This is a genomic window from Paenibacillus sp. 1781tsa1 (assembly GCF_024159265.1).
In the GTDB taxonomy this organism is placed as follows: domain Bacteria; phylum Bacillota; class Bacilli; order Paenibacillales; family Paenibacillaceae; genus Paenibacillus.
In genome coordinates this window covers 5421116-5478786 of the sequence record NZ_JAMYWY010000001.1, presented here as the reverse complement: position 1 = coordinate 5478786, position 57671 = coordinate 5421116, and the positions used below count along the sequence as shown (strand labels likewise).

Sequence of the window (57671 nt, the reverse complement as noted above, 5' to 3'; positions counted from 1 at the left end):
GAGCCTCTTATTATAATAGGACAAGCTAGGGAACGGATATATAGCTTTAGCTAATGCAAAACTACTAAAAGAAAAGAAATGAAAAAAACTGTTGCATTAGATTCAGCCGTATGATATATTATTTAAGTCGCCGCTGAAACACACGGTTGACACGGGAAACACAAGTAATAACGAAACAAGTTTGATCTTTGAAAACTGAACAACGAGTGAGTAAAACATTCTGCTTGCAGGATGAACGCGAAAGTTTGAAACAAGCCTTGGCTTGGATCGACTGGAGCACAAATGAGATTTTAATCTCGTCAGATTCAAAATGAGCTTATCGCTCTTTTCAATACTTTATTGGAGAGTTTGATCCTGGCTCAGGACGAACGCTGGCGGCATGCCTAATACATGCAAGTCGAGCGGAGTTGATAGGAAGCTTGCTTTCTTGATACTTAGCGGCGGACGGGTGAGTAACACGTAGGCAACCTGCCCTCAAGTTTGGGACAACTACCGGAAACGGTAGCTAATACCGAATAATTGTTTTCTTCGCCTGAAGGAAACTGGAAAGACGGAGCAATCTGTCACTTGGGGATGGGCCTGCGGCGCATTAGCTAGTTGGTGGGGTAACGGCTCACCAAGGCGACGATGCGTAGCCGACCTGAGAGGGTGATCGGCCACACTGGGACTGAGACACGGCCCAGACTCCTACGGGAGGCAGCAGTAGGGAATCTTCCGCAATGGGCGAAAGCCTGACGGAGCAATGCCGCGTGAGTGATGAAGGTTTTCGGATCGTAAAGCTCTGTTGCCAGGGAAGAACGCTTGGGAGAGTAACTGCTCTCAAGGTGACGGTACCTGAGAAGAAAGCCCCGGCTAACTACGTGCCAGCAGCCGCGGTAATACGTAGGGGGCAAGCGTTGTCCGGAATTATTGGGCGTAAAGCGCGCGCAGGCGGTCATTTAAGTCTGGTGTTTAATCCCGGGGCTCAACCCCGGATCGCACTGGAAACTGGGTGACTTGAGTGCAGAAGAGGAGAGTGGAATTCCACGTGTAGCGGTGAAATGCGTAGATATGTGGAGGAACACCAGTGGCGAAGGCGACTCTCTGGGCTGTAACTGACGCTGAGGCGCGAAAGCGTGGGGAGCAAACAGGATTAGATACCCTGGTAGTCCACGCCGTAAACGATGAGTGCTAGGTGTTAGGGGTTTCGATACCCTTGGTGCCGAAGTTAACACATTAAGCACTCCGCCTGGGGAGTACGGTCGCAAGACTGAAACTCAAAGGAATTGACGGGGACCCGCACAAGCAGTGGAGTATGTGGTTTAATTCGAAGCAACGCGAAGAACCTTACCAGGTCTTGACATCCCTCTGACCGGTACAGAGATGTACCTTTCCTTCGGGACAGAGGAGACAGGTGGTGCATGGTTGTCGTCAGCTCGTGTCGTGAGATGTTGGGTTAAGTCCCGCAACGAGCGCAACCCTTGATCTTAGTTGCCAGCACTTCGGGTGGGCACTCTAAGGTGACTGCCGGTGACAAACCGGAGGAAGGTGGGGATGACGTCAAATCATCATGCCCCTTATGACCTGGGCTACACACGTACTACAATGGCCGGTACAACGGGCTGTGAAGCCGCGAGGTGGAACGAATCCTAAAAAGCCGGTCTCAGTTCGGATTGCAGGCTGCAACTCGCCTGCATGAAGTCGGAATTGCTAGTAATCGCGGATCAGCATGCCGCGGTGAATACGTTCCCGGGTCTTGTACACACCGCCCGTCACACCACGAGAGTTTATAACACCCGAAGTCGGTGGGGTAACCGCAAGGAGCCAGCCGCCGAAGGTGGGATAGATGATTGGGGTGAAGTCGTAACAAGGTAGCCGTATCGGAAGGTGCGGCTGGATCACCTCCTTTCTATGGAGAATCGTTTCCTGCAACGGAAACATTCAAATAGCAGACTAGATCTGCACAAACTAGCCAGGTCGGCTAGTTACTCACTCGTTGCTCAGTTTTGAGAGCTCAAACTCTCAAACAGCTTGCTTTTGCATGGAGCTTGTTCTTTGAAAACTAGATATCGAAACGAAAGTAAATGCGAATTAGAACATTCCTTTTTAGCTGAACTTGTGTATAACAAGTTTCAATAAAAACGGTAGATTGCACGTACGATGGTTTTGGGTGGGAGCGACTTTTGGCTTTGCGCAAGCAAAACAAGGGAAGCGAGCAGCCAATACCGGAGCACGAGGTTAAGCTACTAAGAGCACACGGAGGATGCCTAGGCGCTAGGAGCCGATGAAGGACGTGGCGAACAACGAAACTGCCTCGGGGAGCTGTAAGCAAGCTTTGATCCGGGGGTGTCCGAATGGGGAAACCCAGCTGGGGTAATTTCCAGTTACTCATAACTGAATACATAGGTTATGTAGAGGCATACCAGGGGAACTGAAACATCTAAGTACCCTGAGGAAGAGAAAACAATAGTGATTCCGTCAGTAGCGGCGAGCGAACGCGGAGAAGCCCAAACCAGAGAGCTTGCTCTTTGGGGTTGTGGGACGTCTCACATGGAGTTACAAAGGAACCGGTTAAGCGAAGAGGTCTGGAAAGGCCCGCCAAAGAAGGTAAAAGCCCTGTAGTTGAAAGTCTGTTCCCTCCGAGACGGATCCCGAGTAGTGCGGGGCACGTGAAACCCCGTATGAATCCGGCAGGACCATCTGCCAAGGCTAAATACTTCCTAGCGACCGATAGTGAAGCAGTACCGTGAGGGAAAGGTGAAAAGCACCCCGGAAGGGGAGTGAAATAGAACCTGAAACCGTGTGCTTACAAAAAGTCAGAGCCCGTTTTAGGGGTGATGGCGTGCCTTTTGTAGAATGAACCGGCGAGTTACGTTCCCGTGCAAGGTTAAGGTGAAGAGCCGGAGCCGCAGCGAAAGCGAGTCTGAATAGGGCGATGTAGTACGTGGACGTAGACCCGAAACCGGGTGATCTACCCCTGTCCAGGGTGAAGGTGCGGTAACACGCACTGGAGGCCCGAACCCACGCACGTTGAAAAGTGCGGGGATGAGGTGGGGGTAGCGGAGAAATTCCAATCGAACTCGGAGATAGCTGGTTCTCCCCGAAATAGCTTTAGGGCTAGCCTCGGAAAACAGAGTCGTGGAGGTAGAGCACTGATTGGGTGCGGGGCCCGCAAGGGTTACCAAGCTCAGTCAAACTCCGAATGCCATAGACTTACTTCCGGGAGTCAGACAGTGAGTGCTAAGATCCATTGTCAAAAGGGAAACAGCCCAGACCATCAGCTAAGGTCCCCAAGTGTGTGTTAAGTGGGAAAGGATGTGGAGTTGCACAGACAACCAGGATGTTGGCTTAGAAGCAGCCACCATTGAAAGAGTGCGTAATAGCTCACTGGTCGAGTGACTCTGCGCCGAAAATGTAACGGGGCTAAACACACCACCGAAGCTATGGCTTGATGCTTTGCATCAGGGGTAGGGGAGCGTTGTATAAGGGTTGAAGGTGTACCGTAAGGAGCGCTGGACATTATACAAGTGAGAATGCCGGTATGAGTAACGAAAAGATCAGTGAGAATCTGATCCGCCGAAAGCCTAAGGGTTCCTGAGGAAGGCTCGTCCGCTCAGGGTAAGTCGGGACCTAAGGCGAGGCCGAAAGGCGTAGTCGAAGGACAACAGGTCGAAATTCCTGTACCACCGTAAGCCGTTATGAGCAATGGGGGGACGCAGTAGGGTAGTGACGCGGACTGATGGATGTCCGTCTAAGCAGTGAGGCTGATGTGTAGGCAAATCCGCACATTGTAAGGCTGAGCTGTGATGGGGAGCGAAAATTGTAGTAGCGAAGGTCATGATCTCACACTGCCAAGAAAAGCCTCTAGCCAGGTGAAGGTGCCCGTACCGCAAACCGACACAGGTAGGCGAGAAGAGTATTCTAAGGCGCGCGGAAGAACTCTCGTTAAGGAACTCGGCAAAATGACCCCGTAACTTCGGGAGAAGGGGTGCCCCGGTAGTGTGAATAGCACGAGGGGGCCGCAGTGAAAAGGCCCAAGCGACTGTTTAGCAAAAACACAGGTCTGTGCGAAGCCGTAAGGCGAAGTATACGGGCTGACGCCTGCCCGGTGCTGGAAGGTTAAGGGGAGTGGTTAGGAGCAATCCGAAGCTGTGAACCGAAGCCCCAGTAAACGGCGGCCGTAACTATAACGGTCCTAAGGTAGCGAAATTCCTTGTCAGGTAAATTCTGACCCGCACGAATGGCGTAACGACTTGGGCGCTGTCTCAACGAGAGATCCGGTGAAATTTTAATACCTGTGAAGATGCAGGTTACCCGCGACAAGACGGAAAGACCCCATGGAGCTTTACTGCAGCTTGATATTGAATTTGGGTACGATCTGTACAGGATAGGTGGGAGCCTTTGAAGCAGGAGCGCAAGCTTCTGTGGAGGCAACGTTGGGATACCACCCTGATCGTATCTAGGTTCTAACCTGGTACCGTAATCCGGTGCGGGGACAGTGTCAGGTGGGCAGTTTGACTGGGGCGGTCGCCTCCTAAAGAGTAACGGAGGCGCCCAAAGGTTCCCTCAGAATGGTTGGAAATCATTCGAAGAGTGCAAAGGCATAAGGGAGCTTGACTGCGAGACCTACAAGTCGAGCAGGGACGAAAGTCGGGCTTAGTGATCCGGTGGTACCGCATGGAAGGGCCATCGCTCAACGGATAAAAGCTACCCTGGGGATAACAGGCTTATCTCCCCCAAGAGTCCACATCGACGGGGAGGTTTGGCACCTCGATGTCGGCTCATCGCATCCTGGGGCTGAAGTAGGTCCCAAGGGTTGGGCTGTTCGCCCATTAAAGCGGTACGCGAGCTGGGTTCAGAACGTCGTGAGACAGTTCGGTCCCTATCTGTCGTGGGCGTAGGAAATTTGAGAGGAGCTGTCCTTAGTACGAGAGGACCGGGATGGACGTACCGCTGGTGTACCAGTTGTTCCGCCAGGAGCACCGCTGGGTAGCTATGTACGGACGGGATAAACGCTGAAAGCATCTAAGCGTGAAGCCCCCCTCAAGATGAGATTTCCCAGTATGTAAGACCCCTTGAAGACGACGAGGTAGATAGGCTGGGGGTGGAAGTGCAGCAATGCATGGAGCTGACCAGTACTAATCGGTCGAGGGCTTATCCAATTTGCAAGTGATAGTTCGCAACTTTCGTTTCGAATCTAGTTTTCAGAGAACAACAACTCTGAATATGCGCTGAACCATTCATCCACACAGCCGTGTAGGACCGAATGGAACGCGAATGCATTTGTTACACAAATGCTCGTTTGGTGGCGATGGCGGAGGGGTTCCACACGTACCCATCCCGAACACGACCGTTAAGCCCTCTAGCGCCGATGGTACTTGGACCGCAGGGTCCTGGGAGAGTAGGACGCCGCCAAGCGAACTCTTTCATCATACATAGAAAACAAGCTCTGCATGTGGACGTTGTAAGATGAATTGCATTTGCCTTGCAAATGCATATTATTCCCTGATAGCTCAGTTGGTAGAGCACTCGACTGTTAATCGAGTTGTCACAGGTTCGAGCCCTGTTCGGGGAGCCATTAAGGCCCGTTGGTCAAGGGGTTAAGACACCTCCCTTTCACGGAGGTAACAGGGGTTCGAATCCCCTACGGGTCATAGCAATACCTATTGCTTCAACAAGGGATGAGAATCCCAAAGGTTCGTCGGAGGATGTACTTCGTTAGAAAAAGCTTCGCAGTCTCGAACGAAGTGAGAGTATCCCCTACGGGTCATATAGAAGGAGGCTTAGCTCAGCTGGGAGAGCATCTGCCTTACAAGCAGAGGGTCGGGGGTTCGATCCCCTCAGCCTCCACCATAGTAATTTTATAACGACGCGGGGTGGAGCAGCCCGGTAGCTCGTCGGGCTCATAACCCGAAGGCCGCAGGTTCAAATCCTGCCCCCGCAATTATACTTTCCTTTGAGAAAGTGATCTGGAACCGTGGTGTAGTTGGCCTAACATGCCTGCCTGTCACGCAGGAGATCGCGGGTTCGAATCCCGTCGGTTCCGCCATTTTATATCTATTAATACCGTATGCGGAAGTGGCTCAGCGGTAGAGCATCGCCTTGCCAAGGCGAGGGTCGCGGGTTCGATTCCCGTCTTCCGCTCCAATATTTGCGCCCTTAGCTCAGCTGGATAGAGCGTTTGACTACGAATCAAAAGGCCGGGAGTTCGAATCTCTCAGGGCGCGCCATTATAACTTCAAATTTGCCGGCGTGGCGGAATGGCAGACGCGCTCGACTCAAAATCGAGTGGGAAACCGTGGAGGTTCGAGTCCTCTCGCCGGTATATATAACGGGATGTAGCTCAGCTTGGTAGAGCACCTGGTTTGGGACCAGGGGGTCGCATGTTCAAATCGTGTCATCCCGATCTCGAAAAAGTACTATCTTTAATTAGATAGTACTTTTTTTTATATTTATCATTACCAGCTTCATAGACGTAATGCAATTTTCAGTATTACGATGACAAGCTCTCTAACCGAACACATGTGGGTTCCCTCTTCAGACGACAAGTTAGTTGTGCATAAAGCCTCGTTCTTTAGGTCACAATAGGTTTAAAAAGTGATAGAAGGGGTTCATGTGAACACGTTTAACTTCAGGAAACAATTCAAGAGACGCTGGCGACGATGGAAACGAACAGTATGGATGACGGCGGCTTTGCTTGCAGTTACAATATTGGCTTACAGTGGATTGTCTATCTCATCGGCGATTGAGCGTTTGCTGACAACTAATTTCAGTGAGGCAACTAGTGTGATGGGACCTGTTACGCAGGAAACAAGATCTGAACAGGAGATTCAGGCGTTAGTAGAGCAACTTGATTCTGATCCGGATCATTTAACGAGTGTGGTTTTGGAAACACAGTATATCTGCGGAGTGGAGACAGAGCAGTTAGGTAAGATGGCTAGACCGCAGTTGAAGATGCTGCTGGCGCAACATCCGGAATGGGATGCTACCGTTGGAACATCAGATGAGTTGCATTTGAAGCAACGTGTAGATGACCTTTCACCGCTTTGTAAACAGCAGGCGTATATCAGCATAGATGCTGTAGGGAACCTTAATTTGTACGAGGGTAAGCCTGCAGAAGAGAAGGTTATTCGAACGTTTTTTCAGTTGGATGTTGGGACGTTGGAGAGTTCTTTGCCGGAAGGGGTGCTGGAGCAATTGCAGCAGGGTATTCGGATTCAGGACAAAGATGAGTATGATAGTGTAATCTCTACGTTTAGTAACTATGCCGTGGATGAAGATCATCATTTAATCCGCAATGGCGGATAATCCGCTTGTCCTAACTTACAACGTTAAGATGCTGAAGTACCTAAAAAGATGGTGGGCAAGACCAATGTCATTGGTGTTTTGCGAAACTAAGCGATAGTATCCAAAATACGTGGAATGTGGTGAAGGACATCGAAGAGATGTCCTTTTTGTCGTTTGTACCGAAATACACAAAAATACGAATAATTATGAAAAAAATCACGAATAAAGACGGATAATGGGTTAGACAAAGTTTTTCCTGCCGCAGGGTCTATCTTTTGTTATAATGAAATGAACGATACATATGTTCGCTTTTGTGAGGGAGAGATGGTTTTGCGCTTTTTGGGAATTGACCCGGGGATTGCGATTGTTGGTTTTGGTTTTGTGGATAAAATCGGCAGTAAGGTGGTACCCGTACAATATGGATGTATTCAGACGGAAGCTCATACCCCTGAAGAAGAAAGGTTGCTTCACGTATATGAAGGTATGGTGCAATTGATTGATAAATACAAACCGGACGCAGTAGCGTTGGAGAAACTTTTTTTCAATCGGAACGTTACAACAGCGATGTCTGTCAGTCAGGCTAGAGGAGTCATGGTACTCGCTGCGGCACAGAAGGGTTTGCCTATTGCAGAGTATACACCAATGCAGATCAAGCAGGCCGTCGTTGGGTACGGTAAGGCGGAGAAGAAACAAGTACAGGAGATGGTCAAAATGTTCTTGCGTCTTCAAGTCGTTCCTAAACCGGATGACGTAGCGGATGCGTTGGCTGTAGCCGTGTGCCATGCACACTCTTATACATTAAATTCCAAGTTGAATGAGGTATTGCGAAAATGATTGATTTTCTAAGAGGACAGTTCATTCATGTAGAGAATGATTATATTGTGCTGGATGTTCATGGTGTGGGGTATCGCGTATTCTGTCCGAATCCATATGCGTTCGCTAAGCAAGAAGGCGAAATTACAGTGTACACCCATCATCATGTGCGTGAGGATGCGATGTTGCTGTTTGGATTTGTTACACGGGATGAACAGCGTTTGTTCCGTAAACTGATTGAAGTATCTGGTATCGGTCCAAAAGTGGCTCTGGGCATACTCGCTGGAGGCACGCCAGAACATGTGGTTACGGCGATTTACCAAGAGAATTTGACGTTCTTGACCAAATTACCGGGTATCGGCAAGAAGACTGCACAACGCATGATTCTGGATCTCAAGGATAAGCTGGATAGTTTTGGCGCGGCAGCGTATGCAACAGGTTTGTTCGCTCCTCCCTCGGAAGAGTCGGGAAGTGGTTCAGCTTGGGATGAGGCACGCGAAGGTCTCAAGGCACTTGGGTATACTGACAGTGAACTTGATAAAGTATGGATTAAATTGAAAAAGGATGTTACTACAGCGGATTCTGTAGATGTGTTGATGAAAAAGGCGCTGCAAATGCTGTTTACGGGATAATACAATTTGCATATTATAATATAGCTGTAGCCTGCAAAAAAGGTAGGGATGAACATGGATGATCGGATTATTTCCGCGAACCTGATGATGGAGGACCAAAATGTTGAGTTGAGTCTTCGTCCCCGGTATCTGAATGAATATATCGGACAGAATCAGGTGAAGGAAAATTTAAAGATATATATTGAAGCTGCCAAATTTCGTAATGAGGCATTGGATCACGTTTTGTTATATGGACCACCTGGACTTGGTAAAACAACACTTGCCAATATTATTGCCAACGAATTAGGCGTTAATTTACGAACTACGTCAGGCCCGGCCATTGAACGCCCGGGCGATCTTGCAGCATTGTTAACCAATCTGCAGGAAGGTGATGTCCTGTTTATTGACGAGATCCATCGTTTGCATCGTACCGTTGAAGAGGTCATGTACCCTGCTATGGAAGATTCGGCATTGGATATTATGATTGGTAAAGGTCCGAGTGCACGTTCTGTTCGCCTGGATCTGCCGCCATTCACTCTGATTGGGGCTACAACGCGTGCTGGCTTGCTGTCTGCTCCACTTCGAGACCGCTTTGGTGTTATCAGTCGCTTGGAATTCTATACGGTTGATGAGCTGGCTTATATCGTCTCACGCTCTACCGAAATTTTGGGTGTGGAGATTGTGGGAGATGCTGCGCAAGAGATTGCATTGCGCTCACGTGGGACACCGAGGATCGCGAACCGTTTACTAAAACGTGTACGTGACTTTGCACAAGTGCGCGGGGATGGAATTATAACACAGACACTGGCGGAAGAAGCCCTGCAACGTCTTCAGATAGATCCGCGTGGCCTGGATGAGATTGATCATAAGATGCTTAAATCGATGATCAACAGCTTCCGGGGAGGCCCGGTAGGGTTGGATACCATTGCTGCTACGATCGGTGAAGAAAGTCAGACGATCGAGGATGTTTATGAACCGTATCTGCTTCAGATTGGTATGATTCAGCGTACACCAAGGGGCAGGATCGTAACAGATCTCGCCTATCATCATTTGGGTCTGCCTGTTCCACCAAGAGACGGGAAATAATCGAGCCTATTGAACATTCACGATTTGAACATTAACCATAAACATTGAAATAATTACGTGTTAACCCGATATAAAGTGAAGGAAATGCATGGAGAGGAGTCTGAATGTGGGAAAAGCAATACGAACGAAGAAGTGGAGTCGTCGATTGAAGGTACTGGCGGCAGCTCTTTTGACAGTGGGTTGTCTTCAAGTGCCTGCGTATGCAGCAGGTAATGATGGACAGACAATCCGGGTAGCCATGTTTGCAAATCTGGGCAGTACGTATAAATCAACTACACCCCTCATTACACTTGAATCGACGGGACAATGGAGTATCCAATCAGAAAGTGGTGCAAATGTAAGTCTTCCGGCTGGACAGGTCCGTTTCAGTGCAGATGGATTCAGAGTGAAAGTGTTGGAAACAGCGGATTTCAAGGCAGCATCTGCAGCAGCAAAATTGTTGCAGGCAACCGCGGATAAGCCGTTGCTGTTTACAATGTCTGTGAATGGAAATGCCATCTACCAGCTCTACACAGGCAACTACGCAACAGAGGCACTGGCTGGACAAGCTGTTACACGGGTACAAAAGGTAGCAGCAGCTCAATTGGCTGGTCAAAAGCCAACTGTGACCGGAAGTAAGCGCCTGTCTGCTGGAACATATGGTTCGATTCAGGAAGCAGAGGCAGCACAAGCGAACCTTTTATCAACAGGAGTTAGTAGTGCTTATCCAGTCCTTCAACTAAGTGGAGGAAGCCAAGCATATGCGGTATGGGTAGGTGAAGCTGCAACAGAAGCGGAATTATCCACATTGAAGAAAAGTGTGGAGGCCAAAGCTCCAGGGGTAAACCTTTCACCTGTTAACAACAGTGCAGGGCTCATTATCCGTCAGGATGCGGGAGTAAGTACGGATGCACTCAAAACAGCTCCGCATTACACTATTGCAGGTACTGATTCCAAAGCATTGGTACAAGGGAATAGCAATGGCATCAAAGTAGTGGAACGTTCCCAGCGAACGTATCGTGGAGATATGGAAATCAGCATCGTGAGCGGTGATTTGGCGTTGGTCAATGTCGTTCCACTGGAGCAATATCTGTACTCTGTCGTAGGGGCAGAGGTGTATTCCTCCTGGCCTGCTGAGGCCCTGAAAGTTCAAGCTGTAGCTGCTCGTTCTTACGCGCTTCAACAGGGTGAGCGTTTCAAAATTGCCAATGTCGTGGATACGACACTCAGCCAAGCCTACAACGGGATTGGTTCGGAGAATGAAAAAGTAACCAGCGCAGTGGATGCAACTGCTGGAGAAGTGGTCAAGAGCGGTGGTAAAATCATCGAAGCTGTGTTCTCCTCCAATGCGGGCGGCCAGACGGCTCACCCTTCTGAAGTATGGAACGGCGGAGCAGGTGTGTTCACCAATGTAGTCAGTTCAGGGGATGCATCAGCCCAGGCAGGATTACATACGTGGTACCATGTGCTGCTCAGTTCAGGCGTTAGCGGGTACATTCGTGAGGATAACATCAAAGAATTAACAACCAAGACCAATGCGGGTCTGGCAAAAGTGACGGTAACGGCTCAAAACACTAATGTACGTCCTGTTCCGTTAATTCAGTCCACCGTGGAACCTGTCGCCAAAATGAATCCAGGCAATGAAGCTGTTGTGCTGGCAAAAGTGGCTCAATCCAACGACTATGCTTGGGTGAGAGGACCATTCACGTCTGCACAATTGGTTAAATCCCTTCAGGGTAAAACGACAGCGTCTGTTCCTGCTTCAATCTCAACCTTGGAAGTAACCAAGCGTGGACCTTCCGGAAGAGCACTTGAAGTCACTGCCAACGGACAGGCCATGACGGTGAAATATGCTGATACCTACCGTTCTGCGCTTGGTGGATTACCGAGCACTTTATTTGATATTGCAGGGACCGGAAGTTATACTGTATTAGGCGCTGACGGCAAAACAGCCAGTAAAACCGGTTCTAATGGTGCTGCTGTAATGTCTGCCTCGGGTACAGGCTCATCATCCGGTAATGCGCTTGTGGTGATGAGTGGTGATGGTCAAGCGAGAGCGGTAACGCAGGGTCAAAACTTCATGTTCATCGGCCAGGGCAATGGCCACGGGTTGGGTTTGTCTCAATGGGGTGCCAAAGGCATGGCAGATGAAGGGTATGATTACCAGGCAATATTGAAACACTATTATCAAAATGCGACTATTGTTAAGGAATGAAACTAAAATGAATGTGAACTTATATGATTTTGAATTACCAGAGCAATTGATAGCACAGACGCCGTTGCTTGATCGCACGGCATCCCGTTTGCTTACCTTGAACAAAGATAGTGGTGAGATTAAACATCAAACGTTTCCTGATATTATCGATTTTCTGGAGTCTGGCGATACATTGATTCTGAATGATACACGTGTTCTTCCAGCCCGTCTGTTCGGTACAAAGGAAGATACCGGAGCAAAAGCGGAAGTGTTATTGCTTAAAAATGTGGAAGGTGACAAGTGGGAAGCACTGGTTAAGCCGGGTAAAAAACTGAAAGCCGGTTCGGTTATCGTATTTGGCGATGAACTGAAGGCAATCATCGAAGAAGAAGGCGAGATGGGGGCACGTACACTTACGTTTACGTATGATGGAATCTTCCAGGAGATTCTGGACCGTCTGGGTGAAATGCCGTTGCCACCTTATATTAAGGAGACATTGGATGACCGCGAACGGTATCAGACCGTGTATGCCAAGCATGAAGGATCGGCGGCTGCACCCACAGCGGGACTACATTTTACGGATGAATTGTTGGATCAGATTCGTGCCAAGGGCGTTAATGTCGCTTTCATTACGCTTCATGTAGGACTGGGGACGTTCAGACCAATGTCGGTGGACAACGTAGAAGATCATGTCATGCATGAAGAGTATTACTCCTTATCCCAAGAAACGGCAGATCTGATTAACCAGACCAAAAAGAATGGACACCGTGTTTTTGCGGTTGGGACAACCAGTTGCCGGACTCTGGAAACAGTGGGCAGCAAGTTTGAAGATGGAATACTGCAAGCAAGCAGCGGATGGACAAGTATTTTTATCTATCCAGGCTACTCCTTCAAGGTGATCGATGGGATGCTTACGAATTTTCATCTTCCGAAATCCACGTTGGTGATGTTGGTTAGTGCACTTGCAGGCAGAGAACATATTATGCAGGCATATGAGGAAGCCATCCAAGAGCAATACCGTTTCTTCAGCTTCGGCGATGCCATGTTGATATATTAGTATAATAACGATTAACTTTTAGAGGATGATTAAAACTAATGGCAGCAATTACGTATGAACATATCAAAACTTGCAAACAATCCGGCGCACGTCTGGGACGTGTGCATACACCTCATGGTGTTATTGAGACACCGACCTTTATGCCTGTAGGTACACAGGCGACCGTTAAAACAATGAGCCCTGAAGAGTTGAAAGCCATGGATGCTCAGATTATTTTGAGTAATACCTATCACCTGTTTCTGAGACCAGGACATGAAATTATTCGTGAAGCTGGCGGATTGCACAAGTTCATGAACTGGGATCGTCCAATTCTGACGGACAGCGGCGGATTCCAAGTATTCTCGCTCAGCGAGATGCGCAAAATTACGGAAGAAGGCGTTAACTTCCGCTCCCACCTGAATGGAGACAAGAAGTTCCTTTCTCCTGAAGTGGCCATGGAAATCCAGAATGCACTTGGTTCCGATATTATGATGGCGTTTGATGAATGTCCACCGTATCCGGCCGAATATGAATATGTCAAAAAATCACTCGAAAGAACGAGCCGCTGGGCAGAACGTTGTCTGGAAAGTCACGCTCGTCCGCATGACCAAGGTCTGTTTGCCATCGTACAGGGAGGCATGCATGAAGATCTTCGCCGTCAGAGCGCCGCAGATTTGACTTCCATGGATTTCCCGGGGTATGCTATTGGTGGACTGAGTGTTGGAGAACCGAAACATTTGATGTATGGGGTATTGGATTATACGTTACCTTTGTTGCCAACCAATAAACCACGTTATTTGATGGGGGTAGGTTCGCCCGATGCGTTGATTGAGGGATCCATTCGTGGAGTGGACATGTTCGATTGTGTTCTGCCTACTCGGATTGCCCGTAACGGAACAACGATGACCAGCCAAGGACGTCTGGTAGTTCGCAATGCCAAGTTTGCAACTGATTTTGGGCCACTTGACCCAGAGTGTGATTGCTACACTTGTCGTAACTATTCCAGAGCTTATCTGCGTCATTTGATCAAAGCAGATGAAACATTTGGCCTGCGTTTGACAACGATCCATAATCTTCATTTCTTGCAGAATTTGATGCGTAACGTACGTAAAGCCATTATGGAAGATCGTTTGCTTGATTTCCGGGATGAATTTTTCGATCAATATGGTCTTCATGACAATGACAAAGGTTTCTGATTGAGTATTTGAGGAAACCGGCGTAACAAGCAATATCTGTACGTATAGTCGATAAGGGGGAGTTTGAATGTTTCAGGGAATGACTCTAGCAGGAGCACAAGCGGGCGGAGGCATTGTATCTTTGATCGTACCGTTGGTACTCATGGTTGCAATTTTCTACTTCTTGATGATTCGTCCACAGAACAAAAAGCAAAAGCAACGGAATTCGATGCTGAGCCAATTGAAAAAGGGCGATAAAATTGTAACGATTGGTGGCCTTCACGGTACGATCGCTGAGATTACGGATGATGTGGTTGTATTGCGTGTAAACGATGTAACTAAGCTTACATTTGACCGTAATGCAATCAGCACGGCTGTAGCTCGTGATACGGCTGTTGAGTAGTTACTGTAACATAGAATAACGAGGGTGCGTTTGTGGCGTATTCTCTAGCAGAGAACCGGATCTCCCTGGAGACCCGGTTCTCTTTTTTGTTTTATGAGGGAAGGTCGATGTTCTTTACCAGTCAGCTAGGAACGATGCGTATTAACACCGAACATGCCACCGAGAGCTGAAATGAAGAAAGCGCTAAGCAGTTGTAAACTATCTTTCCAATTAAACGAAGCATCCAACGCGAGAAATCCGATCAACAGCACAAGGAGTCCATATACGATTCCGGTAATCCCTCCGTAGTACCATCCTTTTTCACCAGAACGTTTGCCTGCCACAAAACCACCAACCAATAATGACAAGCCATGAACAATATAGGTATACAACGAGAGGTCCTGTTCCCGCATTCCGCTCACCCAGAGAAACAAGGAGAGAATTAATGCCCCGATAAACATCCATACAAAAGCCTGACAGAGGCCTGACAGAATCGGATTGGACACTCGAAACGAAACCAAGCGGCGGATCAATTGCATGAAGCAACCCCCTTGTACAAGTTTGAAGTTAATACAGTGTATGGTCAAGCCTTCGGACTTATGAACTGTTTTCCATTAAATGAACGGATTATTTCTGCATGAGCATGTAAGGTTCAGGTCAAAATATGGATTGCACTACCCAGCTAACTGTTAAAAACTCAGTTTCGAAGGAGGACCCCTGTTGTGAACTTCCCAGATGTCGGATCACATATCTTTCGAACCATTCTCATGTACTTTCTGGTGTACTGTGCAATGAGGGTTATGGGTAAACGTGAGATTGGTAAGCTATCCATGTTTGATCTTGTCGTGTCCATTATGCTTGCTGAAATGGCTGCTTTTGTCATTGAAGATATTGATAAACCGCTCTCTTATGGGATTGCCCCTATGCTTACCTTGATCATTGTACAGATCGGAATGGCTTTTATAGGTCTTAAAAGTCGGCGTCTTCGTCTGATAATTGATGGCAAACCTACTGTTTTGATCTCCAAAGGCGTTCTTCACCGGGATGAGATGCGGAAGCAACGATATAATCTGGATGATCTATTGCAACAACTCCGTGAACAGAATGTAGACAGTATCGGTGAGGTTGATTTCGCTATTTTGGAGACCACAGGCAAGCTGACCGTTTTTCCCAAGGATGAGAATACTTCTAACGACAGCAATTCTTCCGGTTCTGACTCAGAAGATTCTTCTTCCATTAAATCCAAAACCGGAAAAAATCAGATTGACGGATTTCCAAATATCAAATATGAAGGTCTGCCACTACCCTTAATTATGGACGGAAAGGTCCAGGATCAGAATCTGGAGATCATCCAGAAAACGAGATTTTGGCTAAAAAATCAAATTCAGCAGAATGGTATCCTGGATTTCAAAGATGTATTTATATGCTCCATCGACCATAATGGTAAGATTTATGTAAGTCCAAAAGATGATAAAAAATGAAATTCATTTGCCTGACCGACGCTTGAACCATGAACCTATCAAAGGAGCACGGGACAGATCATGGAAGTCAATCATTTTGGTCCAGCCCATGACGATGAAATACACAATAAGCCCGACAAAAGGAGCGAGAAGCATCCGGAGCCAGAAAGGCAATATCATGGCAGTCTCTTCGTACACGAGTAGGGTCGCTGCTCCCATAATAAACATTCCTGCACCCGTCTTGACCCAATCCATAAGTTTGAAGCGGAACTGTAGCAGACTACGTACGCTTTGGGCATGTAACAAGGTAACTACAGTTGAATTCACACAGATGGCGATGACTGCACCGAAGATGCCATATTCGGGCCGGGAAGCGAGCGTTAAAATCAATGTGATTTTGATAACAGCACCGATGAATGTATTTAGCAGTGCTTTACCTGGACGGTCAAGGGCTTGCAACGCAGCTTGAAGAGGAGCCTGAATATAAATGAACAAAGCAAAAGGAGCCATTAGCTTCAGCATGCTTCCGATCGATGCATCATTATACAGAACAAGACACATCGGTTCGGCAAGCACATACATAAACACAGAAAACGGAGCACCTGTCACGAGTGCCAAACGTAATGCCTGATGCATTCTTTTGTGAATCAGTGCGCGATCTCCCTGAGCAGAAGCTTCTGACAGTGAAGGCACAAGTGATGTCGCAAGCGATGAAGTCAGTGCCCCCGGCAGCAGAAGCAAAGGAATAATCATACCCTGTAGTGCACCATATTGTGCTGTAGCGAGTCCTTTGGATATGCCTGCCAGAGCCAGACTTTGGGCAGTGACGATAGTTTCGGCCAGATAGGATAGAGAGCCGACCAATCGGCCTGCTGTAACAGGAACCGAGATTGCAAGCAAACGCCGGATTAATCCGGGCTGTGGAGTACTCGTTTCTTTCAGAACCGAAGGTATTGGGTTTAAAGGTTTGGTTGTGAGATTGGACATGTTCTGTTGCATAACGAGCGGTAACTCTTTCTTCTGCCTGTTATACTTCCACAAGAGTACAAGCATACCGCCAAATTCTCCAACGAGCGCTCCCAGCATGGCACCAGCAGCAGCCTGGGCAATACCGTGGGGGAGGAGAAGCCAGGCAAACCAGATGACACAAACGATACGAATGATGGTTTCAACAATGGATGAAATGGCAGTAGGCATCATGTTTTGCTTTCCTTGGAAGTACCCTCTGTAGACGGCTGATACGGCGATAATGGCAATCATGGGGCTCATACTAACGAACGTATGATACACCCGCTCATCCGTGAGCACGTACTTGGTAACCCAAGGTGCAAATAGGATACACAAAAACATGAATACCACACCCAGGGTCAACGTAAAGCTTAAGCTTACTTGCAGGATTCGCTGGGGGGAATAACGATTGGCGCCAGTGTCAGCTTCGGCTACGAGCTTGGCTACGGCCAGCGGAATACCACCCGTAATTAATGTCACCAGTACGATAAAAAAGGGATAGCTCAATTGGTAGATGCCAACACCTTCTGCACCGATGACTCGTGGCAGCGCAATGCGCGGGATGAAACCAAGTATTCGGTTAATTATGCCTGCCGCGAGCAGGATCATGGCCCCCTGAATAAATGTCTGTTTCTTCAAGACTACCCCTCTTTCCCGGTTGAAAGTACAGGTTATCATCATAAACGGGACAAAGCCGTTGTTCTTCATCCTATGCCAGTCCTTCATCTTCTCATGACAACTTGGACACGATTAACAAAAAGAACCATAACCAGCAAGAAGGAATATGATCAGGCGAAGTCGAATGATGTAATATTGATGCCGCATAAAGGCTTGGATGTACGAAGGGAGGCTCCCCGTTGGAAGAAGAAATGAATGATGTGGAGTTGGAACAGTCAATAGAGATGCTCTGCCGAAGCAAGGCGGAGGAATTAAGGCTTGTCGGTTACGAATATGTCACCAGCAAAGATGTCTGGAATTGCGTCAGTCATAAATATGAAAAACAGGGCATTCCACCGCTTCACCAGCTGGTGAACGACATTTTGTCACTGAAAGCAACAAGCTTTATGAACTTTATGACCGTGTCTGCATACCGGGGGTCCTCTTTCTAGACGAAAGGGATCTTTTTTGTTGAAAATTGACTGCTTTTTACGGCATCGCTATAATAGGAATATTGAGAACGAAAGGGGATCTAGGAACGGCATGAAAAGAATTATCAGTTTCATTATGGTCGTGCTTGTCACCACAGGGGTAATGGTGGGAACAAGCCCGGAGCTGCTCAAAAATATACGCTTGGGCCTTGATTTAAAGGGAGGCTACGAGATCTTATATGAAGCAGAGCCGCTCGAAGCAGGACAACAAGTCACCAAAGCATCTTTGGTGCAAACGGCCAAAAGTCTTGAAAGCCGCGCCAATGCGCTCGGAACAAGCGAACCGGAGGTAACCACTGAAGGAAGCAACCGGATTCGATTGAAGTTGGCAGGGGTTACGGATGAGGCTGAAGTTAGAGCTAAAATGAAAGAACCGGCTGTTCTGACCTTCCGTAGTAAAGCTGAGAACGACAAGGAAGGCGAATACACCAAAATCGAACTTCGCGGAAATGAATTTGTTGAGAATGCAGCCAAAGTTGTATTCACTCAATTGAATGAGCCGATGATTGACATTCAAGTGAAAGACAAAGCCAAATTTTCCGAGATTACCAAACGTTTGATCGGACAACCTCTCGCTATTTATTTGGACGATGAGTTGCTCTCTGCTCCAACCGTTAGACAACAGTTGACAGATGGTTCCGCTCAGATTTCGGGTGCCTACACTCGTGATGAAGCAAACCAGCTTCGAGACACCATTAACCTGGGTGCATTGCCACTGAAACTTACAGAGAAGTATTCACAAAGTGTTGGTGCAACACTCGGTAAGCTTTCTCTGGATCAGACGATTAAAGCGGGATTGATTGGTTCCGTTATTATTCTAGTGTTCATGATCGGGCTTTATCGCATTCCTGGTATTATCGCGAGTTTTGCCTTGATTACACATACGTGGCTGGTACTTGCAATCTTCTATTTAGGAGAATTCGTGCTCACCCTTCCAGGTATTGCGGCGTTTATCCTGGGTATAGGGATGGCGGTGGATGCCAATATCATCACGTACGAACGGATTAAAGAAGAGATGCGTAGTGGTAAGTCGATCTTGTCTTCGGTTAAAGCGGGTGGTAAGCATTCCTTCCGAACAATCATTGACTCCAACATCACAACCATTATTGCTGCGGCTGTTATGTTCTTCTTGGGAACAGGTGCGGTTAAAGGTTTTGCACTCGTGCTGATTTTTGATATTGTCACCAGTATTATCACGAATATTTTCTTCTCCCGCTTCCTGTTAACCCTGCTTGTACGGGGTAACGTGTTGAAGAAGCCTAAGTACTTCGGAGTAAAGGAGAGTGAAATTCGTGCGCTTTAATTGGAATTATGATTATGTTAAAGGCAGTAAGATTGCCTATATCTTCTCGATTATTCTGACGATTACGGGCATCATCAGCATTCTGGCTTTGGGTTTGAACTACGCAGTTGATTTCCGTGCTGGATCGAATGTGGATATCACGGTATCCAAGGCGATTACAGCGGAGCAGATTAAACCTATTGTTAAGGACATCGGTGTTGATGAGGGTGATGTTACCATTACACCGGGGGCTGACCGTGTAAATGTTCGTTTCTCCAATGAATTGGATGAGACCCAAGAGAGCAAATTTAAACAGGAATTTACCAAACTGGATGCATCGGCTTCCTATGAAGTAAATACGGTTGATCCGGAGATGGCCAAAGAATTGGAGCGCAATGCGATCTACGCGGTACTTATTGCAAGTATCGGGATCATGATCTATGTTGCAATCCGATTCGAGTGGCGCTTTGCTGTGGCAGCAGTGGTTTCATTGTTCCATGATGCATTTGTCGTCATAAGCGTATTTTCGATCTTCCGCTTGGAAGTAGATCTGACCTTTATTACCGCAGTATTGACCATTGTCGGATTCTCAATTAACGATACCATCGTTATCTTTGACCGTATTCGTGAGAATTTGCGATTTGCTAAAAAGTCTTCTAAAGCAGACTTGCGTGAAGTAGTTAATCACAGTTTGTCACAAACAATGACTCGTTCACTAAATACAACATTTACGGTTTTTGTTGCTTCACTTTGTTTGTTTATTTTTGGCGGAGAATCCATCCGCATGTTCTCACTTGCAATGGTGATCGGAACACTGTTCGGCGCTTACTCTTCAATCTTTATTGCGGCACCATTATGGCTCACGCTCAAAGGTAAACAAGTTAACAAGCCAAAAACAACAGTAGCCAAAGAATCTAACTAAACATCTTATTGTGAAGCCGCGTCTGCCAGGCGCGGTTTTGCAACTTTATGTACAGAAATAAGGGGGAATATTCATGACCAGAGAACATATCCCATCTGCTCAGGCTGCCACATGGAGTGGTATTGCTGGTAATATGGGACTTGCGGTAATCAAAGCGGGAGTCGGTTATATGGCAAATAGCAAATCATTGCTCGCTGACGGCTTGTATTCTGCTTCTGAAGCTGGTTCTGCCCTGGCAGGTCTCTTTCCCTCCAAGTCTGTACGTGATAAGAGCAAGGCTCGTAGGGAACGGTTTAAAGAACATTCACGTGTCGCTAGACCCGGAATCTCAGTGTTGTTATCTGTGCTGATCCTCATGGGTGGATTACAGCTTGCCATCTCCGCATTGGGTAGTCTCTCCGGAAGTGAACCGGAAGCACCAGGCAAGTCGGTACTTTTGGTGGCTGTTGCAGCTCTGGCTGTGAAAGAAGCGATTTTTCAATTTCAGTACAGATATTTTCGTAAACGAAACCAGTCTCAGGCGCTAGCCTATGCACAGCAACATCGTCGTGCGCTCTATTGCTCTCTCGCCGTGTTAATTGGCATTATAGGATCGATGGCTGGTGAGGAGACGGGTCTGAGCATGCTGCTCTACCTGGACCCTACTGCTGCGTTGATTGCTTCCTGTTTTGTGCTTCACAAGGGTTACCGAATGATTGTGGACACAGTATATGGTTCACTTGTTCAGGAACTGGAGCAGGAGGACGCGTCAGATTTCAAAGAGACTGTACAGCGAGTATACGGTATCATTACCATTGAGCATTTGGTTGCTCGTGAACAGGAGCATGACGTTACGATTGAGTTGGTCATAAGCGTGAATCCAAGAATCTCCATACTAGAAGCACAGGAAATTGCAAATCGGGCCAAGACACTACTACTAACCCGTTTCAGTCATGTGAAAGAGGTACAGATTCAAGCGGTACCTTATGATCCAGGCTATCCCTATAAATCCAATCATGAACTGCCCGATCACGAAGCGACATTAATTCAGTAGTGAAGCGCGGGTCCAGTAGATCAGGAAAGGAGCGTTATCATTGCTTTATTCGCAATATCGGTGGAATACACCAAATATCGATTTGGAGGCGGCTGCGGGACTCTCGCAGGCGCTTTCCGTTTCCCCACTAGTGGGACGTTTGCTTGTGAGTCGAGGAGTGCACAATGAGAAGGAGGCCGAACGTTTTTTGCATCCTGATCTGAATCAGATGCACGATCCCTATCTGCTACTCGGCATGAATGAAGCTGTGCCTCGCATCAAGCTGGCTTTGGAGCGGGAAGAACATATTTTGATTTACGGGGATTATGATGCCGATGGCGTGTCCAGTACATCGCTCATGATCCATTTGATGCGTCATCTTGGGGCCTCGTACGATATCTATATCCCTCATCGCTCGAATGAAGGGTATGGGTTGCACAACCATGCGTTGGATTGGGCCCATCAACAAGGCGTTTCATTGATTATTACCGTGGATACCGGAATCAGTGCTGTTGAACAGATTGCCTATGCGGCAACACTGGGCATCGAAGTCATTGTGACAGACCACCACGAGCCGCCTGAAATTTTGCCAGAAGCCTTTACTCTTATTAATCCAAAACTTCCAGGATGTCCGTATCCTTTTAAAGGTTTGGCCGGAGCGGGAGTAGCCCTGAAACTCGCCCAGGCACTAATCGGAGAAGTACCCGGTGAATGGATGGAGATTGCCGCCATCGGTACCGTAGCCGATCTGATGCCTTTGGAAGGGGAGAACCGGGTTATCGTCAGTTATGGAATAGAATCGATGCGTGGTTCACGTCTTCCCGGTGTGAGTGCATTGCTGGAAATCAGTGGAGTGGATCAGAGCCAGGTGACTTCAATTAATATTGCCTTTGCGATGGCACCTCGTATTAATGCCAGTGGACGTTTGGATCATGCCGGGAGAGCGGTATCACTTCTCACCACCGAGAATCTGGATGAGGCTCATACGCTTGCGGGTCAACTTGATCTATTGAACAGGGAGCGGCAGCAAGTCGTAGAGGGCATATTACAAGAAGCAACTGCACAGCTGGAACAAAAGATACAGCTACGTTCAGGAGCCGTTCCAGATGTAATCGTATTGGCTGGTGAGGGCTGGAATGTTGGAGTGGTTGGTATTGTGGCTTCCAAATTGCTGGAGCGTTATTACCGACCTACACTTATTCTTGGGATCGATCCAGAGAGCGGTGTCTGCAAGGGCTCTGCGCGGTCCATTGAGGGTTTGGATATCTATGAGGCGCTCACAGTCAATAAACACACCATGGACCATTACGGGGGACATCCGGCTGCAGCGGGTATGACCTTGCATCGGGATCAGCTGAAAGAACTTGAGGATGGCTTGAATGAGTTTGCTGCATCTGTGTTGACTGATGAGGACTTTGTACCTCAGCGTCTTGCAGATAATGAATGCAGAATCAGTGATGTTCCGCTGAAAGTGATCCAGGAGATCGACAGATTGCAGCCTTTCGGGATGAGCAATCCTTCGCCACGGTTTGTCTTGAGAAGCGTGACTGTGAAGGAAACCAGAACAATGGGACGAGAGAAACGCCATCTGAAACTGGTTCTGGAACAGGATGGTCAGCAACTGGAAACTGTCGCTTTTGGCAAGGGAGCGTTAGCAGAGTTCCTTCTCCCAGGTTCCGTTATTGATGTGATGGGAGAACTGTCCGTTAATGAATGGAATGGGATGAGAAAACCTCAACTGATGCTTCAGGACATTCATGTTCCACAGGTTCAAGTGTTTGATATGCGCGGTAATGCCGAGCCATTGAATGCCATGAAGCATTTCTTGAGCTCACTTGAGGTGCATCTGCGATACAAATCAGGTTCTGTTGGCGCTATTGTTCGGAAAGAAACAGACGTATCCGAGGGAAATTCATTGTATGAACCTTGCCTTTGGGTATATGATAGAAAGGTCGGGTTATTTCCGTGTAATGCTGCTGCACAGCATTATGGACTGGAACAAGTCCGGACGTTATTTGTGTTTGATACGCCGGAAACCCCGGAACAACTTGATGCCATGCTGGCTTTGTTCAGTGGAGCTGAGAATATCATCCTTCTGCACGGATCAGGCAACCGCCGAGATCGCCTTCAGATGCCTTCCAGAGATCTCTTTAAGCGTATTTATATGCAGGTGTTGAAATGGAAAGCTGAACCCGTGGAGGAACAAGAGATTACTCCTGTGCTCAGTCGTCAGTGTGGTTGTTCGCCGCGCATGATTACGATGATGTTGGATGTATTCGAAGAATTATCCTTCATTACCCGTGATAACGGCAAAATTGCGTTTGTGGATAACCCGCCTAAGCGTGAACTAACCGCTTCACGTCACTATCAGGCGCTCGAAAATATGGCCGAGATAGAACAGGTGATGCTGGATGCAGCCACACCGCAACTGACACAATGGATGATATCCCGGATGAAGGGCGTATCTTAGATGGAAGTTTGTGTATTTATTTTAGGAGGAGATTATTTTGGATTTTAAAGATTATATTCGTGTCATTCCTGACTTTCCACAACCGGGAATCAGCTTTAAGGACATTACGACATTGTTGAAAGATGGAGAAATGTACCGCAATGCGATCAATGAATTGAAAGTGATGGTTTCTGATCTCAAAATTGATGTCATTGCTGGACCTGAAGCACGTGGATTCGTTGTGGGCGCCCCTCTGGCGTACGCTCTTGGTGTCGGTTTTGCTCCGATTCGCAAAAGTGGAAAACTGCCTGGAGAGACGATTGAAGTCGGTTATGATCTCGAATATGGCAAGGATACACTTGCGATGCACACAGATGCGATTGAGAAAGGTCAAAATGTCCTGATCGCAGATGATCTGCTCGCAACGGGTGGAACGATTGCAACTTCCATCAACTTGATTGAACAATTGGGTGGGAACGTTGTCGGTGCTGCCTTCCTGATCGAGCTGTCTGATCTGAATGGTCGCTCTAAATTGCCTGAAAAAATCGATGTATTCACATTGATGAACTACTAAGTTTAAATCTCCACTTGGAGTGTTGTGATTAAAACCTGAATTGCTTTTCCCTTTTCCCGGGAAATAATATACAGCATTAATGATTATAAAAAATCCTGTTCTATCCAACCTCAACGGTTGGATAGAACAGGATTTTTTGATTTATATATGATACGGTGAAATTAATCAGGCGTTTTTTCAGTGATAGGCTGTTTCTGCGAATCATCATTCAACCAGCCTAGTACTTCAAACAGTTTGAACAACAAGCTCATCAGGATTCCGACAATGGTTGCCAGTGCCATCCCTTTTAGATGAACCCCATAGAAAGTAACTTCTGTACCACTTAGTCCGATGACCAGTACAAGTGTAGTAAGCAGTAAATTGGTTGGTTTGGCAAAATCGACTTTCTGTTCAACCAGAATACGCAGACCGGATGCTGCAATAACCCCGAACAGAAGTAGTGATACCCCACCCATAACAGGCACAGGAATGTTGGCTACAAGCGCCGAGAATGTTCCTGAGAAGGAGAGTACGATTGCAATAACCGCTGCGCCTCCAATGACATATGTGGAGTATACGCGAGTCAGTGCCATAACACCGATATTCTCACCGTAGGTTGTATTGGGAGTAGATCCTACAAACCCGGAAAGAATGGTGGAGACCCCGTTACCAAGCAGGGAACGATGAAGACCAGGGTCTTTCGAAAGATCTTTACCCACAATGCTGCTCGTTACAAGCAAATGTCCAATATGTTCTACAATAACCACGAGTGCTACAGGTAAAATGGTGAAAATAACGGACCAGTCGAATGTAGGTGTTGTTACGGTTGGCAGTGAGATGAAATCTGCGTTTCCAATTGCTTGTTTATCAACCAGACCCATTGAGTAGCCAAGAATATAACCGACTACAATACCGATTAGAATATGAATGATTTTGGGGAATCCACGGAACGTTACGGCCCCAATGACAGTGATACCCAATGTGACCATGGACAAAATAATTGGCTTGGCTTGAGGTGCCCAGTTGGGATATTTAAGGACATCGGGATTAATCAGACCTGCCATTCCGGCAGCCACGGGTACAAGCTCCAGACCGATCAGAGCAACGATGGCACCCATAACCGCTGGTGGGAATACTACGTTGATCCATCCTGTTCCAGCATATTTGATAATAAGAGCCACGAGGCAGAACACAAGTCCTGTAATGATAAAAGCTCCGAGTGCCATGGAGTAGCCGTTATCTGGATGTGTTTTCAATACTGAAGTAACAGGAGCAATAAAGGCAAAACTGGAACCCAGATATGCTGGGATCTTTCCTTTACACATCAGTATGTATAACAATGTTCCAATTCCGTTCATCAGCAGGATCATACTTGGATCGACACCGAACAGGTTTGGTACAAGCACCGTACTGCCAAACATGGCGAACAAATGCTGAAGGCTAAGCAGTGAACCTGAGCCAAGTGGCATCTTTTGATTAACCTGAATTTCGCGTTGCAATGAATTTCATCTCCTTTTCCGAAACACAAACTTTCAATAGATTACAGAGTTTCTCTTAATTAAGCAATAACATTTTTGACGTAGCAGAGCGATGGAATTTATATTTTCATGAATTTTCCTTCTATTTCAGCAAATAACGGCAATAATACATAAGAAATAAAGAAATACATTCAATCCCCTGTGAAGCATAGGGAAACGGGTTAACAGTAATACAGATCACCAATATAAAAATTGGATAAGCGCTCTTATTCGTCAGCAGTTGACGGGAAACGGGCGAAGCGTCATAATTATAGGAAATTACTTTTACGGGGAACCTGTGTTGCAGCAATGTCACGGGTTCCATTTGGTATAGAAAGGACACGGAACAGATCAGAATGGGCATAGAGCAATTACTCGAGAAGGCCGGGGCATATATCAAAGAACCCGATCTGGTGCGCATACGAGAAGCTTACGAATTTGCTGATCAGGCCCACCATGGACAGACGCGAAAATCGGGAGAACCGTATATTCTGCATCCGCTTGCGGTTGCCGACATTGTTGTGAACATGCAGATGGACACCATCTCCATAATAGCAGCGCTTCTTCATGATGTAGTAGAGGATACTACGGTCTCACTTGAAGAGATCCGCAATCATTTCGGCAATACGTGTGCCATGCTTGTTGACGGCTTGACGAAGCTGGAACGTATTCAGTTCCGCTCCAAGGAAGAACAGCAGAACGAGAACTACCGCAAAATGTTCATCGCCATGGCGCAGGACATCCGTGTCATCGTGATTAAATTGGCTGACCGTCTGCATAATATGCGGACACTCAAGTTTCAGTCGGAAGAAAGCCAGCGCCGGATTTCATATGAGACGCTGGAGATTTTCTGTCCGATTGCCAACCGCTTGGGTATCTCTGCGATCAAATGGGAAATGGAGGACATCGCCCTCCGTTATTTGAATCCGCAGCAATATTACCGCATTGCGAACCTGATGCACAAAAAGCGTGCGGAACGTGAGCAATATATTGATACGGTTATGGATGGAATTACGAACAAGCTCGATGAGATGGGTATTCAGGCAGACCTTTCGGGCCGCCCGAAACATATCTACAGCGTGTTCAAGAAAATGACCACCAAGAACAAGCAGTTTAATGAAATTTACGATCTGCTTGCTATTCGTATTATTGTGGATAATATCAAGGATTGTTATGCTACCTTGGGAATTATACACACACTATGGAAACCGATGCCTGGACGCTTTAAAGACTACATTGCGATGCCGAAGGCTAATATGTATCAATCGCTGCATACAACGGTAGTTGGTCCCAATGGCGAACCAACGGAAGTACAGATCCGGACATGGGATATGCACCGGACTGCTGAATTTGGTATTGCTGCCCACTGGGCCTACAAAGAAGGCGCTGCGAACGGAAATCATTTTGAAGATAAGATTACATTCTTCCGTGAAATTCTTGAACTTCAAAACGAAGCACAGGATGCATCAGAATTTGTAGAGTCACTCAAAATGGATTTCTTCTCAGATCTGGTATTTGTATTTACACCAAAAGGAGAAGTCATCGAATTGCCAATTGGCTCTGTTCCTTTAGATTTTGCTTATCGAATCCATACAGAGGTTGGTAATCGGACCATTGGTGCCAAAGTGAATGGTCGAATTGTTCCGCTCGATTATCATCTGAAGACAGGCGATATCATCGAAATTTTGACGTCCAAACATTCTTACGGACCGAGCCAGGACTGGCTGAAAATTGCAAAATCTTCTCATGCACGAGCGAAGATCAAACAATGGTTCAAGAAGGAACGCCGTGAAGAAAACGTTGAAAAAGGTCGGGAGAGCTGTGAGCGTGAACTGAAACGCATGGGGCTTGATCCTTCTGCGTGGATGACGGATGACAAGTTGATGGAAGCTGCCAAAAAATATGCGTTTAACGATATTGACGACATGCTTGCAGCTGTTGGCTTCGGTGGGATCACTGCTGCACAGATCGTAACCAAAGCAACTGAAAAACTGCGCAAAGAGCAGGAAGAGTCCAGTTTGCTGGAATTAAATTCCGAGATGCGCGAGCTGAAACCTGCACCTGAACGGAGAAATCGACCAACCAACGGCATTCGTGTCAAGGGCATCGATAATCTGCTTGTTCGATTTGCACGATGCTGTAATCCTGTGCCTGGGGATGACATTATCGGATACGTTACACGCGGACGCGGCGTTTCCGTGCACCGTAGTGACTGTCCGAATATTCCGACAAGTGCAGACGGAGAAGAAGCAGCACGTGTGATTGAGGTCGAGTGGGAAGAGAATATCGAAGCGAGTTACAGTGTGGATATTGAGATTACGGGCCATGATCGGAATGGCTTGCTTAACGAGGTACTTCAGGCTGTATCGGAAAGTAAAACCAATATTTCTGCCGTTACCGGACGGACAGATAAAAATAAATTAGCATTGGTGCACGTCACAATTCTGATTCGTAATACGGATCATCTGCAATCCGTTGTAGATCGGATCAAACGAGTGAAAGATGTCTATTCGGTGCATCGGATTATGCAGTAAGGAGCCTGTAAGATGAGGGTGCTTGTACAACGCTGTAAAGAGGCTCAGGTGACCGTGGGAGACGAGCTTACCGGTAAGATCGAATCCGGATTAATGCTGCTCGTGGGCATTACCCATGAGGACACCGAGAAGGATGCTCAGTATCTGGCTGACAAAATTAGCGGGTTACGGATATTTGAAGATGATCAGGAGAAGATGAATCTCAGCCTGCTTGATGTAGGCGGTGCTGTATTGTCTGTTTCCCAGTTCACCCTGTATGGGGATTGTCGCAAAGGAAAGCGTCCGAGCTTTGCGGCTGCGGCCCGGCCTGAAGCGGCAGAATTGTTATATGAAACGTTTAATCAACTTTTACGGGATAAAGGTATCCAAGTTGAAACCGGTCGTTTCGGAGCAATGATGGATGTAACATTTACCAATTGGGGACCTGTGACTTTGATGCTTGAAAGTCCGGTTCGTCAGGAACCACGTGCATAATTTCTTCGGGATCAGGCCATAATGAAGGATAATTCGTTGATGACTATTTCATGATCAAAGGAGTATCCATCCAATTATGCGCCAATCTGCGAAAGAAACACGTATCCGTACAGAACCCTTGTTACTCCCTGGCAACCTGTATGAATCATTGCATCTTGCCCGTGCGGCTGCTGAGTGTGTTGCAACGATCTGGGCACTTGAGGATTCCGACAAAGGGAAACAGAGTCATCTTCCGCGATCTTGAATGTTTACACATGTGTATTGAAACATCTGAAATTTGGATTATACAGATTCTGAAAAAGTCCTGATTCCTTACGGAATCAGGGCTTTTTGTCATGAGTTGATCCTTCTAAGTATTTGTTTGACAACTTGGTCACAAAATGAAATTACATCGAATTGTTATAAATTGCTCTGGTGAGGGTAATAACAAAACGAGGCACAATGAAGTGCCAATGTACTGCAAGGCCCGATTCATAAAGAAAGTTCGAACACGGAAAGGAGAACATACGTTATGAGTAAAGTTGCTTTTTTATTGGCGAATGACTTTGAAGATTCGGAGATGCAGGTCCCGTATGACGAAGTAAAAAAAGCTGGACATGAAGTGGAGATTATCGGATTAAAAGCCGGTGAGACCCTTAAAGGTAAAGGAGGAAAGGCCTCCTATACCACAGATAAGGCAATCGCTGATGCATCCGCTTCAGAGTATGATGCAGTCGTGATTCCTGGTGGATCATCCCCTGAGAATTTGCGAAGTGATGCGCACATCTTGAAGTTTGTCACCGAGATCAACAGTGCGAAGAAACCAATCGCAGCGATTTGCCATGGTCCACAGATTTTGGCTAGTGCCGGTCTGTTGAAAGGCCGTACCATTACATCCTATCCACCACTTAAGGATGACATGGTAAACGCAGGAGCAGAGTTCAAGGATCATGAGGCTGTTGTGGATGGAAACTATATTACATCTCGCACGCCTGATGATGAGCCAGCGTTTGTACGTGAACTGCTAAAAGTGATTTAACTTCACCCAGTTTTAACTGACATACATTGATGTATTTTAACTACGTTACATCGTGACGTTTATAAACTTCACGTTTGCATTTCATTCCGAAAAAGGAGGGTTTGACATGACAAAACATATTCAGGCGTATTTTCGAACCGAAGACGAGGCGGAGGGAGCAAGAACTTCACTTCAGACGTTCCGTACAGAGCATTTGGAAGTAGGTCAACTCGATAGTGCGATAGGTAGAGACACGCGTGTTATGGTACCACTGGTGCCATATAATACTGCGGGTGGTGTAGGCACTAACGGAGCAATGGGTGTAGGCGCAGCCCCAGGCGTTCCAGCAAGTGAAAATGTGATCCCCGTGGTAGCCAATGTGGATCGTGATGCAGATCGTGATTCTCGTGACAGAGTGAATGAGGATGGAGACCTGATGCATGCGGCGGACGTGTCTTCGGCCGATTATGATGATCTGCACTATGTTCTGTCTGCCAAAGTAAGGGATGAGGATTATGACGAAATTGTTCATAAGCTTCGTTCCAACCATGCCTATGTGGAAGATTTGAATTAACGTGTAGATACCTCTTTGCCCTTGCACTGCTTGACTACAGAGTCGAGCAATGTGCAAGGGCTTTTAATTATAAATATATAAAAAAAGTAAAATATAAAGCGCTATCATTTTTGTAATATTACTGTAATATTAGTTACATAAGCCTTTAACATAGTGGGCTTATAATAACACACATGACCCCCTTTTTTTATATATCTTTTGAGCCTGCACACCGTGTGCAGGCTATTTTTTTGGGGTGAAAATGTATATGTTTTGTGTAAAGCTTACCCCTTTATATAAATTTTGCTAGAATAGAGGAATGGATTCGAATATATTAAAGCCAGTTGTTTCATAGTTAAGCTTCATTGGATGGTACATCAAGCATTTAACGTTTGGGCTCAGGCGAATGCAATCCAACGATAGCGTGTATGAGGAACACATCGCCAGAGAGATCCGTCTTATTCCACATGAACAGTATAAAAGGAGTTTCAGGTTAGTCTTAAATCCTTCTAATACTCGTAGAAACGCCCCCCGTCCTTATACAAGGGCGGGGTAGCCGTTCTGCTTGCTCGCTGGAAACTGCAAGTTATATAGAATGCCTGGTACGAGAAATGGCACCTAAATGTTAATGCAACTGTGTTCTCATACAACTGGCTAGTGACAGATTTAAGGGGGAATTAGTTTTGAGTAAGGTTGGAAGAAATGAGTTATGCCCTTGCGGAAGCGGGAAAAAATATAAGAAATGCTGTCTGAATAAGGAGTCCTCACCCGCAGAATCTATACTGCGCCTGATATCAACGGAGCAGCCTGTCCAAGAAGCTACAGTTCAGCCTGAGAGTAAGCTGACTCTGACCAAACTGAATAGGATGGTAACGGAAGAACTGAAATGGGAACATCCGGCTCACGAACAGCTGGCCCTGGAGCTAATTGAGAACATGCGGAATCAATACGAGGGAGAGCTCATTTTGGAAGCTCTGATGTTATGGAATGGTTATTCACGCCAGACTCGCCCCACTGTGAAGAAGACAGGCTCCTTCTGTGCTGCAATTGAGTATTTGCTGTCCGAGGAATACGGCTTCAATGTCTCAAAAGCTGAAATGGCCACTAAATATGAGGTGACGACAGGTACGATCTCCCGGAAGGTCAATGAGATGTTCAGTTACATTGAAGAATACGGAATGGGCGGCGAAACGGACGAGCTAATGGTGCTGAACGGTCCAGGCACACCGAAGGACAAAGCGGAGGCTCTGCTACATAAGGCGCGGGAAGCCAGTTCTGCCAAACGCAGAATACAACTGGCGAAAACAGTGCTGGAGGTGTATCCCGACAGCTCGGATGCATATCTTATTCTGGCTGAGGAATCGGACAATGAGTCAGATGCACGGGCTTACCTCAAGGCCGGAATCGCTGCTGGTGAACGCGAACTGGGTGAACTGTTTTTTGAGAAGAACAAAGGGGACTTCTGGGGGCTTCAAGAGACTCGGCCATATATCCGGATATGCAAAAGCTACGCGGAATCTTGCTGGTTTGGTGGAGATAACCAAGAAGCGGCACAAACCCTGGAGCATATGCTGGAACTTAATACGGAAGACAATACCGGTGCACGTTACCTGCTCGCTGCTGTATATTTGTACAGCAACCAATTGGAGCAGGCAGAACAATTGATGACGAAGTATGGAAAAGGTGGCGCCTCAACTGCCTTTGCCTATGACCAGATCATTCTGGAGTATAAGAAGAATGGAATCACTTCCCAGCTCAAAATGCTGTACCGAGTGGCTCGGGGGATGAACAAACATGTGCCGGATTACCTGCTGGGTTTGAAACGCCTGCCGCATAACCTCCCTGATTTTGTCGGAATGGGCGATTCCAACGAAGCGATCGAATATGTCATTATGCATTCCCGTCTGTGGGCGAGCATGCCTGATCTGCTGAAGTGGATGCTGAAACAATAGAGTCATGTAGCGATTGGAGTTGGAATCCATTTGATGAATCCAGCTTCTTTCAGCCATAATTTAAATGGTACTCCTCATCCCGTGCGGCGTGTGAGTAAAATTTTTTTAATGCTATCTTTTCATGTTAACCCTTGACTTTAGCACTGCGGTTCATTACAATCAGAAAATAATACGTTGACTATAGTCAATACAAGTCGATTTTTGAACTATATTACTGATTTGATGACGGGACCAAGTACTCCGTGCCCACATGACCAGAGAGGAATCCCTAGGCTGTAAGGATTCTCTTGATGAACGGACGAATGACTTCCCCGAGAACAGACGGCGAACATGGCAGACATGATCTGTTGACCAGTAGCCGGCCTGCGCAGGACGTGCGTTACACGTAGAGCGGAATATCTGCTTGATCAGGGTGCACTAGGCAATCCTGAATCACCAGAGATTACCTGAACGGCTAAAGTGTCAGGTTTCCGGAATGTGGGTGGTACCACGGGTGAATGTATATTACACAATCTCTCGTCCCTTTGTTTGCTGTATATACAGCGACAGGGCGAGGGATTTTTTTGTTATATAAGTTGATTCTAACTTTTATACCATAACGGAGATTGTAGAACCAATCTGTAGAAGCGAAGCGTTCGCCTTTATCCCCGGATTTTCACATTGGAAAATTAATTCAAAAAATCTGGGGATAACAGCGATCGAAAGATGGTACTACAATCGGAGTGGCCAAGTGTAACATTTCTGGAATTACTTTTAGAGAAAAAAATCAATGCTGGAGGGATCAAGATGGCTTTTCAAAAACCGACGGGAACGCAGGACTTACTGCCTGGAGTTGTCGAGAAATGGCAGTACGTAGAAGAAAAAGCACGAGATCTGTGTCGACGGTTTAATTACCGCGAGATTCGTACACCGATCTTCGAACAGACTTCTTTGTTTGTACGCGGTGTTGGAGAGACTACCGATATCGTTGAGAAAGAAATGTATACCTTTGATGACAAAGGCAATCGCAGCATGACTCTTCGTCCAGAGGGAACAGCTGGTGTTGTCCGTGCGTATGTAGAGAATAAAATCTACGGGGAACCGGATGTGAGCAAGTTGTATTACATCGGTCCGATGTTCCGGTATGAGCGTCCGCAGGCAGGCCGTCAGCGTCAGTTCCACCAGTTTGGTGTAGAAGCCATCGGTGCGCTGGACCCGGCAATTGATGCCGAAGTTATCGCACTGGGCTACCAGTTGTGTGTAGAGCTCGGCTTGAAAGATGTTAAAGTGGAGATCAACTCCGTTGGTAATTCGACCAGCCGTGCAGAATACCGCGAGACGTTGCTTGGGTTCCTCAGACCAATGAAAGACAGTCTATGCAAGGATTGTCAGTCCCGCATGGAGCGTAATCCGCTGCGTGTACTCGACTGCAAAGTCGATCAGGACAAATTCGTAGGGGCACCGTCCATATTGGATAGCCTGGATGAGGAGTCCTTAAGTCACTTTGCCAAGCTACAGGCATACCTGGATGATTTCGGAGTAGATTATGCTGTGAACAATCGTCTGGTACGGGGCCTGGATTATTACACGCTGACTGCATTTGAATTAAAAGCCCAAGGGATTGGAGCAATTGATACGGTTGGCGGCGGTGGCCGGTACAATGGTCTCGTTGGAGATATCGGCGGACCTGATCAGCCGGGCATCGGCTTCGGTATTGGTTTGGAGCGCATTCAACTGATTCTGGAGCACCAAAATATTGAGGTTACTACGCTGGCTCCACTTGATGTGTACTTTGTTGCTCTGGGAGAGGCTGCTGATCGTGAAGTAAACCGACTGTTGTTCAAACTTCGTCAGTCTGGACTGTCTGGGGAACGTGATTATCTGGGCCGCAAGATGAAAGCACAGATGAAATCAGCTGACCGTTTCAAATCCCGCTATACTGCCATCCTTGGTGATGACGAGCTGGAGCGTGGTGAGATCGCCCTCAAGTCGATGGATACGGGTGAGCAACAAACCGTGAAGCTTGATGATCTGGTAGCAGCCATTCGCGAAGGTAAATAAGCACGAACTGTAACATGAAGATTAAAACTTTCGAGTAACACAATTGATCCGGCAAAATTAATGAGGTTCACCGACGATTCCAATGAATTGGGAGTTGGTGAGTCACAGAGGTTACATGCCTTTTCGAATACATGGTCTACACGTAACCGGACTGTTGAAGAGCAGGTACTAACTGCCCATACAGAACGGAAATTCACATAATGAGGAGTTTGGTTATGAAAAGAAGTCATCATTGCGGCGCATTAACACCCGCACACATCGGTGAAACAGTAACATTGAACGGTTGGGTTCAAACCCGCCGTGACTTGGGAGGCGTACTCTTCATCGATCTGCGTGACCGCAGCGGAATTGTACAAGTTGTCTTCAACCCGGCTTATTCCGGTGAAGCTTTGCAAATCGCAGATCGCGTACGTAGCGAGTATGTTATCGCTGTAACAGGTAAAGTCGTTAAACGTGATGCAGAAACAGTGAACAAAAACCTGCCTACTGGCGAAATTGAAGTTCAAATTACTGAAATTGAAGTGCTGAACGCAGCCAAAACACCTCCATTCTTCATTGAAGATGGTGTTGAAGTGGATGAATCCCTTCGTTTGAAATATCGTTACCTGGACCTGCGTCGTCCGGAAATGTTCGAAACACTGAAACTGCGTTCCAAAGCTTCCAAAGTGTTCCGTGACTACCTGGATGGAGAAGAGTTCGTTGAAGTGGAAACACCGATCCTGACGAAGAGCTCCCCGGAAGGTGCGCGTGATTATCTCGTACCGAGCCGTGTGCATGAAGGTGAATTCTTCGCCCTGCCACAATCCCCACAAATTTACAAACAATTGCTGATGGTCGGCGGACTTGAGCGTTATTATCAGATCGCTCGTTGTTTCCGGGATGAGGATCTGCGTGCAGACCGTCAACCCGAATTCACGCAAGTCGACATCGAGACTTCTTTCCTGCAACAGGATGACCTGCTGCCAATGATGGAAGAACTGATGGCCAAATTGTTACGTGAAACAAAAGGCATTGAGCTGGAACTGCCTTTCCAACGGATTACGTATGCAGATGCAATGGGTAAATACGGTTCAGACAAACCAGATCTGCGCTTTGGTATGGAACTGGTTGAAATGAACGATATCGTAGCGAACAGTGGTGTAAAAGTATTTGCTTCCGTCATCGAAAAAGGTGGAGAAGTGAAAGTGCTGAACGCTAAAGGCTGTGGTACATGGAGCCGTAAAGAGATCGATGATCTCGGACCATTTGCTGCACGTTACGGTGCGAAAGGTCTGGCTTGGATTCAAGTGAAAGACGGTGAGTTCAAAGGGCCAATCGTGAAGTTCTTCACGCCTGAAGAAATCGAAGCTGTTAAAGAACGTACTGGTGCTGAAGATGGCGACTTGCTGCTCTTCTCCGCAGACACGAAAAAAGTGGTTGCTGACGTTCTGGGCGCACTGCGTCTGAAAATTGGTCGTCAACTTGGATTGATCGATGACAGTAGATTCAAATTCGCTTGGGTTGTGGACTTCCCACTCCTCGGATATGATGAAGATGCGAAACGTTATGTGGCAGAACACCATCCGTTCACACGTCCAAAAGATGAAGATGTACATCTGTTCGACACGGATCCGGGTGCAATTCGCGCTCAAGCCTATGACCTTGTTCTCAATGGTTATGAAGTAGGTGGCGGTTCGATGCGTATCTACAAACGTGATGTTCAGGAAAAAATGTTTGCTGCCCTGGGACTCTCTACAGAAGTAGCGAATGAGAAATTCGGCTACCTGCTGGAAGCATTTGAATACGGAACACCACCACATGGCGGAATTGCCTTTGGTCTTGACCGTTTGGTGATGTTGCTGGCGGGCCGCACGAACTTGCGTGAAACGATTGCCTTCCCGAAAACAGCAAGTGCAACGGATCTGCTGATGAATGCACCTTCCGAAGTGGATGACTCGCAATTGGAACAACTTCATATCCGCGTAGCCCGTAAACCGGTAGCGGAAAAGAAATAAAGGAGGCATCGATTCTCAATGCTCCATCAATTTTCAAGAACAGAACTTGCGATCGGACCTGAAGGTCTGGACGCATTGAAAAATAGTACAGTCGCTGTGCTCGGTATTGGCGGCGTAGGTGGTATTGCTGTAGAAGCTCTTGCCCGTAGCGGTGTGGGGCGCATCATCCTGATTGATAAAGACGTCGTGGATATCACCAACATCAACCGCCAGATTCATGCGCTGACCACGACAGTGGGACAGAAAAAAGCGGACCTGATGGTGGAACGTGTGAAATTGATCAATCCGGAATGTGATGCAATTGCACTGAATATGTTTTACACGGAAGAAACGTATGAGGAACTGTTCAAATATGAACTGGATTATGTGCTGGATGCATCCGACACGATTATCTACAAAATCCATCTCATTAAAGAGTGCCTGAAACGTAAAATCCCGATGATTTCGAGTATGGGTGCGGCGAATAAAATGGATCCAACGAAATTCCAGGTTGCGGATATTTCGAAAACAACCATGGACCCGATTGCCCGTGTTGTGCGTACCACACTTCGTAAAGACGGCATCAAAAAAGGTGTGAAAGTGGTCTTCTCGACTGAAAAGCCGATGAAACCGCGCGAGGACGTAACACAAAAAATCGTTCCAGAGAATGCTCCGGAAATTCGTAAGGCTAAACAGCCACCTGCGAGTAACTCATTCGTGCCTCCGGTAGCCGGACTGATTATGGTTAGTGTTGCGATTAAGGATCTGTTAGAAATTGCAGAGAACAAGCAGCAGTAACTTGCTGCCAACTGAAGAAGCGTGGATGCTGATAAGGCATCTGCGCTTTTTGGTGTGATCATACTTCGCAAGACGGAGCGGATGGGACGTCAATCGTCTATGATAGCCGAACTGTATCCCTAGATAAATGTCAGAGTTACGTCATGTACTTCAAAGTCAAAACCGTGTATGATATTCACTGCTGCGCGAAATGATGATACATACATAAATAATTTGCGGCCATATAAGTTGAATAAGATTTACACAAGAACGAAGAGGACAGAAGAAACCTGAAGAAGCAGAGCGTTCGCCTAAAAGCTTTCTGAAAGAAAGCTACATCGGAAGCATACGCTATCACCAGATTCGTACATTTAAAAAATTTAAACAAAAAATCTGGGGATAACAGCGATCGGAAGGTTGTTCAGTCCGCGTAGTGGTGGAGTGTAAATACTCAGTTATTCAGCCTATATAGAGAGAGGGGAATAGAACGAAATGAAACACGGATGGATGGCCAGACGTCTTGGCATGGAGCCAGGAGACCAGTGGAAAAAGGAAGTTGTGGCGGGAGCCATTTCCTATTTTGCCGTGGTCTATATCGTTATGGTCAATGCTACAATTCTTTCCGATGCCGGAATGCCTTTGCAGGCAGCTATGGTTGGAACCCTGCTGACATCCATTGCAGGCTGTTTGCTCATGGCATTTGGCGGAAAATCACCAATTATCGTTGTACCCGGAATGGGGATTAATGCATTTTTCACGTATACACTCGTACATTCCATGAAATTAAGCTGGCAAGAAGCGCTGGCCGTTGTAACCGTTACAGGTATACTGTTTGCCATTGTTGCGTTTACTTCTCTATACAAAATGATCAGCGAAGCCATTCCCAAAAATCTGCAGCATGGTATTACGGTGGGGATTGGTTTGTTCCTCACATTTATTGGTTTGCAAAAAAGTGGAATCGTTATCGCGCATCAGACGACGTTTGTCGCGATTGGTCACTTTAATGATCCGAATGTCATTACAGCCTGCGTTACGCTGGTGCTGGCCTTGATTTTATTTATCCGTAATGTGCAAGGCGGACTTCTAATTAGTATTTTGGTCGGGACAGGTCTTGCCTATGTACTTGGAGCAGTGAACCCGGGTGAATCCGTATCAGCGATGGATGCGCTGCGTCAATATGGCGGTTTGTTTGGTGAATTGTCCTTGATGAAGCTGGCTGATGTAGCATTCTGGATCGCGGTATTTTTGCTGCTGCTGATTGTGGTGTTCGAAAATATCGGTTTAATTACAGCTCAGACACAGATGATTGGTCGTCCGGAGCGATTCAAGGGAAGTCTGCGGGCACTATCGATTAGTACGGTGCTGGCAGGCGTATTCGGAAGCAGTCCTCCTGTTGCTGCAGCCGAGACTACAGCCGGAATTGCGGCAGGCGGACGCACAGGGTTAACTCCGCTCGTTACAGCCGTGCTGTTTGGGGCAACCTTTTTCTTCATCCCGCTGCTTGGTTATATTCCAGACAGTGCGATAGCACCCATTTTGATCATTATTGGTGGCCTGATGGTGCAAGGTGTGAAAGATATGGATTTTGGTGACTTCACAGAGGCTTTTCCCGCATTTCTGATCATGGTCATGATTCCATTTACATATAGCATCGTGGACGGGATGGCGTTTGGATTTATTGCCTATCCACTCGCGAAGCTGGCAGCAGGTCAAGGTAAACAAGTGCCTGTGGTCATGTATGGCATATCCATCCTCTTTTTGGCCAATTTTGTGTTGCATGGAGTTTTGTAAAACTGTGTTATACAACAAAAGGCAACGTCATGTAAGTTCATACGTATGATCTCTGGTGAGACGATGGAGAACGGGAGGAACGGGAATGGAAGAACAGCAGCAAGCAGAGCAGAAGGAACCGAAAGTAGGAAAAAAGGGATTTAAGGATTTCGTCAAGTTGATCGCTTCCACGAACCCGCCAAAACTGATCCTGATTCTGGCCCTCATCCTGACCTTGATTCAGACGACGGCCGGACTGATTGTGCCACTGATGACCAAAGGTCTGATTGATGGACTAACCACTTCGGCACTGAACAAATCGGTTATTTTATTGTTGCTCGGTGCATTTGTGATTCAGGCGATTGCCTCGGGCATCAGCATCTATATGTTAAATTACGCAGGACAACGTGTGGTGGCAACGCTTCGTACCAAGCTGTGGAACAAGGTATTGTCACTGCGAATGCCGTATTTCGATCGCAATCGCACAGGCGATACGATGAGCCGGATTACCAATGATACAAGCCAGATCATGACCTTGATCGCGGATTATCTGGTTTCCTTTGTGTCGAACATCGTTGCCGTTGTAGGCGGAGTGGCGTTACTATTTTATTTGGATTGGGTGATGTCGCTCATTATTCTGAGTCTGGTGCCACTTACGCTGTTGATTCTTCTGCCAGTGGGTAAGAAGATGTACAAGATCTCCAAGAAACAGCAGGATGAAATGGCAGGTCTTACGTCCGTGCTCAGTCAGGTTATTGGCGAGATTCGCTTGGTGAAGGCCTACGGCACGGAGAAACAGGAATCGGAAGCAGGGGGTTCCCGAATTCGTAAAATGTTTGCTTTTGGTTTGCAGGAAGCACGCATCCTTGCTCTAATCGGTCCCTTGTTTACATTTGTCATGACTGCCGTACTGGTCGTTATTCTGGGTGTGGGGGGAATGCGCGTAGCGTCTGGACTGTTGTCGCCGGGTGAACTGGTCGCGTTCATATTGCTGTTGTTCCAGGTCATTATGCCAATGGGGCAATTCACAACACTATACTCCCGTTTGCAAAAAGTTGTAGGTGCAACAGAGCGCATACAAGCTATCCTTGCCGATGAGGAAGAGCCAAATCACAGCACCAAGGTAGCGCCAAAAGGAAATGAGACGATTGCATTCCATGATGTACACTTTTCCTATGTCACAGGTGAGGAAGTGTTGCACGGAATCAATCTGACGGTACCTACACGTAAAGTGACAGCGATTGTTGGTCCAAGCGGTAGCGGTAAGTCAACACTGTTCTCTTTGATGGAGCAATTCTATATGCCCGATTCAGGCCATATTTCGTATGGGGGACAAGCGATAACGGAATATTCTTTGTCTTCTTGGCGCAGTAAGATCGGGTATGTGTCTCAGGAAAGTCCCCTCATGGCGGGTACGATCAAAGACAACATCACGTACGGATTAGGTCGTGAGGCCACGATGGATGAGATCCGGCGAGCTGCTGAGATGGCCTATTCTGCCGACTTTATAGACAAGCTGCCACAGGGTTATGATACAGAAGTTGGAGAACGGGGGATCAAATTGTCAGGTGGGCAGCGTCAGCGGATTGCCATTGCACGAGCGCTGCTACGAAGTCCAGACATTCTGATGCTGGATGAAGCAACCTCCAGTTTGGACAGTACTTCGGAATACGAAGTGCAGCAGGCCTTGTCCAATTTGATGGAGGGCCGAACCACAATTGTTATTGCCCATCGGTTATCTACCGTTGTCGACTCCGATCAAATTGTCGTTTTGGAGCACGGACATGTTACGGGAACGGGAACTCATGCGGAGTTGGTCAGTACCCATCCGGTATACCGTGAACTGGCGCAAAAACAGTTTGTGGCACAGGAAGGTCAAAATTGAAATCAGAACTAGATCGATTACTTTTTTTAAAAGATAAGGTTCAAATATAGTTTAAGTTAAGACCGTTGTTCATTCGTTCAGTACGAGCGTGACAACGGTTTTCTTGTATGAGTTCATTCAGATTGCTGTAGCTTTTTCCACATCAATATGATATAGTGGGTATCCTTTTGCGGCGTCAGTGATTGGCGATGCAGAGCAAAACATATTCTTAGGAGGTAACTGAAACATGTCAGACAGCTTTCAAAGTGCCTATCAAGAAGAAGAGTACAGGTTAGAGCGAACGATGGAGGAAGTGGACAGTCAGTTAGAACGACTGCAAAATATTCCGGTCTATACCGGCCACGACTTCACAGAACAAGTGCTGGAAGCTGGACGCGAAGAGCGCCGCACCGCCTTGTCCAAGAGCGCGCAGCAACCCTATTTCGGACGCTTGGATTTCGAAGAACAGGGCAGTGGTGCACGGAAACCGCTGTATATTGGCAAAATCGGCGTAGACCGCGAAGAGGTGGGAGAGCATCCGCTCGTCATCGATTGGCGTGCTCCTGTCGCCAGCCTGTTTTACTCATTTACTGGAGGCGAAGCCTCCGCTACGTATGAAGCCCCGGAAGGGCTTATTGAAGGTCTGGTATACCTGAAACGAAACGTTGTCATTCGGCAGCGGATATTGGAACGTGTGGCGGATACATACAACCGTGACAGCGACCAGCCAGCGGTATCAGATGAATTCCTCGTTTATCGTCTGGGAGAGAACAAGGATAACAAACTGCGTGATATCGTATCTACGATTCAGGCGGAGCAGGATCTGATCATTCGTGCGGCGAGAAACACCGCATTGATCATTCAGGGTGTGGCTGGATCCGGGAAAACAACGGTTGCCCTGCATCGGCTGGCCTTTTTGCTGTATCAGTACAAGGAGCAGGTATCTGCGGAGAAAATGGTTATTTTTGCACCCAACCACATGTTCCTGGATTACATCTCGGATGTGCTCCCGGAACTCGGAGTAGGGGACATCCAGCAGCGGACATTCCCGGATTGGGCGATGAACCTGCTGGGGTTGGAGATGCCTTTGGCGAATACGTCGGATACGCTCAACACATGGTTCGAAACACCAGATGCACGGCCTGAATTGAATGATGATGTACCTGGACGTTACAAAGGATCGATCCGTTTCATGGAGCTTATTCGAGAGTGGTTGTCGGGGATGGAAGCGGATTCCGTACCGGATATGGACTTCAGTCCATGGGATGGTAAGATGCTCAGCAAGATGGAGATTGAGAACTGGTTCGGTGAGGAATACAAACATTATCCGCTGGCCAAACGCAAAGAACGGGTTATGGCGCGGGTTCACCGCTGGATTGAGATGGAACTTAAGAAACCGATGCCAGAAGCTGTGCGCAAAGAACGCAAGAAAAAAGCGTCTACTCGTGAGAAAGCTTATGCCAAAAAATGGCCTCAATACGAGCCGCTTACGTTATATAAACAGCTGTTCAAAGCTGCAAAGGGCGGCTCTGTGCCAGCCTCGCTCAGCGAGCTTATTCCAAAACTAGTCATGAAACAAACAGCAGCAGATCTGAAGCAGGATATCGTCCGTGAAGAGGATCTGCCTGCATTGGTATACATTCATACATTGGTTCATGATATTGAGGGTTCGGAGCGGTTCGATCATGTCGTGATCGATGAAGCGCAGGACTTTTCCCCTTTTCATGTGGCGTTATTGGATCAGTTCGTCAAAGGGCACTCATTCACCATACTGGGTGACTTGTCCCAAGGGATTCATGAGTACCGTGGTGTTCATGCGTGGGAAGAGATGAGTTCTCTGTTTCCTGAGGAACAGAATGCATACTTTGCATTGACCCGAAGTTATCGTTCAACGATGGAAATTATCGACTATGCCAATACGATTCTGGAACGTGGTGTCAAGAGCGGAATTACGGCGATTCCTGTTTTCCGTAGTGGTGATCCGGTTCGGACATTGGCTTATGGAGGCGAAGGGCGGACGGCAAGTCTGGAGCAGGCTTTGAAGGTGTTAACTGTCAAAGACTACCGAACGGTCTCCATCTTGACCCGTACACTGCATGAAGCAGAGGAACTTCATCGTGAATTACAGGCCGCAGGCTGGGATCTAAACCTGATCGACGGTGGCAAAAAGCAGTACACGGGGGGACACTCCGTTTTACCAGTTTATCTGTCCAAAGGGTTGGAGTTTGATGCCGTTATCGTGGCAGACGTAGATCAGAAGCATTATTTGCCGAATGCCGGTGATGCAAAGCTGTTGTACGTTGGTTGTACACGGGCCTTGCACGAATTGTGGCTCTTCCATGATGGTGATATGCCAGAATACGCGGCTGCAACACATAATCCCGAAGGCGAGCCCGTAACCATTCAGGGTTGGCCAGAGAGCGACACCAAATAACCTGAGTGCAGGATAATTAGTTCGCAAACGTAGATCAGGCTACCAGAGCTTGGGTGGATAAAGTTTGCTTAACCAATAAAGGGCATGGCGTTCATGGGAAAGTCCCATAAGCGCATGCCTTTTTTGCTTTTGTATGCGAAATGATTCATCTGCCAAGGAAGAACGATGAAGAAGTTAAGGGTCATGTTACGCTATTTCTCAATCTGGATGAGCGACGGTTTACTAGGAATATGCCAACACCAATAAATAAACCACCTGCCAATGCAAACCACTGAACGTGCTCTCCCAGCAAAAACCAACTCGACATTACACCAAAGAACGGTGCCAGGAACAGATAGGAACTGGTTTGGGCTGGGTCACTATTCTGAAGCAGATAAAACCAGAGTGAGAACTGAATGATGGAGCAAACAAGCGTTAACCAGAGCAGCGCCATAACCGAAGTGGTATTGACCATAAAGTGAGGCTGTTCAGCCCATACGCTCAGCAGAAGAAGCGCAGCACCTCCCGCGAGCATCTGATAGGCTGTTAAGACAAAAGTATCGTAGCCATCGCCCCAGCGTTTGATGAGTAATGTGGATACGGCAAAGGAGATCGCACCACCAAATCCAATCCAGGTTCCAGGACTAAAGCTCATCTGCCATCCAAAGGTTAACATAATCCCGATGAAACCGAGTATAACACCGATCCACTGAATGAAACGGTAGGTCACTCTATATAAGAGAGCACTGAGGATAATGACCAGCAACGGATTGGTAAACGTAATAATGGCCGATTCACCGGATGTAATCCAGTTCATGCTGTAATAGGCGCAGCCCATCACTCCTGCGGATTGGAACAGGCCAATGAGGATTATTTTCAACCAAGACTGCCACTGGGTAGGTAATGGGCGTTTGCGTAGATACCAGGCCATCAATCCACCAGCCAGTACATAACGTATACCCATGAGCAGGAAAGGTGGGGCATATAACATGCCGATCTTGCCAACTGGAAAAGAAGTACCCATGATTAGCGTTGTCAAAATGATCAATAGTGTATATTTTAATGGTTTTATGATCCGGGTATCTTTATCATGACTGGAGCTCATAACGTCTGTCCGCTATCTACAGTAATGAGCTGCCCGGTCATGGATTGCTGTTCCAGCGCAGCACAGATCATGTGTGCGATATCTTCAGGTGAGGAAATATGCTGTAATAACAATTCTCCGCCTAGACGGTGCATTCGCTCCTCGTTTCCAGCCCACCACCTTGTAGCAACTGCGCCAGGGACGATAGCATTCACCCGAATGTGGGGTGAGAGTGCGTGCGCAAGTGATAAGGTCAGACCATGAACTGCCGCTTTGGAGACGGCGTAAGGGAGGGAGGAGCCCGAACCCGTACTACCTGCGATACTGCCCAGATTTACGATAGAACCACCGCCAGCCTGTCTCATGCCTTCCGTCACTGCACGAGCGCAATGAAACATGCCTTTCACATTCACATCAACCAGCTCATTCCAGACGTCATCTGTAACAGACTCCAGATCGTGCATGGGGATATGGTGCGTGATTCCAGCGTTATTTACAAGTGCAGTGATCGGGCCATAGGTTTCAGTTATAGTAGTGACCATCCGCCGGACATCAAGATCATTGGCAACGTTAGCTTGAACGGCGAATGCATGGCCTCCCATATCCAAAATGTGTTGAACAGTCTCTCTTGCTGCATCTTGTGAGCGGGAATAGTTGACAGCGACCAAGGCTCCGCGTTCAGCGAGCATCTCACTTACAGCACGGCCTATACCTGTTCCACCACCTGTGATCAGAGCAACTCTATTTTTCCAGTATGTCATGCTGAACACTCCTTATCATCTTCCAGTCAGATGACTGGTTTGGGATCTACATGAATTGTAGTCCGGTTTACACATGAAGTATAATGATTGGTAATGAAGCGGATATCATTTTGAATGATGTCAGAGTGGGGGGACCATGGAAAGCGGGGATCTTAGAATATTTCAGTGTGTTGCACAGGAAGGGAATCTGACCAAAGCTGCTTCTAAACTGGGGTATGTTCAATCCAACGTAACGGCACGAATCCAGCATCTGGAAGCAGAAGTAGGTACAACGTTGTTCATTCGTCATAACCGAGGCATGACGTTATCTCCAGCCGGAGAAATGTTGCTGACCTATGCAGATAAAATTATTGGTTTGCTGAATGATGCTTCCAAGGCGCTTCGGGCGACGAGCACACCATCGGGTCCAATGCGAATAGGGTCTACACAAACTGCAGCGGCCGTGCGACTACCTGAACTTTTCGTCAGGTATTATAAACAGTATCCAGATGTCTCCTTGTCACTGGTTACTGGCAATTCGCAGATGCTTATGGATCAGGTTATTGGGTATGAATTGGAGGGAGCATTTATAGGCTGTCCCTGTGATCATCCTGATATCGTTTCTATTCCCATATTTGATGAAGAGCTATTTGTTGTCTATTCTGGTATGGGTCCTACGGAAGAAGATCTTAAGAGTAAACCCATTCTTGTTTACAGTATGGGGTGTTCCTATCGTCAGATTTTGGAGGAATGGTTAGAGGTGGGTGGTGTTACCCGCCCAGTAATAATGGAATTCGGAACCCTTGAAGCGATTATCAGTGGGGTTACGTCCGGCATGGGAATTTCCTTATTACCAGAGATTGTGATTAGAAATCAGATCAAAAATGGATTACTGCGCACGCATACACTTCCCGTAGGTATGAATCGCATGATGACTCATTTTATTACTCGCAAGGATGCCTTTGTCAGCAGTGCACTTCATGCATTTATGGCTATGTTACCGCGAGAGTATGATATGATAGAGAGTGGAGAACCATCAGAAGTGTAATTGTAATCAAGGCAAGGCAATCCGTTAAGGAAGTGATGAGCAATGGATTTATTTTCGTTTCAGCAGGACTCAAAACCACAAGCCAGATTGCTTGCGGACCGCATGCGGCCAGAGCATCTGGATGAATATATTGGACAGGAACATATTATTGGACCCGGGAAATTGCTCCGGCGTGCCATTGAGGCGGATCAGATTTCGTCCATCTTGTTATACGGCCCTCCGGGATGTGGCAAGACAACCCTGGCACATATTATTTCTCAGCAAACGCAGGGACAGTTCGTTCGCCTGAATGCAGTGGAAGCTTCCGTCAAGGATGTACGTGAAGTCATCGAACAGGCGCAAACGAACAAACAGCTGTATGGAACCAAAACCATTCTGTTCCTCGATGAGGTACATCGGTTTAACAGTTCACGTCAGGATGCGCTATTGCCAGCGGTAGAGAAGGGCACGATTATTTTTATCGGCGCGACAACAGAGAATCCCTTTCATTATGTCAATGGGGCCTTGATGAGTCGTTCCACCCTGTTCCAGCTGGAATCACTGAACAAGGAGCATTCCCTTATTGCAATGCGCAGAGCATTGAGCGATGCGGACAAAGGTCTGGGATTCATGGAACTGCAGGCGGACGATGAGGCGCTTGAACATATTGCTACGATGGCCAACGGAGATATTCGGCGTGCGCTTAATGCGCTTGAACTGGCTGCGTTGACCACGCCACCGGAGAAAGATGGGTCCATTCATATTACGCTTGGTGTAGCAGAAGAGTCTATTCGGCGCCCCATTGTTAAGGCGGATGAATCCACACAGTATGATGTACTGTCTGCATTTCACAAAAGTATTCGGGGTTCCAGTGATGCGGCCTTGTTCTGGTTTTTATACGCGGTGGAGAAGCTCGGCATGGACCCGATGACCTTCATTCGGCGTCTGATTGCAGCGAGCAGTGAAGACATTGGACTTGCGAACCCGCAAGCCATGACTCAGGCCATTGGAGCACTTGATGCGTACCGGAATAACGGCTGGCCCGAAGCCAAGCTGAACATCGCACAAGCGATTCTGTTCGCGGTCGAAAGTCCAAAATCCAATGCGGTGTACACGGCTATTTCCAAAGCCATGAACGCAATTGATGAGGTTAAATCGGCAGAAGTTCCGCTTCACTTGCGAGATACGCATTACTCGGGTGCCGTGAAGCTTGGACATGAGGGCTATCAATATCCACACAACTATCCGGGGCATTACGTGAAACAAGAATATTTGCCAAAGCAACTCTCGCGGAGAGTATTCTATGAGGCTACGGAGCAAGGCAACGAATCGAAGATTAGGCTGAACCAACAGCGGCGCAGAGATCTATAAGGTCAGTCAGATCACTCGGGAGATGCACACAACATGAAAGAGCTTTTGTATATAGGGGCGGGTGGATTTCTCGGTACATTAACCCGATATGCCATACAGTTAGCGATACCAACTGTCCATGAGGGGTTCCCTTGGGCAGTGTTGCTAATCAATGCGATGGGCAGTCTTTTTTTAGGGTGGTTCTTTACCATAGCTGTTCCAGGCAAAATAACACCACAACTTCGACTTGCGGTTGGTACAGGTTTTACTGGTGCATTTACGACATTCTCCACGTTTACACTGGATATTGTTCGTTTATCCGAAGGGGGCGAATGGATCAGTGCCGCTATTTATATGATCGTAAGTTTGTTGGCAGGGTTGTTGCTCTGTGCGCTGGGAATGAGCCTTGGACATCGTATGTTGGGAGCACCAAGACAAGAGGGTGATGCCTCATGATCCTGTGGATTGGTTTTGCAGGTGTGCTGGGTGCAGTACTGCGTTACAGTCTGGGCAAATGGGTCTCAGGCTTGCTGGGGACGGCTTTTCCATGGGGGACATGGATCATTAACATCAGTGGTTCACTGTTGCTTGGGTTGTTATACGGGGGGCATCAATCTGCAATGATCTCAGATGGAATCTGGGTGATCTGGGGAACCGGTTTCTGCGGTGCGTACACCACATTCTCCACTTTTGGCTATGAAACGTTAGGACTTATGTGTCGACAACGATACGCAAGCGCGGCGCTCTACGTCGTCAGTTCGGTTGTAGTTGGGGTGTTGGCCTCCTTGGCAGGATTCTGGTTGACTGCATAACGAACTATTTTTATTTTTTTTGCAAAGAAAGCAGGAAAAAAGCCATCCTTCATGGTATACATGAAAGACGGCTTTTTTAATAGGGATACACGGTATTGTGTATAATCTGCATTTTAATGGACAAGCTCTATTATTGCATTGCGGGTACAGGTACTTTTTGCACCTGATCGATCGTACCCCCACCCAGGCAGACCTCTCCGTCGTAGAAAACAACGGCTTGTCCTGGTGTAATGGCTTTTTGCTGCTGGTCAAATTGTACATCTACACTTCCATCTTCCTGCCAGGTCAGTGTAACACCTTGATCCGGCTGACGATAGCGGAATTTGGCAGTACAACGGAATGGCGCATTCGGCATGTGCTCTGTACCAGCAATCCAGTTCACACCCGTTGCGGTTAGACCAGTGGAGTAGAGGCTTGCATGGGCATCGCCCTGAACAACAAGCAGTTGATTTTTCTCCAGATCCTTGTCAGCCACGAACCAGGGTTCACCATTGCCGGAACCACCAATGCCAAGACCTTGGCGCTGTCCAAGCGTGTAGTACATCAGACCGTCATGGCGGCCTTTGACTTCACCGGTCGCGATATCGACCATGTCTCCACCTTTGGCAGGCAGATAGTTACTCAGGAACTCTTTAAAATTACGCTCACCGATGAAGCAGACACCTGTGCTGTCTTTTTTCTTGGCCGTATACAAGCCAGCCGCTTCTGCGATTTTGCGTACTTCCGGTTTGGGCAGATGACCAATCGGGAACATGGCTTTGGAAAGCTGGTTCTGATTGAGTGCATTAAGGAAATACGTCTGATCCTTATTGTTGTCCACACCACGCAGCAGCTTGAATGTGCCATCTTCTTCAATCAGACGAGCATAGTGTCCTGTAGCTACATAATCTGCGCCGAGATCCAGAGCTTTGTTCAGGAATTCACCAAATTTGATCTCACGATTACACATGACATCCGGATTCGGCGTGCGACCCGACTTATATTCATCAAGGAAATAGGTAAATACTTTATCAAAATATTCTTTCTCGAAGTTGACAGTGTAGTAAGGAATGCCGATCTGTTCACATACGCGGCGTACATCCTCTGAATCTTCTTCAGCGGTACAGTGGCCGAACTCGTCGGTGTCATCCCAGTTTTTCATGAAAATGCCGATGACATCGTACCCTTGCTCTTTCAGCAGCAGTGCGGTAACGGAAGAATCGACACCTCCGGACATGCCAACGACGACCCGTGTATTTTCAATTGTTTTGGACATCGTTATCACCATTTCTATATATAAATGTGTTTCGTTTCTTATTCTAGCATAACCGGACTCAAGATACGATACACCCGGCCAATTTTGGATAGTGTCCACCACAGACGCACATTTTGGAATATCGTCAATCTTTCTTTTCCATAAAGCATGCAGATATGTTAACATTAGCTGAGGGTTATGATCGGAATACGGAGGATTAGAAAGTTAAAAATGAGTTCTATGAATCTCTGCTGTGGACAGGTCGTGAAACAGACGGTCATGGACCATAGGATTAAATATAAAGTTTCCAATCGTTTCTGAAAATTGAAAGAGGTGACTCCTTTGAAAATATCGACAAAAGGCCGTTACGGCCTCACAATCATGATGGAGCTTGCTGCCAGAACAGGCGAAGGCCCTACATCACTTAAAAGCATTGCCGAGCGCAACCAGCTCTCGGAGCATTACTTGGAGCAACTGATTGCCCCACTACGTAACGCAGGACTGGTGAAAAGCATTAGAGGTGCTTACGGCGGTTATATCCTTGCGGGTGATCCTGCAACCGTAACTGCAGGCGATGTCATCCGTGTACTGGAAGGGCCAATCTCTCCAGTAGACTTCACGGAGGAAGATGATCCGGCGAAGCGTGACCTATGGTTGCGTATTCGTGACGGGATTGCGGAAGTATTGGATTCCACAACACTGAAAGACCTGATTACCTTCCAGGATCAGGACAAAAAAGACAGCTACATGTTTTATATTTAACAATGACTGCGCTAGCATGACATGCTAACTTACTTGAGCCCCCATTTGGGGGCTTTATCCATGCCTTAACATATGTTCATACAAGGCCTGAGGTTGGTTAGCATTATGAGGCTGTGAAACATATTTCGTAAATGCAAAATAAGATAATTTAACATATAACGGGGTGAAGATAAATGAAACGAATTTATTTGGATCACGCCGCATCGACACCTATGCATCCACAAGTCGCTGAAGCGATGATGAACGTCATGACAGGACAATATGGCAATGCATCAAGTATCCATGCCTTTGGGCGTGAAGCCAAACGGACTGTCAGCGGAGCAAGAGATGTCATTGCGGCGTCTTTGGGTTGTTTCCCGGACGAATTGGTATTTACCGGTGGTGGTACGGAGAGCGACAATCTGGCCATTTTCGGAGCAGTCTCAACAAGGCAGGATAAGGGGAAACATGTCATTACGACCGCCATTGAGCACCATGCTGTTTTGCATACGTGTCAAGAATTGGAGCGGCAAGGTTATGAAGTAACCTATCTATCTGTGGATCATCAAGGACGAATAAATCTGGACGAGTTGCAAGAGGCCATTCGGCCGGATACGGTGTTGATTACCATGATGTATGCCAACAATGAAGTGGGCACTATTCAGCCGATACGTGAGGTCGGTGAGCTTGCACGTAAGCATAATATTCTGTTCCATACCGATGCAGTTCAGGCTCTGGGCAGCCAGGATATTTCCTGTAAGGAATTGCCTGTGGACCTGATCAGCTTCTCAGCGCATAAAATTAATGGACCTCAGGGTGTGGGTGTACTCTATGTACGGAGAGGAATTGTGCTGGAAGCAAGAGCTCACGGTGGGTTGCAAGAGCGTCAGCGGCGAGCTGGTACGGAAAATATCGCAGGTATTACCGGATTTGCAGAGGCTCTCAAGATTGCATCAGCACAAAAGGAGACGCATCGTCAGCATGATTTGGAATTGCGCAAACTTTTGTTGGAACAGCTTGAAATCCATGTGGGGACGGAGCACTTTCATGTGAATGGACACGCGGAGCATACGCTGCCGAACATCCTGAATATCAGCTTTCCGGAAGTGTCCACAGAGACGATGTTAATGAATCTGGATATGGAAGGGATTGCTGTTGCAAGCGGTTCGGCCTGCACTTCCGGTTCACTTGAAGTCTCTCATGTGCTCAAAGCGATGAAACTGCCTGAAACATTTTTACACTCTGCGATTCGATTTAGCTGGGGATTGGGTAATACTACGGAAGAAATCATGATAACCGCCGAAAAAATTGGAACCATTCTTGGACGACTGCGTAATAGACCCTAAGGGGAACTTTACACATGGAACAAAAGGAGGGAAGAAGTTCCATTTCATCGGTTGGATAGAAGCGGTTTTGATGATCGGCGTCTGATTGCCACTCATCAACTTTGGGCATACCTAGCAATAGCGCCGCGCCTATTTAATGATAAGAAGATGAGGGGGACCCAGCGATGAAGCTTCAGGAAATGATCGGACTTGCCGTTTTTGATGTTGAGGACGGGAAGCAGGTCGGTAAAATCCAGGATTTCATTGTGAATGATGATTGGGAGATCGAAGGCATTGAGCTTGAGAACAAAGGTCTGTTTACCAATCATGTCAAAATCGTGCAGTGGCAAGATATCGTTGCCTACGGCGAAGATGCCGTCATGATCCGTAATCAACAGGCTGTCCGCAAGACGGGAGCCGACGACATAAAATACACGTACCTCCTCGGTCGGTCTAAATTGAAGGAGATGTCCGTGCTCACCGAAGAAGGTTTGCTGCTTGGGCGTGTCTCCGATGTTTATTTTGACCAAGAGTTGGGAAATACAATAATAGGGATTGAAATTACGGACGGTTTTGTGTCCGATCTGATCGAGGGCCGCAAATGGCTGCCATGTACAAGCGATATGTCCATCGGGGAAAGTGCCATCATGGTGCCGTCTCTGAGTGAACAACGCTTGGAAAATGCCATTCATTCTGTTAATGGATAGGTGAATGAATATGAAATGTCCAAACTGTAGTTCCAAAGATATCGGGAAAATTGGTTCCCACCAGTTTTATTGCTGGGGATGCTTTATCGAATTAACGGTGAACGGTGAGAAAATGTCTGTATATCAGGTGGAAGAAGACGGTACGCTAAGCTCCCTGGATGATCTGTTTTTCGGGGACGAGCTGCCACAAGACTTCCCTCATCTTCACGCTTCTTCTTAATAAGCTGGATAACTTCCTCTATATGCGGTTTCATGACAATGCATGTCATGGGATGCTGTCGTTATATGTTGGCAGATGTATATAGATGTGGTTACATAATGGTTCGGGTAGCACATGAATGATTATATGCTACCCTGTACTGCAAAATGCGCTTCCTTCTCTGATGAAGGAGGCGTTTTTTGGTTTAAGAAAAAATGTTCAATTTGCTCCTTCCACTTCTGCGCTGTGTTAATAAATATTACCTTTCCTACATATACTGACTCTCAGAGCCAGTCCAAAAGGAGAGATACAAGTGGAGCAATTAACCAAAAACAAGCTGTTCCGTTACGCGATCTGGCTGCTGCTCGGATTGATTATTCTATATTTTATCTGGTTGCTGCGGCCTTTACTGCTTCATATATATGCTTTCCTGAAAACAGTACTGGCACCCTTCATCGTAGCCCTTATTATATCCTATGTACTTAATCCGATTGTCAGCATGCTGGGAGGGCGCAAGGTGCCGCGTACGATTGCGGTACTGCTCATATATGCCTTTTTCCTGACCTGCATCGGTGTCATTCTGATGAATGTGATTCCGGTATTGATTGAGCAGCTGGAGGAACTTAACGAGCATATGCCGGAGCTGTCCATGCGTGCCCAGAGCCTGATGAACAATATGGATCACAAATTAATGCCACCAAGTGTGCGAACAGGCATGAACAGTTGGTTCTTTCAGATGGAGGATCGACTAACTCAGGGCATTACCGTACTAATGGACAATATTGGGGCCACCATTAATGTGTTATTCAATGTGTTCATCGTGCCATTTCTGATATTTTATATGTTAAAAGACTTTGAGGTGTTTGAGCGCACCATTGTGGCATATCTTCCGCGTTCACGCCGTAAAGCGATTGTCTCCGTGATGAAAGAGATTGATACTGCACTGGGGAACTACATTCGGGGCCAGTTTATTGTCTGTGTCATTGTTGGCATCTTTGCCTATATTGGTTATATCGTCATTGATATGCCGTATGCCCTGCTGCTTGCAAGTATTGTAGCTGTGTTTAATATTGTGCCTTACTTGGGGCCGTTCCTTGGTGCTGCTCCTGCTGTGGTCATGGCATCAACCGTATCTTTTAAAATGGTGCTGCTTGTTGTCATTGTGAACACCCTGTGTCAAGTGCTGGAGAGTAACGTTATTTCTCCTCAGGTGGTGGGACGTACGTTGCATCTGCACCCACTGTCCATTATATTTGCACTTCTCGTCGGAGGCGAACTGGCAGGCATTGTAGGTTTAATTCTGGCAGTACCCGTTTTTGCCGTACTGAAGGTAATTGTGCAACACTTTTTCGCCTATTACATCAAACGAAGGATCGACTAATAAGTAGGGTTAAAACATCAGCCAGCCCGCGTTGACACCCGGTTGTGCTACCGATATAATGAGTGTGTATGTTTAGAACATGAAATCGATGATGAAATAAAGTACGCCGAGGGTTCCTTTCCTCAGAGAATAGACTTCTTCGGATCAGGGTGAGCCTGAACTGATGGCTGGAAGAGTCTTGAAAGTTGAAGCGGCGGAAAGCTAATTTCGGAGTGCAGGACAACCCTGCCGGGAGCGACCGTTATTTCGCATGAACGAGGAGATTGTTTGTTTATCCGCGCAGCAAGGGATGAACAGCAATAACCAGGGTGGTACCGCGATAACATCGTCCCTGATTATTCAGGGGCGTTTTTTGTGTTTATTTTTACAAAACCAATGTTGACCAACCGGAGCGAATACGCAACGGACTATTATAATTTAATGGGGGCATCCAGTATGAAAGCCAGTGAAATCCGGTCCAAATGGATAGAGTTTTTTGCAAGTAAAGGTCACAAAATCGAGCCGAGCGCATCGCTTGTGCCTCACAACGATCCTTCCCTTCTGTGGATTAATGCAGGTATGGCACCGCTCAAGCCTTATTTTGACGGACGTGAGAAGCCGGAGAACCCGCGTCTTGCGAACTCCCAGAAGTGTATCCGTACCAATGATATCGAGAATGTCGGCAAAACGCGTCGTCACCATACGTTCTTCGAAATGCTCGGCAACTTCTCTATTGGAGATTACTTCAAGGAAGAGACCGTAACATGGGCGTGGGAGTTCCTGACCAGCAAAGAGTGGATCGGTTTCGATCCGGAGCGCCTATCCGTAACGGTATATCCGGAAGATGAGGAAGCATTCAAACTGTGGAACGAAAAAGTGGGACTGCCTGCTGAGCGTATCATTAAATTGGATGAGAACTTCTGGGATATCGGCGAAGGCCCATGTGGACCTTGTACCGAGATCTTCTATGACCGCGGCGAAGCTTACGGAAACGACATGAGTGATCCTGAAATGTATCCAGGTGGGGAAAACGAACGTTATCTGGAAGTATGGAATCTGGTATTCTCCCAGTTCAACCATAACAAAGACGGTAGCTACACACCTCTTCCTAACAAAAACATTGATACAGGTGCAGGTTTGGAGCGTTTTGCTTCCATTCTGCAAAATGTGGATTCCAACTTCGACACAGACCTGTTCCAACCGATGATTCAAAGAACAGCTGCTCTTGCAGGTGTGAAATATAACGACAGTGTCGAAACCGATGTTGCACTGAAAGTTATTGCCGATCATATTCGTACCGTTGCCTTTGCAGTAGGTGATGGCGTTCTGCCAAGTAATGAAGGACGTGGATATGTTATCCGCCGCTTGCTCCGTCGTGCTGTACGTTACGGAAAAGTATTGGGACTCGATCGTCCATTCCTGTATGAACTGACTACAACTGTTGGTGAAGTGATGGGAACGTACTACCCGGAAGTCGTAGACAAGCAGGAATTCATCGCTAAAGTGATTAAAACCGAAGAAGAGCGTTTCCACGAGACACTCACAGATGGTCTGGCTATTCTGGCTGATATCAGCGGTACAGCCAAATCGGAAGGACGCACCGTTATTAGCGGACCTGAAGCTTTCAAACTGTATGATACGTACGGTTTCCCGTTTGACCTGACAGAAGATTATGCTGCAGAGCATGGTCTGACTGTGGACCGTGAAGGTTTTGATGCTTCCATGCAGAAACAACGTGAGCTTGGACGTGCTGGACGTCAAGAGAACGAGAGCATGAAAGTCCAAGGCGGACCACTTGCTGACCTGGAGGTTAAAAGCGAGTTTGTTGGTTATACTGACCTGTTGACGGAAGCAAAAGTGGTAGCCATCGTCGCTGGTGACGCCCTTGTTGAATCTGTAGGCGAAGGACAAACGTGTCAGGTTGTTCTGGACAAGACTCCGTTCTACGCGGAAAGTGGCGGTCAAGTGAGTGATCAGGGCTTGCTGCGCGGGGCTAATGTAACAGCGAAAGTTCAAGGCTTGTTCAAAGCTCCACTCGGACAACACGTACATCTGGTGACTGTGGAGTCCGGTGAATTGCGTGTAGGTGATGTGATTAACGCTGAAGTGGATGCAGCCAAACGTGGCGACATTATCAAAAACCATACGGCAACCCACTTGCTGCACAAGGCACTCAAAGATGTGCTCGGCACACACGTAAACCAGGCAGGATCGCTCGTAGAACCACAGCGTCTACGGTTTGACTTCTCTCACTTCGGCAGCATCACGCCGGAAGAGTTGACAGAGATTGAGCGTCAGGTGAACGAACAGATCTGGAATCGTTTGAACGTGAACATCGAGCTGAAAGCTATTGATGAAGCCAAAGAAATGGGTGCGATGGCCCTGTTTGGCGAAAAATATGGAGATATTGTACGTGTTGTTCAAGTCGGAGACTACAGTTTGGAACTTTGTGGCGGCTGTCACGTAAATAATACTTCAGAGATTGGAATCTTCAAACTGGTGAGCGAGAGCGGAATCGGCTCCGGCGTTCGTCGGATCGAAGCTGTAACTGGCCGTGGCGCATATCTGTATGTGGAAAGCCAGTTGGAACTGCTCAAGCAATCAGCAGCACTGCTCAAAGCAAATGTGGCTGATGTGCCTAAACGGATTGAAGGTCTGAATCTGCAACTGAAAGAAGCAGCCAGAGAGACTGAATCCCTGCAAAGCAAGCTGAGTGCCATGGAAGCTGGTCAATTGACCGATCAAGTGGTACAAGCAGGAAATACTCAATTGCTGGCAGCACGCGTAGATGCTCCGAACATGGATGCACTGCGTACAGTGGCAGATGAGTTGAAAGTCAAATTGCCTAACGCGGTACTCGTATTGGGTGCTCCAGCGGACGGCAAAGTGAATTTTGTTGTAGCTGTACCTGCTGAACAAGTAAAACAAGGACTGCACGCAGGTAAAATCGTCAAAGAAGTCGCAGCAGTATGCGGCGGCGGTGGCGGTGGGCGTCCAGATATGGCTCAAGCCGGAGGCAAGGATGCTACCAAGCTGGATGAAGCGCTGAAACTGGCGGTTTCACTGGTTAGCGGGCATACTGCATAAATCGAACGAGGGGCTTTCAAAGGCCAAAATATAAGTCGAAATGGTTCTGTTCGTTTGTATTTTGTACCCGAAAGCGACTGGAATCCAATGATGCAGTATGCTGAAGCCAGTAAAGGACAAGCAAAAAACACAATTGCCTTATCCTTTGTTTACTTGTGGCAGTCAGAATATGTTATTATATAAACAGAAATCAATTCGGCAGGACATGGTCCCCATGTTCATGCAGGAGCGAGGTGTCATCAATGGACTCCATGGATAAGACGGTTAAATTTAATGTGAAAGGTGACGAACAGGAAGCATCATCCAAAGAGATTCTTCTCACGGTATATGATGCATTGGTCGATAAGGAGTATAATCCGATCAACCAGATTGTTGGGTATCTGATTTCAGGAGACCCGGCATACATTCCTCGTCACAACAACGCACGTAGTCTGGTCCGTAAGAAGGAGCGCGATGAGCTGATTGAAGAGCTTGTACGTTCCTATCTGGCCAATCACCGGTAATGTACGCCGCTTCCGCTGTGTTGCAGCCATGCAGGCAGCGGGAAATGAACCGACAGAAGACAGCCTGAAGCTTGATAAGGCGATGTTGAATCGACCTGAGCAGGCCCCAGGATGGGAGAGCATGGATGAAAATATTAGGTTTGGACTATGGGGACCGAAGAATCGGAGTTGCCGCGAGTGACGCCTTCGGTTGGACTGCCCAGGGATTGGAAGTACTTGAACGCCGCCGTGATGAAGGCGAGTTCGCTCGGATTGCCGAACT

Annotated in this window: 45 protein-coding genes, 9 tRNA genes and 3 rRNA genes (1 of these 57 cut by a window edge); 51 read left to right on the top strand and 6 right to left on the bottom strand. The window is 47.2% G+C overall.

The window, feature by feature from the left end; genetic code table 11:
* Nucleotides 1-336: 336 nt before the first annotated feature.
* The 20 genes from NKT06_RS24655 to yajC all read left to right on the top strand — a co-directional run bounded on the left by NKT06_RS24655 (nucleotide 337) and on the right by yajC (nucleotide 14563).
* Nucleotides 337-1888 (top strand): 16S ribosomal RNA (locus NKT06_RS24655).
* 327 nt (nucleotides 1889-2215) lie between these two features.
* A 23S ribosomal RNA gene (locus NKT06_RS24650) occupies nucleotides 2216-5141 on the top strand.
* A 139-nt stretch (nucleotides 5142-5280) separates the two neighbouring features.
* Nucleotides 5281-5397 (top strand): 5S ribosomal RNA (gene rrf / locus NKT06_RS24645).
* The 16S, 23S and 5S rRNA genes sit together here with 9 tRNA genes alongside, the layout of an rRNA operon.
* A gap of 84 nt (nucleotides 5398-5481) precedes the next feature.
* Nucleotides 5482-5557, top strand: a tRNA-Asn gene (locus NKT06_RS24640).
* 4 nt (nucleotides 5558-5561) lie between these two features.
* A tRNA-Glu gene (locus tag NKT06_RS24635) sits at nucleotides 5562-5633 on the top strand.
* 123 nt (nucleotides 5634-5756) lie between these two features.
* Nucleotides 5757-5832 (top strand) — tRNA-Val (locus tag NKT06_RS24630).
* 17 nt (nucleotides 5833-5849) lie between these two features.
* A tRNA-Met gene (locus NKT06_RS24625) sits at nucleotides 5850-5923 on the top strand.
* A 27-nt stretch (nucleotides 5924-5950) separates the two neighbouring features.
* A tRNA-Asp gene (locus NKT06_RS24620) sits at nucleotides 5951-6028 on the top strand.
* Between the two features lie 23 nt (nucleotides 6029-6051).
* Nucleotides 6052-6126: transfer RNA gene (locus NKT06_RS24615), tRNA-Gly, on the top strand.
* 6 nt (nucleotides 6127-6132) lie between these two features.
* A tRNA-Arg gene (locus NKT06_RS24610) sits at nucleotides 6133-6209 on the top strand.
* A gap of 16 nt (nucleotides 6210-6225) precedes the next feature.
* Nucleotides 6226-6304: transfer RNA gene (locus tag NKT06_RS24605), tRNA-Leu, on the top strand.
* Between the two features lie 7 nt (nucleotides 6305-6311).
* Nucleotides 6312-6385, top strand: a tRNA-Pro gene (locus NKT06_RS24600).
* A 209-nt stretch (nucleotides 6386-6594) separates the two neighbouring features.
* Nucleotides 6595-7287, top strand: coding sequence for a BofC C-terminal domain-containing protein (locus tag NKT06_RS31965; protein WP_253440264.1), 693 nt, complete (start codon nucleotides 6595-6597; stop codon nucleotides 7285-7287).
* Nucleotides 7288-7596: 309 nt separating this feature from the next.
* Complete coding sequence (gene ruvC / locus NKT06_RS24590; protein ID WP_017686765.1) at nucleotides 7597-8100, top strand: crossover junction endodeoxyribonuclease RuvC; 504 nt, start codon at nucleotides 7597-7599, stop codon at nucleotides 8098-8100.
* Nucleotides 8097-8711: a Holliday junction branch migration protein RuvA gene (gene ruvA / locus NKT06_RS24585; protein WP_253440261.1), complete on the top strand. Its 615-nt coding sequence runs from the start codon at nucleotides 8097-8099 to the stop codon at nucleotides 8709-8711. Before ruvC ends, ruvA begins: the two co-directional genes overlap by 4 nt.
* Before the next feature lie 54 nt (nucleotides 8712-8765).
* The gene (ruvB, locus tag NKT06_RS24580; RefSeq protein WP_091020485.1) at nucleotides 8766-9776 is read left to right on the top strand and encodes a Holliday junction branch migration DNA helicase RuvB; all 1011 of its coding nucleotides are present in this window, start codon (nucleotides 8766-8768) and stop codon (nucleotides 9774-9776) included.
* Between the two features lie 106 nt (nucleotides 9777-9882).
* Nucleotides 9883-11970 (top strand): SpoIID/LytB domain-containing protein, encoded by a 2088-nt coding sequence (locus NKT06_RS24575; protein ID WP_253440258.1) that lies wholly within the window; start codon nucleotides 9883-9885, stop codon nucleotides 11968-11970.
* Between the two features lie 7 nt (nucleotides 11971-11977).
* Complete coding sequence (gene queA / locus NKT06_RS24570; RefSeq protein WP_253440255.1) at nucleotides 11978-13006, top strand: tRNA preQ1(34) S-adenosylmethionine ribosyltransferase-isomerase QueA; 1029 nt, start codon at nucleotides 11978-11980, stop codon at nucleotides 13004-13006.
* Between the two features lie 38 nt (nucleotides 13007-13044).
* Nucleotides 13045-14181, top strand: a complete 1137-nt coding sequence (gene tgt / locus NKT06_RS24565; protein WP_253440252.1) for a tRNA guanosine(34) transglycosylase Tgt — start codon at nucleotides 13045-13047, stop codon at nucleotides 14179-14181.
* A 67-nt stretch (nucleotides 14182-14248) separates the two neighbouring features.
* Nucleotides 14249-14563, top strand: a complete 315-nt coding sequence (gene yajC, locus NKT06_RS24560; protein WP_145324035.1) for a preprotein translocase subunit YajC — start codon at nucleotides 14249-14251, stop codon at nucleotides 14561-14563.
* 125 nt (nucleotides 14564-14688) lie between these two features.
* Here yajC and NKT06_RS24555 read toward each other — a convergent pair whose 3' ends face one another.
* Nucleotides 14689-15081, bottom strand: a complete 393-nt coding sequence (locus tag NKT06_RS24555; RefSeq protein WP_253440248.1) for a TIGR04086 family membrane protein — start codon at nucleotides 15079-15081, stop codon at nucleotides 14689-14691.
* Between the two features lie 228 nt (nucleotides 15082-15309).
* On the opposite strand from NKT06_RS24555, the gene NKT06_RS24550 reads away from it, so the two are divergent.
* Nucleotides 15310-16023 (top strand): YetF domain-containing protein, encoded by a 714-nt coding sequence (locus NKT06_RS24550; RefSeq protein WP_301290442.1) that lies wholly within the window; start codon nucleotides 15310-15312, stop codon nucleotides 16021-16023.
* A gap of 3 nt (nucleotides 16024-16026) precedes the next feature.
* Here the strand turns inward: NKT06_RS24550 and spoVB are convergent, their stop codons facing one another.
* Nucleotides 16027-17649, bottom strand: coding sequence for a stage V sporulation protein B (spoVB, locus tag NKT06_RS24545; RefSeq protein WP_253440243.1), 1623 nt, complete (start codon nucleotides 17647-17649; stop codon nucleotides 16027-16029).
* 230 nt (nucleotides 17650-17879) lie between these two features.
* On the opposite strand from spoVB, the gene NKT06_RS24540 reads away from it, so the two are divergent.
* The 6 genes from NKT06_RS24540 to NKT06_RS24515 all read left to right on the top strand — a co-directional run bounded on the left by NKT06_RS24540 (nucleotide 17880) and on the right by NKT06_RS24515 (nucleotide 24397).
* On the top strand, nucleotides 17880-18119 hold the full coding sequence (locus tag NKT06_RS24540) for a post-transcriptional regulator (RefSeq protein WP_036617497.1): 240 nt from the start codon (nucleotides 17880-17882) through the stop codon (nucleotides 18117-18119).
* 91 nt (nucleotides 18120-18210) lie between these two features.
* Entirely contained in the window at nucleotides 18211-19461 is a 1251-nt protein-coding gene (secD, locus tag NKT06_RS24535) for a protein translocase subunit SecD (protein WP_253440241.1), read from the top strand.
* Entirely contained in the window at nucleotides 19451-20362 is a 912-nt protein-coding gene (gene secF, locus NKT06_RS24530; RefSeq protein ID WP_253440239.1) for a protein translocase subunit SecF, read from the top strand. The genes secD and secF overlap by 11 nt, the downstream gene beginning before the upstream one ends.
* Before the next feature lie 73 nt (nucleotides 20363-20435).
* Nucleotides 20436-21395: a cation diffusion facilitator family transporter gene (locus NKT06_RS24525; protein WP_253440237.1), complete on the top strand. Its 960-nt coding sequence runs from the start codon at nucleotides 20436-20438 to the stop codon at nucleotides 21393-21395.
* Nucleotides 21396-21435: 40 nt separating this feature from the next.
* The gene (gene recJ, locus NKT06_RS24520; protein ID WP_253440234.1) at nucleotides 21436-23844 is read left to right on the top strand and encodes a single-stranded-DNA-specific exonuclease RecJ; all 2409 of its coding nucleotides are present in this window, start codon (nucleotides 21436-21438) and stop codon (nucleotides 23842-23844) included.
* A 37-nt stretch (nucleotides 23845-23881) separates the two neighbouring features.
* Nucleotides 23882-24397 carry an adenine phosphoribosyltransferase gene (locus NKT06_RS24515; protein WP_253440231.1) on the top strand — a complete coding sequence of 172 codons (516 nt, stop codon included), beginning with the start codon at nucleotides 23882-23884 and terminating at the stop codon, nucleotides 24395-24397.
* Nucleotides 24398-24558: 161 nt separating this feature from the next.
* On the opposite strand, the gene uraA is transcribed toward NKT06_RS24515, so the two are convergent.
* Complete coding sequence (gene uraA, locus NKT06_RS24510; RefSeq protein ID WP_253440228.1) at nucleotides 24559-25875, bottom strand: uracil permease; 1317 nt, start codon at nucleotides 25873-25875, stop codon at nucleotides 24559-24561.
* Between the two features lie 374 nt (nucleotides 25876-26249).
* Between uraA and NKT06_RS24505 the strand changes: the two genes are divergently transcribed.
* The 12 genes from NKT06_RS24505 (at nucleotide 26250) to NKT06_RS24450 (ending at nucleotide 43261) form a co-directional block, all read left to right on the top strand.
* Complete coding sequence (locus tag NKT06_RS24505; RefSeq protein ID WP_253440225.1) at nucleotides 26250-28427, top strand: RelA/SpoT family protein; 2178 nt, start codon at nucleotides 26250-26252, stop codon at nucleotides 28425-28427.
* Between the two features lie 12 nt (nucleotides 28428-28439).
* Nucleotides 28440-28901: a D-aminoacyl-tRNA deacylase gene (gene dtd, locus NKT06_RS24500; protein ID WP_253440221.1), complete on the top strand. Its 462-nt coding sequence runs from the start codon at nucleotides 28440-28442 to the stop codon at nucleotides 28899-28901.
* Nucleotides 28902-28977: 76 nt separating this feature from the next.
* Nucleotides 28978-29145, top strand: a complete 168-nt coding sequence (locus NKT06_RS24495; protein ID WP_253440218.1) for a hypothetical protein — start codon at nucleotides 28978-28980, stop codon at nucleotides 29143-29145.
* Nucleotides 29146-29412: 267 nt separating this feature from the next.
* Nucleotides 29413-29919 carry a type 1 glutamine amidotransferase domain-containing protein gene (locus tag NKT06_RS24490; protein ID WP_253440214.1) on the top strand — a complete coding sequence of 169 codons (507 nt, stop codon included), beginning with the start codon at nucleotides 29413-29415 and terminating at the stop codon, nucleotides 29917-29919.
* A 106-nt stretch (nucleotides 29920-30025) separates the two neighbouring features.
* On the top strand, nucleotides 30026-30472 hold the full coding sequence (locus NKT06_RS24485; RefSeq protein ID WP_253440211.1) for a hypothetical protein: 447 nt from the start codon (nucleotides 30026-30028) through the stop codon (nucleotides 30470-30472).
* Between the two features lie 662 nt (nucleotides 30473-31134).
* Nucleotides 31135-32403, top strand: coding sequence for an SEC-C metal-binding domain-containing protein (locus NKT06_RS24480; protein ID WP_253440208.1), 1269 nt, complete (start codon nucleotides 31135-31137; stop codon nucleotides 32401-32403).
* Between the two features lie 786 nt (nucleotides 32404-33189).
* Nucleotides 33190-34443, top strand: a complete 1254-nt coding sequence (hisS, locus tag NKT06_RS24475) for a histidine--tRNA ligase (RefSeq protein ID WP_253440205.1) — start codon at nucleotides 33190-33192, stop codon at nucleotides 34441-34443.
* A gap of 215 nt (nucleotides 34444-34658) precedes the next feature.
* On the top strand, nucleotides 34659-36437 hold the full coding sequence (gene aspS, locus NKT06_RS24470; RefSeq protein WP_253440202.1) for an aspartate--tRNA ligase: 1779 nt from the start codon (nucleotides 34659-34661) through the stop codon (nucleotides 36435-36437).
* A gap of 18 nt (nucleotides 36438-36455) precedes the next feature.
* The gene (locus tag NKT06_RS24465) at nucleotides 36456-37214 is read left to right on the top strand and encodes a tRNA threonylcarbamoyladenosine dehydratase (RefSeq protein ID WP_091020457.1); all 759 of its coding nucleotides are present in this window, start codon (nucleotides 36456-36458) and stop codon (nucleotides 37212-37214) included.
* 471 nt (nucleotides 37215-37685) lie between these two features.
* Entirely contained in the window at nucleotides 37686-38984 is a 1299-nt protein-coding gene (locus NKT06_RS24460) for an NCS2 family permease (protein WP_253440199.1), read from the top strand.
* An 85-nt stretch (nucleotides 38985-39069) separates the two neighbouring features.
* A complete protein-coding gene (locus tag NKT06_RS24455) occupies nucleotides 39070-40848 on the top strand; it encodes an ABC transporter ATP-binding protein (RefSeq protein ID WP_253440197.1) in 1779 nt (592 codons plus the stop codon).
* 226 nt (nucleotides 40849-41074) lie between these two features.
* Nucleotides 41075-43261 (top strand): HelD family protein, encoded by a 2187-nt coding sequence (locus tag NKT06_RS24450; protein ID WP_253440194.1) that lies wholly within the window; start codon nucleotides 41075-41077, stop codon nucleotides 43259-43261.
* Between the two features lie 181 nt (nucleotides 43262-43442).
* Here the strand turns inward: NKT06_RS24450 and NKT06_RS24445 are convergent, their stop codons facing one another.
* Entirely contained in the window at nucleotides 43443-44345 is a 903-nt protein-coding gene (locus NKT06_RS24445; protein WP_253440191.1) for a DMT family transporter, read from the bottom strand.
* Nucleotides 44342-45085, bottom strand: a complete 744-nt coding sequence (locus NKT06_RS24440) for an SDR family NAD(P)-dependent oxidoreductase (protein ID WP_253440188.1) — start codon at nucleotides 45083-45085, stop codon at nucleotides 44342-44344. The genes NKT06_RS24445 and NKT06_RS24440 overlap by 4 nt, the downstream gene beginning before the upstream one ends.
* A gap of 136 nt (nucleotides 45086-45221) precedes the next feature.
* Between NKT06_RS24440 and NKT06_RS24435 the strand changes: the two genes are divergently transcribed.
* Genes NKT06_RS24435 through crcB form a run of 4 tightly spaced genes read left to right on the top strand, consistent with a single transcriptional unit; the run spans nucleotide 45222 to nucleotide 48253 of the window.
* Entirely contained in the window at nucleotides 45222-46112 is an 891-nt protein-coding gene (locus NKT06_RS24435) for a LysR family transcriptional regulator (protein WP_253440185.1), read from the top strand.
* 42 nt (nucleotides 46113-46154) lie between these two features.
* Nucleotides 46155-47462 (top strand): replication-associated recombination protein A, encoded by a 1308-nt coding sequence (locus tag NKT06_RS24430; protein WP_076333637.1) that lies wholly within the window; start codon nucleotides 46155-46157, stop codon nucleotides 47460-47462.
* A gap of 33 nt (nucleotides 47463-47495) precedes the next feature.
* Nucleotides 47496-47897 carry a fluoride efflux transporter FluC gene (locus NKT06_RS24425; protein WP_253440182.1) on the top strand — a complete coding sequence of 134 codons (402 nt, stop codon included), beginning with the start codon at nucleotides 47496-47498 and terminating at the stop codon, nucleotides 47895-47897.
* Nucleotides 47894-48253, top strand: coding sequence for a fluoride efflux transporter CrcB (crcB, locus tag NKT06_RS24420; RefSeq protein ID WP_253440179.1), 360 nt, complete (start codon nucleotides 47894-47896; stop codon nucleotides 48251-48253). Before NKT06_RS24425 ends, crcB begins: the two co-directional genes overlap by 4 nt.
* 130 nt (nucleotides 48254-48383) lie before the next feature.
* Here crcB and mnmA read toward each other — a convergent pair whose 3' ends face one another.
* Entirely contained in the window at nucleotides 48384-49508 is a 1125-nt protein-coding gene (gene mnmA / locus NKT06_RS24415; RefSeq protein ID WP_253440175.1) for a tRNA 2-thiouridine(34) synthase MnmA, read from the bottom strand.
* Between the two features lie 321 nt (nucleotides 49509-49829).
* Here mnmA and cymR point away from each other — a divergent pair, with 321 nt between their 5' ends.
* From cymR to ruvX, 8 genes are all read left to right on the top strand, one after another.
* Entirely contained in the window at nucleotides 49830-50249 is a 420-nt protein-coding gene (cymR, locus tag NKT06_RS24410) for a cysteine metabolism transcriptional regulator CymR (protein WP_076212458.1), read from the top strand.
* Between the two features lie 173 nt (nucleotides 50250-50422).
* Nucleotides 50423-51574, top strand: a complete 1152-nt coding sequence (locus NKT06_RS24405; RefSeq protein ID WP_253440173.1) for a cysteine desulfurase family protein — start codon at nucleotides 50423-50425, stop codon at nucleotides 51572-51574.
* 164 nt (nucleotides 51575-51738) lie between these two features.
* Nucleotides 51739-52260, top strand: a complete 522-nt coding sequence (locus NKT06_RS24400; RefSeq protein ID WP_017686814.1) for a PRC-barrel domain-containing protein — start codon at nucleotides 51739-51741, stop codon at nucleotides 52258-52260.
* A gap of 10 nt (nucleotides 52261-52270) precedes the next feature.
* Nucleotides 52271-52480: a hypothetical protein gene (locus tag NKT06_RS24395; RefSeq protein ID WP_017686815.1), complete on the top strand. Its 210-nt coding sequence runs from the start codon at nucleotides 52271-52273 to the stop codon at nucleotides 52478-52480.
* A 292-nt stretch (nucleotides 52481-52772) separates the two neighbouring features.
* On the top strand, nucleotides 52773-53840 hold the full coding sequence (locus NKT06_RS24390) for an AI-2E family transporter (protein ID WP_253440170.1): 1068 nt from the start codon (nucleotides 52773-52775) through the stop codon (nucleotides 53838-53840).
* A gap of 435 nt (nucleotides 53841-54275) precedes the next feature.
* Nucleotides 54276-56906 (top strand): alanine--tRNA ligase, encoded by a 2631-nt coding sequence (gene alaS, locus NKT06_RS24385; RefSeq protein ID WP_253440167.1) that lies wholly within the window; start codon nucleotides 54276-54278, stop codon nucleotides 56904-56906.
* A gap of 242 nt (nucleotides 56907-57148) precedes the next feature.
* Nucleotides 57149-57409, top strand: a complete 261-nt coding sequence (locus NKT06_RS24380) for an IreB family regulatory phosphoprotein (protein ID WP_036616950.1) — start codon at nucleotides 57149-57151, stop codon at nucleotides 57407-57409.
* Nucleotides 57410-57534: 125 nt separating this feature from the next.
* Nucleotides 57535-57671 carry the 5' end (the start) of a Holliday junction resolvase RuvX gene (gene ruvX / locus NKT06_RS24375; RefSeq protein WP_036616953.1) on the top strand. The gene runs 280 nt beyond the window's last position, so the window shows 137 of its 417 coding nt (coding positions 1-137); its start codon is at nucleotides 57535-57537; the stop codon falls past the right edge of the window.

Excerpts from the sequence above, each read along its gene's own strand:
- alaS (WP_253440167.1), top strand. The coding sequence starts at position 54,276 with ATGAAAGCCAGTGAAATCCGGTCCAAATGGATAGAGTTTTTTGCAAGT.
- aspS (WP_253440202.1), top strand. The coding sequence starts at position 34,659 with ATGAAAAGAAGTCATCATTGCGGCGCATTAACACCCGCACACATCGGT.
- ruvA (WP_253440261.1), top strand. The coding sequence starts at position 8,097 with ATGATTGATTTTCTAAGAGGACAGTTCATTCATGTAGAGAATGATTAT.
- queA (WP_253440255.1), top strand. The coding sequence starts at position 11,978 with ATGAATGTGAACTTATATGATTTTGAATTACCAGAGCAATTGATAGCA.
- NKT06_RS24445 (WP_253440191.1), bottom strand. The coding sequence starts at position 44,345 with ATGAGCTCCAGTCATGATAAAGATACCCGGATCATAAAACCATTAAAA.
- NKT06_RS24400 (WP_017686814.1), top strand. The coding sequence starts at position 51,739 with ATGAAGCTTCAGGAAATGATCGGACTTGCCGTTTTTGATGTTGAGGAC.
- NKT06_RS24440 (WP_253440188.1), bottom strand. The coding sequence starts at position 45,085 with ATGACATACTGGAAAAATAGAGTTGCTCTGATCACAGGTGGTGGAACA.
- yajC (WP_145324035.1), top strand. The coding sequence starts at position 14,249 with ATGTTTCAGGGAATGACTCTAGCAGGAGCACAAGCGGGCGGAGGCATT.
- NKT06_RS24425 (WP_253440182.1), top strand. The coding sequence starts at position 47,496 with ATGAAAGAGCTTTTGTATATAGGGGCGGGTGGATTTCTCGGTACATTA.
- NKT06_RS24395 (WP_017686815.1), top strand. The coding sequence starts at position 52,271 with ATGAAATGTCCAAACTGTAGTTCCAAAGATATCGGGAAAATTGGTTCC.
- NKT06_RS24455 (WP_253440197.1), top strand. The coding sequence starts at position 39,070 with ATGGAAGAACAGCAGCAAGCAGAGCAGAAGGAACCGAAAGTAGGAAAA.
- NKT06_RS24380 (WP_036616950.1), top strand. The coding sequence starts at position 57,149 with ATGGACTCCATGGATAAGACGGTTAAATTTAATGTGAAAGGTGACGAA.
- NKT06_RS24495 (WP_253440218.1), top strand. The coding sequence starts at position 28,978 with ATGCGCCAATCTGCGAAAGAAACACGTATCCGTACAGAACCCTTGTTA.
- NKT06_RS24555 (WP_253440248.1), bottom strand. The coding sequence starts at position 15,081 with ATGCAATTGATCCGCCGCTTGGTTTCGTTTCGAGTGTCCAATCCGATT.
- NKT06_RS24490 (WP_253440214.1), top strand. The coding sequence starts at position 29,413 with ATGAGTAAAGTTGCTTTTTTATTGGCGAATGACTTTGAAGATTCGGAG.
- NKT06_RS24405 (WP_253440173.1), top strand. The coding sequence starts at position 50,423 with ATGAAACGAATTTATTTGGATCACGCCGCATCGACACCTATGCATCCA.
- NKT06_RS24550 (WP_301290442.1), top strand. The coding sequence starts at position 15,310 with ATGTACTTTCTGGTGTACTGTGCAATGAGGGTTATGGGTAAACGTGAG.
- NKT06_RS24460 (WP_253440199.1), top strand. The coding sequence starts at position 37,686 with ATGAAACACGGATGGATGGCCAGACGTCTTGGCATGGAGCCAGGAGAC.
- ruvB (WP_091020485.1), top strand. The coding sequence starts at position 8,766 with ATGGATGATCGGATTATTTCCGCGAACCTGATGATGGAGGACCAAAAT.
- NKT06_RS24505 (WP_253440225.1), top strand. The coding sequence starts at position 26,250 with ATGGGCATAGAGCAATTACTCGAGAAGGCCGGGGCATATATCAAAGAA.
- tgt (WP_253440252.1), top strand. The coding sequence starts at position 13,045 with ATGGCAGCAATTACGTATGAACATATCAAAACTTGCAAACAATCCGGC.
- NKT06_RS24485 (WP_253440211.1), top strand. The coding sequence starts at position 30,026 with ATGACAAAACATATTCAGGCGTATTTTCGAACCGAAGACGAGGCGGAG.
- dtd (WP_253440221.1), top strand. The coding sequence starts at position 28,440 with ATGAGGGTGCTTGTACAACGCTGTAAAGAGGCTCAGGTGACCGTGGGA.
- NKT06_RS24430 (WP_076333637.1), top strand. The coding sequence starts at position 46,155 with ATGGATTTATTTTCGTTTCAGCAGGACTCAAAACCACAAGCCAGATTG.
- secD (WP_253440241.1), top strand. The coding sequence starts at position 18,211 with ATGAAAAGAATTATCAGTTTCATTATGGTCGTGCTTGTCACCACAGGG.
- NKT06_RS24435 (WP_253440185.1), top strand. The coding sequence starts at position 45,222 with ATGGAAAGCGGGGATCTTAGAATATTTCAGTGTGTTGCACAGGAAGGG.
- hisS (WP_253440205.1), top strand. The coding sequence starts at position 33,190 with ATGGCTTTTCAAAAACCGACGGGAACGCAGGACTTACTGCCTGGAGTT.
- NKT06_RS24525 (WP_253440237.1), top strand. The coding sequence starts at position 20,436 with ATGACCAGAGAACATATCCCATCTGCTCAGGCTGCCACATGGAGTGGT.
- NKT06_RS24465 (WP_091020457.1), top strand. The coding sequence starts at position 36,456 with ATGCTCCATCAATTTTCAAGAACAGAACTTGCGATCGGACCTGAAGGT.
- crcB (WP_253440179.1), top strand. The coding sequence starts at position 47,894 with ATGATCCTGTGGATTGGTTTTGCAGGTGTGCTGGGTGCAGTACTGCGT.
- NKT06_RS24540 (WP_036617497.1), top strand. The coding sequence starts at position 17,880 with ATGAATGATGTGGAGTTGGAACAGTCAATAGAGATGCTCTGCCGAAGC.
- mnmA (WP_253440175.1), bottom strand. The coding sequence starts at position 49,508 with ATGTCCAAAACAATTGAAAATACACGGGTCGTCGTTGGCATGTCCGGA.
- NKT06_RS24450 (WP_253440194.1), top strand. The coding sequence starts at position 41,075 with ATGTCAGACAGCTTTCAAAGTGCCTATCAAGAAGAAGAGTACAGGTTA.